At 72.4% G+C, this 55319-nt stretch carries 54 protein-coding genes, 1 pseudogene and 1 riboswitch (2 of these 56 only partly in view); of the genes and pseudogenes, 23 read left to right on the top strand and 32 right to left on the bottom strand.

Going from position 1 to position 55319, the window contains the following annotated elements; translation table 11 throughout:
• Nucleotides 1–630, top strand: partial view of a hypothetical protein gene (locus AB0G52_RS32495; RefSeq protein ID WP_361341280.1) — the 3' portion only. Its footprint begins 156 nt before the window's first position; the window shows 630 of its 786 coding nt (coding positions 157–786); the start codon falls outside the window, past its left edge; it ends in the stop codon at nt 628–630.
• A gap of 48 nt (nt 631–678) precedes the next feature.
• Here AB0G52_RS32495 and AB0G52_RS32490 read toward each other — a convergent pair whose 3' ends face one another.
• The 4 genes from AB0G52_RS32490 to AB0G52_RS32475 all read right to left on the bottom strand — a co-directional run bounded on the left by AB0G52_RS32490 (nt 679) and on the right by AB0G52_RS32475 (nt 3336).
• Complete coding sequence (locus tag AB0G52_RS32490; RefSeq protein WP_132885978.1) at nt 679–918, bottom strand: chaplin; 240 nt, start codon at nt 916–918, stop codon at nt 679–681.
• Between the two features lie 220 nt (nt 919–1138).
• Nucleotides 1139–1387: a chaplin gene (locus AB0G52_RS32485; RefSeq protein ID WP_132885979.1), complete on the bottom strand. Its 249-nt coding sequence runs from the start codon at nt 1385–1387 to the stop codon at nt 1139–1141.
• Between the two features lie 169 nt (nt 1388–1556).
• Nucleotides 1557–2198: a response regulator transcription factor gene (locus AB0G52_RS32480; RefSeq protein WP_132885980.1), complete on the bottom strand. Its 642-nt coding sequence runs from the start codon at nt 2196–2198 to the stop codon at nt 1557–1559.
• On the bottom strand, nt 2191–3336 hold the full coding sequence (locus tag AB0G52_RS32475) for a GAF domain-containing sensor histidine kinase (RefSeq protein ID WP_361341275.1): 1146 nt from the start codon (nt 3334–3336) through the stop codon (nt 2191–2193). The genes AB0G52_RS32480 and AB0G52_RS32475 overlap by 8 nt, the downstream gene beginning before the upstream one ends.
• A gap of 248 nt (nt 3337–3584) precedes the next feature.
• Here AB0G52_RS32475 and AB0G52_RS32470 point away from each other — a divergent pair, with 248 nt between their 5' ends.
• The 3 genes from AB0G52_RS32470 (at nt 3585) to AB0G52_RS32460 (ending at nt 6407) form a co-directional block, all read left to right on the top strand.
• Complete coding sequence (locus AB0G52_RS32470) at nt 3585–4280, top strand: SDR family oxidoreductase (protein WP_361341272.1); 696 nt, start codon at nt 3585–3587, stop codon at nt 4278–4280.
• Nucleotides 4277–5371 (top strand): S-adenosylmethionine:tRNA ribosyltransferase-isomerase, encoded by a 1095-nt coding sequence (locus tag AB0G52_RS32465; RefSeq protein ID WP_361341269.1) that lies wholly within the window; start codon nt 4277–4279, stop codon nt 5369–5371. The genes AB0G52_RS32470 and AB0G52_RS32465 overlap by 4 nt, the downstream gene beginning before the upstream one ends.
• 298 nt (nt 5372–5669) lie before the next feature.
• Entirely contained in the window at nt 5670–6407 is a 738-nt protein-coding gene (locus tag AB0G52_RS32460; protein ID WP_132885984.1) for a transglycosylase SLT domain-containing protein, read from the top strand.
• Nucleotides 6408–6490: 83 nt separating this feature from the next.
• Here AB0G52_RS32460 and AB0G52_RS32455 read toward each other — a convergent pair whose 3' ends face one another.
• Complete coding sequence (locus AB0G52_RS32455) at nt 6491–9001, bottom strand: FHA domain-containing protein (RefSeq protein WP_361341266.1); 2511 nt, start codon at nt 8999–9001, stop codon at nt 6491–6493.
• 343 nt (nt 9002–9344) lie between these two features.
• On the opposite strand from AB0G52_RS32455, the gene AB0G52_RS32450 reads away from it, so the two are divergent.
• Complete coding sequence (locus AB0G52_RS32450; protein ID WP_361341293.1) at nt 9345–11585, top strand: streptophobe family protein; 2241 nt, start codon at nt 9345–9347, stop codon at nt 11583–11585.
• 231 nt (nt 11586–11816) lie between these two features.
• Nucleotides 11817–13025, top strand: a complete 1209-nt coding sequence (gene serB, locus AB0G52_RS32445; protein ID WP_132885986.1) for a phosphoserine phosphatase SerB — start codon at nt 11817–11819, stop codon at nt 13023–13025.
• A 106-nt stretch (nt 13026–13131) separates the two neighbouring features.
• On the opposite strand, the gene AB0G52_RS32440 is transcribed toward serB, so the two are convergent.
• From AB0G52_RS32440 to AB0G52_RS32425, 4 genes are all read right to left on the bottom strand, one after another.
• Nucleotides 13132–13650 (bottom strand): histidine phosphatase family protein, encoded by a 519-nt coding sequence (locus AB0G52_RS32440; protein ID WP_132885987.1) that lies wholly within the window; start codon nt 13648–13650, stop codon nt 13132–13134.
• An 81-nt stretch (nt 13651–13731) separates the two neighbouring features.
• Nucleotides 13732–13938, bottom strand: coding sequence for a hypothetical protein (locus AB0G52_RS32435; RefSeq protein WP_361341262.1), 207 nt, complete (start codon nt 13936–13938; stop codon nt 13732–13734).
• A gap of 193 nt (nt 13939–14131) precedes the next feature.
• A complete protein-coding gene (locus tag AB0G52_RS32430; protein ID WP_089107830.1) occupies nt 14132–14248 on the bottom strand; it encodes an SGM_5486 family transporter-associated protein in 117 nt (38 codons plus the stop codon).
• 127 nt (nt 14249–14375) lie between these two features.
• A complete protein-coding gene (locus AB0G52_RS32425) occupies nt 14376–15689 on the bottom strand; it encodes an MFS transporter (protein ID WP_361341259.1) in 1314 nt (437 codons plus the stop codon).
• 90 nt (nt 15690–15779) lie between these two features.
• Between AB0G52_RS32425 and AB0G52_RS32420 the strand changes: the two genes are divergently transcribed.
• Complete coding sequence (locus AB0G52_RS32420) at nt 15780–16472, top strand: FadR/GntR family transcriptional regulator (RefSeq protein ID WP_132885990.1); 693 nt, start codon at nt 15780–15782, stop codon at nt 16470–16472.
• Here AB0G52_RS32420 and AB0G52_RS32415 read toward each other — a convergent pair.
• From AB0G52_RS32415 to fabG, 3 genes are all read right to left on the bottom strand, one after another.
• Nucleotides 16450–16800 (bottom strand): hypothetical protein, encoded by a 351-nt coding sequence (locus tag AB0G52_RS32415; protein ID WP_132885991.1) that lies wholly within the window; start codon nt 16798–16800, stop codon nt 16450–16452. The two genes, AB0G52_RS32420 and AB0G52_RS32415, sit on opposite strands and share 23 nt — an antisense overlap.
• 175 nt (nt 16801–16975) lie before the next feature.
• Nucleotides 16976–17743, bottom strand: a complete 768-nt coding sequence (gene fabI, locus AB0G52_RS32410) for an enoyl-ACP reductase FabI (protein ID WP_132885992.1) — start codon at nt 17741–17743, stop codon at nt 16976–16978.
• A 5-nt stretch (nt 17744–17748) separates the two neighbouring features.
• Entirely contained in the window at nt 17749–18453 is a 705-nt protein-coding gene (fabG, locus tag AB0G52_RS32405) for a 3-oxoacyl-[acyl-carrier-protein] reductase (protein ID WP_132885993.1), read from the bottom strand.
• A gap of 233 nt (nt 18454–18686) precedes the next feature.
• Here fabG and AB0G52_RS32400 point away from each other — a divergent pair, with 233 nt between their 5' ends.
• From AB0G52_RS32400 to tyrS, 3 genes are all read left to right on the top strand, one after another.
• Nucleotides 18687–20210, top strand: a complete 1524-nt coding sequence (locus AB0G52_RS32400) for a TldD/PmbA family protein (protein WP_361341253.1) — start codon at nt 18687–18689, stop codon at nt 20208–20210.
• Nucleotides 20211–20292: 82 nt separating this feature from the next.
• Nucleotides 20293–21690 (top strand): metallopeptidase TldD-related protein, encoded by a 1398-nt coding sequence (locus tag AB0G52_RS32395; protein ID WP_361341250.1) that lies wholly within the window; start codon nt 20293–20295, stop codon nt 21688–21690.
• A 57-nt stretch (nt 21691–21747) separates the two neighbouring features.
• Nucleotides 21748–23016 carry a tyrosine--tRNA ligase gene (gene tyrS, locus AB0G52_RS32390; RefSeq protein WP_132885996.1) on the top strand — a complete coding sequence of 423 codons (1269 nt, stop codon included), beginning with the start codon at nt 21748–21750 and terminating at the stop codon, nt 23014–23016.
• A gap of 58 nt (nt 23017–23074) precedes the next feature.
• Here tyrS and AB0G52_RS32385 read toward each other — a convergent pair whose 3' ends face one another.
• Nucleotides 23075–23353, bottom strand: coding sequence for a GlsB/YeaQ/YmgE family stress response membrane protein (locus AB0G52_RS32385; protein ID WP_361341246.1), 279 nt, complete (start codon nt 23351–23353; stop codon nt 23075–23077).
• 242 nt (nt 23354–23595) lie between these two features.
• Here AB0G52_RS32385 and AB0G52_RS32380 point away from each other — a divergent pair, with 242 nt between their 5' ends.
• Nucleotides 23596–23997, top strand: coding sequence for a DUF3099 domain-containing protein (locus AB0G52_RS32380; protein ID WP_361341243.1), 402 nt, complete (start codon nt 23596–23598; stop codon nt 23995–23997).
• 219 nt (nt 23998–24216) lie between these two features.
• Nucleotides 24217–24426, top strand: a complete 210-nt coding sequence (locus tag AB0G52_RS32375) for a hypothetical protein (RefSeq protein WP_132885999.1) — start codon at nt 24217–24219, stop codon at nt 24424–24426.
• Nucleotides 24427–24432: 6 nt separating this feature from the next.
• Here the strand turns inward: AB0G52_RS32375 and moaA are convergent, their stop codons facing one another.
• The 3 genes from moaA to AB0G52_RS32360 form a co-directional block, all read right to left on the bottom strand.
• Nucleotides 24433–25422, bottom strand: a complete 990-nt coding sequence (moaA, locus tag AB0G52_RS32370) for a GTP 3',8-cyclase MoaA (protein ID WP_132886000.1) — start codon at nt 25420–25422, stop codon at nt 24433–24435.
• Nucleotides 25423–25573: 151 nt separating this feature from the next.
• Nucleotides 25574–27202, bottom strand: a complete 1629-nt coding sequence (locus AB0G52_RS32365) for a cation acetate symporter (protein ID WP_132886001.1) — start codon at nt 27200–27202, stop codon at nt 25574–25576.
• Entirely contained in the window at nt 27199–27552 is a 354-nt protein-coding gene (locus AB0G52_RS32360; protein WP_132886002.1) for a DUF485 domain-containing protein, read from the bottom strand. Before AB0G52_RS32360 ends, AB0G52_RS32365 begins: the two co-directional genes overlap by 4 nt.
• Before the next feature lie 252 nt (nt 27553–27804).
• Here AB0G52_RS32360 and AB0G52_RS32355 point away from each other — a divergent pair, with 252 nt between their 5' ends.
• The 3 genes and pseudogenes from AB0G52_RS32355 to AB0G52_RS32345 all read left to right on the top strand — a co-directional run bounded on the left by AB0G52_RS32355 (nt 27805) and on the right by AB0G52_RS32345 (nt 31878).
• A complete protein-coding gene (locus AB0G52_RS32355; RefSeq protein ID WP_132886003.1) occupies nt 27805–29343 on the top strand; it encodes a S8 family serine peptidase in 1539 nt (512 codons plus the stop codon).
• 52 nt (nt 29344–29395) lie between these two features.
• Nucleotides 29396–30772, top strand: coding sequence for a CoA transferase (locus AB0G52_RS32350; RefSeq protein WP_132886004.1), 1377 nt, complete (start codon nt 29396–29398; stop codon nt 30770–30772).
• 76 nt (nt 30773–30848) lie between these two features.
• Nucleotides 30849–31878 (top strand): annotated as a pseudogene (locus AB0G52_RS32345) (CopD family protein).
• A 20-nt stretch (nt 31879–31898) separates the two neighbouring features.
• Here AB0G52_RS32345 and AB0G52_RS32340 read toward each other — a convergent pair.
• The 8 genes from AB0G52_RS32340 to AB0G52_RS32305 form a co-directional block, all read right to left on the bottom strand.
• Nucleotides 31899–32945, bottom strand: a complete 1047-nt coding sequence (locus tag AB0G52_RS32340) for a zinc-dependent alcohol dehydrogenase family protein (RefSeq protein WP_132886006.1) — start codon at nt 32943–32945, stop codon at nt 31899–31901.
• Nucleotides 32946–32981: 36 nt separating this feature from the next.
• Entirely contained in the window at nt 32982–33647 is a 666-nt protein-coding gene (locus AB0G52_RS32335) for a lysoplasmalogenase (RefSeq protein ID WP_361341237.1), read from the bottom strand.
• Nucleotides 33644–34510, bottom strand: coding sequence for a sterol desaturase family protein (locus AB0G52_RS32330; RefSeq protein ID WP_361341234.1), 867 nt, complete (start codon nt 34508–34510; stop codon nt 33644–33646). The genes AB0G52_RS32335 and AB0G52_RS32330 overlap by 4 nt, the downstream gene beginning before the upstream one ends.
• 122 nt (nt 34511–34632) lie before the next feature.
• Nucleotides 34633–35346 carry a VIT family protein gene (locus tag AB0G52_RS32325; protein ID WP_132886009.1) on the bottom strand — a complete coding sequence of 238 codons (714 nt, stop codon included), beginning with the start codon at nt 35344–35346 and terminating at the stop codon, nt 34633–34635.
• Nucleotides 35347–35391: 45 nt separating this feature from the next.
• Entirely contained in the window at nt 35392–36621 is a 1230-nt protein-coding gene (locus tag AB0G52_RS32320; RefSeq protein WP_132886010.1) for an amidohydrolase family protein, read from the bottom strand.
• Nucleotides 36618–37904, bottom strand: a complete 1287-nt coding sequence (locus tag AB0G52_RS32315; protein WP_361341230.1) for an amidohydrolase family protein — start codon at nt 37902–37904, stop codon at nt 36618–36620. The genes AB0G52_RS32320 and AB0G52_RS32315 overlap by 4 nt, the downstream gene beginning before the upstream one ends.
• 12 nt (nt 37905–37916) lie before the next feature.
• Entirely contained in the window at nt 37917–38801 is an 885-nt protein-coding gene (locus AB0G52_RS32310; protein ID WP_132886012.1) for an SDR family NAD(P)-dependent oxidoreductase, read from the bottom strand.
• A complete protein-coding gene (locus AB0G52_RS32305) occupies nt 38801–39595 on the bottom strand; it encodes an acetoacetate decarboxylase family protein (RefSeq protein WP_132886013.1) in 795 nt (264 codons plus the stop codon). The genes AB0G52_RS32310 and AB0G52_RS32305 overlap by 1 nt, the downstream gene beginning before the upstream one ends.
• 241 nt (nt 39596–39836) lie before the next feature.
• Here AB0G52_RS32305 and AB0G52_RS32300 point away from each other — a divergent pair, with 241 nt between their 5' ends.
• The 5 genes from AB0G52_RS32300 (at nt 39837) to AB0G52_RS32280 (ending at nt 44612) form a co-directional block, all read left to right on the top strand.
• Nucleotides 39837–40817 (top strand): DEDDh family exonuclease, encoded by a 981-nt coding sequence (locus tag AB0G52_RS32300; protein WP_132886014.1) that lies wholly within the window; start codon nt 39837–39839, stop codon nt 40815–40817.
• 92 nt (nt 40818–40909) lie between these two features.
• Entirely contained in the window at nt 40910–41143 is a 234-nt protein-coding gene (locus AB0G52_RS32295; protein ID WP_132886015.1) for a hypothetical protein, read from the top strand.
• 49 nt (nt 41144–41192) lie between these two features.
• Nucleotides 41193–41990 carry an SURF1 family protein gene (locus AB0G52_RS32290; protein WP_132886016.1) on the top strand — a complete coding sequence of 266 codons (798 nt, stop codon included), beginning with the start codon at nt 41193–41195 and terminating at the stop codon, nt 41988–41990.
• A 77-nt stretch (nt 41991–42067) separates the two neighbouring features.
• The gene (locus AB0G52_RS32285) at nt 42068–43852 is read left to right on the top strand and encodes a glycoside hydrolase family 15 protein (RefSeq protein ID WP_361341224.1); all 1785 of its coding nucleotides are present in this window, start codon (nt 42068–42070) and stop codon (nt 43850–43852) included.
• Nucleotides 43853–43856: 4 nt separating this feature from the next.
• A complete protein-coding gene (locus AB0G52_RS32280; protein WP_132886018.1) occupies nt 43857–44612 on the top strand; it encodes an SDR family oxidoreductase in 756 nt (251 codons plus the stop codon).
• Here the strand turns inward: AB0G52_RS32280 and amaP are convergent.
• The 5 genes from amaP to AB0G52_RS32255 form a co-directional block, all read right to left on the bottom strand.
• Nucleotides 44572–45177: an alkaline shock response membrane anchor protein AmaP gene (gene amaP, locus AB0G52_RS32275; RefSeq protein WP_132886019.1), complete on the bottom strand. Its 606-nt coding sequence runs from the start codon at nt 45175–45177 to the stop codon at nt 44572–44574. The two genes, AB0G52_RS32280 and amaP, sit on opposite strands and share 41 nt — an antisense overlap.
• Nucleotides 45178–45181: 4 nt before the next feature.
• Nucleotides 45182–45784 carry a DUF6286 domain-containing protein gene (locus tag AB0G52_RS32270; protein ID WP_132886020.1) on the bottom strand — a complete coding sequence of 201 codons (603 nt, stop codon included), beginning with the start codon at nt 45782–45784 and terminating at the stop codon, nt 45182–45184.
• 161 nt (nt 45785–45945) lie between these two features.
• On the bottom strand, nt 45946–46749 hold the full coding sequence (locus tag AB0G52_RS32265; RefSeq protein WP_132886021.1) for an enoyl-CoA hydratase/isomerase family protein: 804 nt from the start codon (nt 46747–46749) through the stop codon (nt 45946–45948).
• A 128-nt stretch (nt 46750–46877) separates the two neighbouring features.
• On the bottom strand, nt 46878–47096 hold the full coding sequence (locus tag AB0G52_RS32260) for a helix-turn-helix domain-containing protein (RefSeq protein ID WP_046727957.1): 219 nt from the start codon (nt 47094–47096) through the stop codon (nt 46878–46880).
• Between the two features lie 335 nt (nt 47097–47431).
• On the bottom strand, nt 47432–49030 hold the full coding sequence (locus tag AB0G52_RS32255; protein WP_132886022.1) for an ABC-F family ATP-binding cassette domain-containing protein: 1599 nt from the start codon (nt 49028–49030) through the stop codon (nt 47432–47434).
• A 234-nt stretch (nt 49031–49264) separates the two neighbouring features.
• Between AB0G52_RS32255 and AB0G52_RS32250 the strand changes: the two genes are divergently transcribed.
• The gene (locus AB0G52_RS32250) at nt 49265–49678 is read left to right on the top strand and encodes a VOC family protein (protein WP_165939218.1); all 414 of its coding nucleotides are present in this window, start codon (nt 49265–49267) and stop codon (nt 49676–49678) included.
• On the opposite strand, the gene AB0G52_RS32245 is transcribed toward AB0G52_RS32250, so the two are convergent.
• The 3 genes from AB0G52_RS32245 to AB0G52_RS32235 all read right to left on the bottom strand — a co-directional run bounded on the left by AB0G52_RS32245 (nt 49675) and on the right by AB0G52_RS32235 (nt 53302).
• Entirely contained in the window at nt 49675–51063 is a 1389-nt protein-coding gene (locus AB0G52_RS32245) for a hypothetical protein (RefSeq protein WP_132886024.1), read from the bottom strand. The genes AB0G52_RS32250 and AB0G52_RS32245 overlap by 4 nt on opposite strands.
• A gap of 275 nt (nt 51064–51338) precedes the next feature.
• On the bottom strand, nt 51339–52466 hold the full coding sequence (locus AB0G52_RS32240) for an alpha/beta fold hydrolase (protein ID WP_132886025.1): 1128 nt from the start codon (nt 52464–52466) through the stop codon (nt 51339–51341).
• A 92-nt stretch (nt 52467–52558) separates the two neighbouring features.
• The gene (locus AB0G52_RS32235) at nt 52559–53302 is read right to left on the bottom strand and encodes a class II aldolase/adducin family protein (protein WP_132886026.1); all 744 of its coding nucleotides are present in this window, start codon (nt 53300–53302) and stop codon (nt 52559–52561) included.
• 236 nt (nt 53303–53538) lie between these two features.
• On the opposite strand from AB0G52_RS32235, the gene AB0G52_RS32230 reads away from it, so the two are divergent.
• Both AB0G52_RS32230 and AB0G52_RS32225 read left to right on the top strand, forming a co-directional pair.
• Nucleotides 53539–54771, top strand: a complete 1233-nt coding sequence (locus AB0G52_RS32230) for an inorganic phosphate transporter (protein WP_361341216.1) — start codon at nt 53539–53541, stop codon at nt 54769–54771.
• Nucleotides 54772–54792: 21 nt separating this feature from the next.
• Nucleotides 54793–55020, top strand: coding sequence for a hypothetical protein (locus AB0G52_RS32225; RefSeq protein ID WP_132886028.1), 228 nt, complete (start codon nt 54793–54795; stop codon nt 55018–55020).
• A gap of 220 nt (nt 55021–55240) precedes the next feature.
• Nucleotides 55241–55319: riboswitch (cobalamin riboswitch) on the top strand (it continues 64 nt past the right edge of the window).

The raw sequence follows: 55319 nt of genomic DNA, 5'->3' as shown, positions 1-55319 counted from the left end.
ACCCTCGCGCTGGGGCGGCTGCGGGCGCTCGGGGTGACCGCGCTGCGGGTGGCGCTGCCGGCGCCGGGGCATCCGCTGGGGCTGAGCGGCCCGCCGGAGTTCAACGCGCGGGCGCTGGAGGCGGAGGAGGCGGTGATCTGTCACGGTGCCGCGTTCGGCCTGGTGCCCGAGGTGTCCGAGGCCGGGCCCGCCGGTGATGTGCACGTCGAGGTGGTCTGGCAGGTGCTGCCGGTGCGGGAGGCGCCGCCGGCCGACGTGCCGTCGCTCGGTGAGGCGGAGCGGGAGCTGGCGGAGGCGCTGCGGGACGCGACCGAGGTGCTGTCGAAGCTGGACGCCGCCGGGTCGGGGCCGGTGGCGGAGGCGGCGATCGACGCGTACCGGGCACGTGCGGAGCGTGGCCGGGAGGTGCTGGCGCCGGGGTATCCGCCGCGGGCCGTGCGGGTCCTGGAGCTGGCGCAGCGCGTGGGACTGCTGGTCTCGCTGGCGTACGAGAACGGGCACGGGGGCGCGGCGAGCGCCTCGGAGATGGCGGCGCGCCAAGCCGCGCTGCGGCCGGTGGAGCGGACGGCCCGGCGGGCCCTGGTCGCGGCGTACGACTCCGTGCTGGAGGAGCGTGAACGGGGGCGCTAGGCGGTCCGCCGGACGGTCTGGGGGCGGTCGCCCCCAGACCCGCGCCGCCTACTTGTTGGTGGCGTGGTTGCCGAACGCCGGGTTGAGGAGTCCGATCACGTTGACGGACAGACCGCTGGCGTTGACCGGGACGTCGACCGGGACCTCGATGGTGTTGCCGGAGATGACACCCGGGGAGTTCAGGGCCGCGCCGTTGGCGGTGGAGTCGGCGAAGGCGGCACCGGCGGAGGCGCCCGCTGCGATACCGGCGACGGTCATGGCGACGGCGGCCTTCTTGGCGATGTTCATGGGAAGGGTTCCTCCTGGGTGTGCGGTGCCGACCCGGCCGTGGGTCGTGCCTGATCAACGCCTGCGGGGTCGCCGGTGGTACGGACCGGGGTCCGTCACTGCCCGTTCGGATCATTGGGCGTACAACCCGGTGGGCCCACGATCGGCTGTCGGGAAAAGCCGACCGGTCTTCCGGGGGCGCCCGGAAGACCGGAGGTCGATGCCGCGGTGCGGCGCGGTCTCAGTGGTTGAGACCGAGGTTGCCGAAGGCGGGGTTCAGCACGCCGATGACGTTCACGCTGTTGCCGACGACGTTGACGGGGACGTGCACCGGGGCCTGGATGACGTTGCCGGAGACGACGCCCGGAGAGCCCTGGGCCCGGCCGTCGGCGTGGGCACCGCCGGTGTGGGCGGAGGCCATGCCCGCGCCCGCGGCCACGATCCCGCCGGCCACCATCGTCACGGCCGCTGCCTTCTTCAGGTTCTTCACTTCTTGAGCCTCCTTGGCGATCGCCACGGCGGTCGCCGCGGCACGCACTGAAGAACGGCGGCGGCCGGGACAGGATGCGCCGTCCGGGTGACATTCCCACGACGGTATGAATCTCAGCCCGGAAGGCGACCCGCCGGGTTGCCTTCGGTGAAGCGTTGCGGAGGGCGTTTCAGCCGGTCACGCCGTGGCGAACGGCCCACAGCGCGGCCTGGGTGCGGTCGGCGAGGTCGAGTTTCATCAGGATGTTCGAGACGTGCGTCTTGACGGTCTTCTCGGACAGCACCAGGGCCCGGGCTATCTCTCGGTTGGAGCGGCCGTCGGCGATCAGCCCGAGCACCTCGCGCTCCCGCTCGGTGAGCGAGCCGCCCCGGCCCTGGCCGGAGCCGGCGTCTTCCTGGGAGAGCAGGGCGCCGGCCACCTCGGGCTGGAGCAGGACGTGTCCGGCGTGCACCGAGCGGATGGCGGTGGCGAGCGCGTCGGGATCGACGTCCTTGTAGACGTATCCGGCGGCGCCGGCCCGCAGGGCCGGGACCACCGTGCGCTGTTCGGTGAAGCTGGTGACGATCAGCACGCGCGCGGGGTTGTCGAGCTCGCGGAGCCTGCGCAGGGCGCCGACCCCGTCGAGGCCGGGCATCTTGACGTCCATGAGGACGACGTCGGGGCTCAGTTCCTGCGCGCGCTCGACCCCTTCGGCGCCGTCGGCCGCCTCGCCCACGACCTCGATGTCGTCCTGCACCTCCAGGAAGGTGCGCAGGCCCCGGCGGACGACCTGGTGGTCGTCGACCAGGAGCACCCTGATTGCGTCAGCCACCGGGGACCTCCAGCTCGATCGTGGTGCCCTTGCCGGGCGCCGATGCCACGGTCAGCGTGCCGCCCACGCTGTCGGCGCGGTCCCGCATCGAGACCAGGCCGAGGTGGCGTCCGGCACGGCGGGTGAGGTGCGGGTCGAAGCCGCAGCCGTCGTCCGTGACCCGCAGCACGGCGCCGCCGCCGCGCCGGTTCACGGTCACGTCGACCTGCTCCGCTCCGGAGTGCCGCAGGGCGTTGTGCAGGGCTTCCTGGGCCACCCGGAGCAGGGCCTCCTCCTGTGCGGCGGGCAGTGCGCGAAAGCCGCTGCCGGCGAAGGTCACGCGCGCGGTGTGGGCGCGGTCGAGGACCTGGACCTGGGTGCGCAGGGTGGCGAGCAGGCCGTCCTCGTCGAGGGCGGCGGGGCGCAACTCGACGACGGCTGCGCGCAGTTCGTCGGCGGCCTCGGCGGCGAGCACGGCCACCTGCTGCAGTTCGCCCTTGGCCCGGCGCGGATCGCGGTCGACCAGGGCGGCGGCCGCCTGGGCGGTGAGGCGCAGGGAGAACAGCTTCTGGCTGACGGCGTCGTGCAGTTCGTGGGCGAGCCGGGAGCGCTCCTCGGCGATGGTCAGTTCGCGGCTGCGTTCGTAGAGGCGGGCGTTGGTGAGGGCGATGGCCGCGTGCTGGGCGAGGATGGAGAGGAGTTCCTCGTCCTCGGCGGTGAAGCCGCAGCCTCCGTCGGGTTTCTCGCAGTTCTTGTTCGCGAGGAACAGCGCGCCGATCACCTCGTCGCCGTCGCGGATCGGCAGTCCCAGGAAGTCGGACATGTCGGGGTGGGCCGAGGGCCAGCCCTCGAAGCGGGGGTCCTTGCGGACGTCCGCCAGCCGCTCGACCTTCGCCTCGCGGAGCATCGCGGCGAGGATGCCGTGCTGGCGCGGGAGCGGGCCGATGGCCTTCCACTGGGCGTCGGTGACGCCGTCGACGACGAACTGGGCGAAGCCGCCGTGGTCGTCGGGGACCCCGAGGGCGGCGTACTGGGCGTCGAGCAGTTCGCGGGCGGAGGCGACGATCGTCTTGAGGACGTCGCGCACCTCCAGATGCCTGCTCATGGCCAGCAGCGCGGAGCTCACCGCGGCGAGGCCGGACCGGGGACCGTGACTCATGCCCTCACGGTACCGGCGGGGCCGGACACCGGGGATCGGACGCCGGGAGCAGCGTCCGGGCCGCTGGGCGTAGGTCCGGGGTCCTGGGCGGGTCGACGTCAGGCCTAGGGCCTGGGGCTCCTACCGGTGGCTTAGTCCGAAGGACCCCGCCGGGCTGCGGCCCGCGCCCGAGGCGGCCGGGGCGGCCCCGTTCCTACGGTGAGGGGCACCGCCGATCAGGGGCGGACGGAGCCGAGGGGACGGTTGTCATGCCGGTAGCGATCATCACGGGGGCCTCGAAGGGTCTGGGGCGGGCGCTGGCCGAGGTGCTGGCCGCGCGGGGCTGGGACCTGGTGCTGGACGCCAGGGGTGGGCAGGCCCTGAAGGCTGCGGCTCAGGCCGTGGCGGGGCCGGGCAGGCGGGTGACGGCACTGCCCGGGGACGTCACGGACGCCGGGCACCGGGCCGAGCTGGTGGCCGCCGCGCGTGCGCTGGGCGGTCTGGATCTGCTGGTGAGCAATGCCAGCGCGCTGGGCGCCGAGCCGCTGGTGCGGCTCGGTGAGCTGCCCCTGGCGGGGTTGCGCCGGGCGCTGGAGGTGAACGTGGTGGCCGCACTGGGCCTGGTCCAGGAGGCGCTGCCGCTGCTGCGGGAGTCGGCGGTGGGGGCGGTGATCGCGGTCAGCTCGGACGCGGGCTCCGAGGCGTACGAGACCTGGGGCGGCTACGGCGCCTCGAAGGCGGCCCTGGACCAGCTGGCGGCCGTGCTCGGCGTGGAGGAGCCGGGGCTGCGGGTGTGGGCGGTGGATCCCGGGGACATGGCGACGGACCTGTACTCGGCGGCCGTACCGGACGACGACGATCCCCGGCCGGCGCCGGAGTCGGTCGTACCGGCGTTCCTGCGGCTGCTCGACGAGCGGCCGGTCAGCGGCCGGTACGGGGCGCCGGCTCTGGTGGAGGGGCGATGACGACGGTGGTGCGGGTGCCGCCGGAGCTGTCCGCGCGGGTGCCGGCCGAGCAGCGCGGGCCGGGGCTCGACCGCGACGCGGTCCGGCTGCTGGTGTCGCGGGGGACGGCGGTGTCGCATCACGGTTTCGCCGAACTGCCGGGGCTGCTGCGGGCCGGGGACCTGCTGGTGGTGAACACCTCTCCGACGCTGGCGGCGGCCGTGGACGGGCGCGTCGGGCACGCGCGCGTGGTGGTGCACTTCTCGGCGCGTGGGGACGCCGCGCACGGGGCCGGGCGGTGGGCGGTCGAGCTCCGGGAGCCGGACGGCGACGGCACGACACGCGCGCGTGCGGGTACGCGCGCGGGCAGTGAGGTGCTGCTGCCAGGCGGCGGGCTGCTGGTCCTGGAGGAGCCGCTGAGCCCTCGGGGCGAGCGGCTGTGGTGGGCGCGGGCGTCGGCGGAGGTGCCGGCGGTGCTGCGGGAGTACGGGCGGCCCGTCCGGTACTCCTACACGGAGCGGGACCAGCCGTTGTCGGTGTACCAGACGGTGTTCGCACTGCCGTCGGACGACGGGGCGGGGAGTGCGGAGATGCCGAGTGCGGCACGGCCGTTCACCGCGCGGCTGGTGGCGGAGCTGGTGAGCCGCGGGGTGCAGTTCGCGCCGATCACGCTGCATACGGGGGTGTCGTCGCCCGAGGCGCACGAGCCGCCGTACGCGGAACGTTACGCCGTGCCCGCGGCCTCGGCACGCCTGATCAACGCGGCCAGGGCGGCCGGAGGGCGGGTGATCGCGGTGGGGACGACGGCCGTGCGGGCCGTGGAGTCGGCCGCCGGGGCGGACGGGGTGGTGCGGGCGGCCGAGGGGTGGACGGAGCTCGTGGTCACGCCGGAGCGCGGGGTGCGGGTGGTGGACGGGCTGCTGACCGGGCTGCACGAGCCGGAGGCCTCGCACCTGCTGATGCTGGAGGCGGTGGCGGGGCGGGCCGCGGTCGACCGCAGCTACGCGGAGGCGCTGCGCGGGCTCTACCTCTGGCACGAGTTCGGGGACGTGCACCTCATCCTCCCGGAGGAGAGGCCTCACGCAGAGCATTGCGACAGCAACTCTTCGTGAAAAAGCAGGAGGCGCGATGTGAGGCCGCACATAGGGCGCACATCACGTACGAACGGACATAGGAGATAAACAACCCCGGCACGAACGGGACAGACGACCCAGTCTGTCCCGTTTTGCCCTTCCGGTGCCTACTACCCGGGGTCGTACGTCACACCTTTGCCTCGGCATTTTGCGGCCGCTAAGAATGGCTGCCGTCGCTCAGCACCGCGGATTTCCCCCCGCGGTGTTCGTGCAGGAGGAGCCGGTCTCCCCCGCGGACAACGAGCGACCTCCGCGCTATTCGAAGAGGTCCACTGCCATGCCCAAGAACACCCACAGTCCCACGCTCACCAAGCACCACAAGATCGCGCTCGCCGGTATCGCCACGCTCGGCGCCGCCTCCATCGCCTTCTCCGCCGTGCCCAGCAGCGCGGACACGGTCGTGACCGGCTCCCCCGCCGCCGCGACCGAGGCGGTGTACGGCACCCAGCAGATCAAGGACGTCAAGGGCGCGGTCACCGACCAGGGCGCGCTTCAGGCCGTCAAGATCGACGCGATCGCCGCCAGGAAGGCGGCCGCCGCCCACGCCCTGGACGTCGCCCGCGCGCAGCAGGCCGCCGCCCAGGCGAAGGCCCGGGCCGCCGCCCAGCAGGCCGCCCAGGCGCGCACCGCCGAGCAGGCGGCGAACCGGTCCGCCGCGCGCCCGCAGGTCCAGCAGGTCGCCGCGAAGACCTACAGCAACAACCTCGACGGCTGGATCCGCCAGGCCCTCGACATCATGAGGGCCAAGGGCATCCCGGGCTCCTACAGCGGCCTGCACCGCAACATCATGCGGGAGTCCTCCGGCAACCCGATGGCCATCAACAACTGGGACATCAACGCCATCAACGGCATCCCCTCCAAGGGCCTGCTGCAGGTGATCCCGCCGACCTTCAGCGCCTACCACGTCGCCGGCACGTCCTGGGACATCTACAACCCGGTCGCCAACATCACCGCCGCCGCCAACTACGCGGCGCACCGGTACGGCTCGATCGACAACGTCAACAGCGCGTACTGAGGCAGGCGCGGACCTCGGCACCGACGCGCCGAAGGGCGGCACCCCACTGCGGGGTGCCGCCCTTCGGCGTCGTACGCGAGGTGCTACTTGCGCATGACCTCGGGCTCATGGCGGCGCAGGAAGCGGGCCACCAGGAAGCCGCAGAGCACACCGAGGACGATCAGCACCGCCATGTCCATGCTCCAGGCGCCCGCCGTGTGCGCCCACAGCGGGTCCTTGCTGGTCGGGTCGTCGGTGTTGGGCGCGATGTTGTTGAAGTCCAGCGTGGCGCCGGCGGCGCCCACCGCCCAGCGGGACGGCATCAGGAACGAGAGCTGGTTGGCGCCGACCGCGCCGTTCAGGGTGAACAAACAGCCGGTGAAGACGACCTGGATGATCGCGAACATCACCAGCAGCGGCATGGTCTTCTCGGACGTCTTCACCAGCGAGGAGATGACCAGGCCGAACATCATCGAGGTGAAGCCGAGCCCCATGATCGGGATGCACAGCTCGAACAGGACGGAGTGGCCGAGGACCACGCCCTCGTCCGGGATGGTGCGGCTGGAGAAGCCGATCAGGCCGACCATCAGGCCCTGCAGCACGGTGATCACACCGAGCACGACCACCTTGGACATCAGGTACGCCGACCGGGACAGGCCGACCGCGCGCTCCCGCTCGTAGATGACCCGTTCCTTGATCAGCTCACGTACGGAGTTCGCGGCACCCGCGAAACAGGCGCCGACCGCGAGGATCAGCAGGACCGTGGTCGCCGTGCCGTTGGGCACGGGGACGCCCGTCTTGTGGTTGACCGGGTTCACCAGCAGGGTCTTGTCGCTGTCGATCAGCAGGCTGACCGCGCCGAGCACCGCGGGCAGGATCACCGTCAGCGCCAGGAAGCCCTTGTCCGAGGCGATGACCGCCGCGTACCGCCGTACCAGGGTCAGCAGCTGCGAACCCCAGCTCTGCGGCTTCTTCGGCTTCATCACCTGCATCGGCGGCGTCTGTACGGCCTGCGGGGCGCCGGCGTCGATGTCGGCGGCGTACATCTGGTAGTGCTGGGAGCCCTTCCAGCGTCCCGCCCAGTCGTAGTCGCGGTAGTTCTCGAAGGCGGAGAAGACGTCGGCCCAGGTGTCGTAGCCGAAGAAGTTCAGCGCCTCCTCCGGCGGCCCGAAGTAGGCGACCGAACCGCCCGGCGCCATCACCAGCAGCTTGTCGCACAGCGCCAGTTCGGCCACCGAGTGGGTGACCACGAGGACCGTGCGGCCGTCGTCGGCGAGACCGCGCAGCAGCTGCATGACATCGCGGTCCATACCCGGGTCGAGGCCCGAGGTGGGCTCGTCGAGGAAGATCAGCGACGGCTTGGTGAGCAGCTCCAGGGCGACCGAGACCCGTTTGCGCTGGCCGCCGGACAGGGCGGTGACCTTCTTGTCCTTGTGGATGTCGAGCTTCAGCTCGCGCAGCACCTCCTCGATGCGGTCGTCACGCTCCTGGCCGGTGGTGTCGGCGGGGAAACGCAGCTTGGCCGCGTACTTGAGGGCGCGCTTGACGGTCAGCTCCTTGTGCAGGATGTCGTCCTGCGGGACCAGACCGATGCGCTGGCGCAGCTCGGCGAACTGCTTGTACAGGTTGCGGTTGTCGTACAGCACCTCGCCCTCGTCGGCGGGGCGGTAGCCGGTGAGCGCCTTGAGCAGGGTCGACTTGCCGGAACCCGACGGGCCGATGACCGCGATCAGGGACTTCTCCGGGACGCCGAAGGAGACGTCCTTGAGGATCTGCTTGCCGCCGTCGACCGTGACGGTCAGGCGCCGTGCGGAGAAGGAGACCTCGCCGGTGTCGACGAACTCCTCCAGCCGGTCGCCGACGACCCGGAAGGTGGAGTGGCCGACGCCGACGATGTCGTTCGGGCCGAGCAGGGCGCTGCCGCCCTTGGCGATCGGCTGGCCGTTGACGTACGTGCCGTTGTGGGAGCCGAGGTCGCGGATCTCCATGCGGCCGTCGGGGGTGGAGTGGAACTCGGCGTGGTGGCGCGAGACCTGGAGGTCGGAGACCACCAACTCGTTCTCCAGTGCACGGCCGATGCGCATCACCCGGCCGATGGAGAACTGGTGGAACGTGGTCGGGCTGCGGTCGCCGTAGGCCGGCTGCGCCCCCGCGCCGCCACCGGAGGCCATGGCCGGGGCTCCCTGCTGCTGCGGGATCGCCGACGGGGCCTGCTGCCAGCCCTGTTGCGGAGCCTGCTGCTGCGGAGCCGGTGGCTGGGACCAGCCGGCACCGCCCGCCCCCTGGGCCGCGTACGGCTGCGCGGCCTGCGGTGCGGCGGCCGTGGTGCCGGAGAGGTTCAGGCACGGTCCGTCGTTCGCGTTGCCGAGGTGCACGGCCGAGCCCGGACCGATCTCCATGCGCTGGATCCGCCGGCTCTGCACGAAGGTGCCGTTGGTGCTGCCGTGGTCCTCGATGCCCCAACTGCGGCCGTCGAAGCTGATCGTGGCGTGCCGCCAGGAGACCCTGGCGTCGTCGAACACGATGTCCCCCTGCGGATCACGTCCGAGGGTGTAGGTCCTGGACGGATCGAGCGTCCAGGTACGTCCGTTTGATTCCAGTACGAGTTCCGGCACGCCAAGCCCCATGAGTAGTCCCCCGAGTTACCCCCATCACAGGGAGTCTAGGGATGTCGAACATCGTCGGGAACTATTTCAGGCTCGGCCCTCTGACCGAAAGTCGGGCCTTGCGGAGAGCTCGCACGAGCGCTTCGACTCTTTCCGTTGACGGGGTTGAAACCGGGCCGGAGAGTGGTAATTCACGCGAGGGGGACAAGCGCGACGGCGCGGCCCCGGGCGTTCGCGGATCGGGGGGTCTGCCATGGGTTCTGGCACATGGGGCACGTCGGGCACGTCGAGCACGTCGAGCACGCGAGGCACTTCCGGCACGGGAGCCGAGAGCGCGCGCCTGCGCGCCCGGCTGCCCTGGGTCGACATCCTGCTGTCCGCGATCGCCGCGGTGAGCTGGGCGTTGATCGGCATGGCGGGTACGGCCGCGCTCGGCCTGCATCTGCTGCGGGCCGACGCGGCGGGCTCACTCGGCCCCATGACCGCGGCTGTTGTGGCGCTCGGGGCGGGTGGTTCGGTCACGCCGACCGGAGATCTGTCCGCGTTCGGTCTGAAGGGCGCGGAGGCCACGACGGCGGTCCAGATCACGCCACTGGGCGTGAGCCTGGTCGGGGCGCTCCTGTTGTCATGGTTCTTCCTACGGTCCCTGCGGGCGGCCGGGGCGGTCGTCGCCCCCGCCGAACTGCTGGCCCGCGCGGGCTCCTTGGTCGTGCTCTTCGTGGCGACGCTGGGCGGACTCGCGTGGGCCGGGCACTCGGTCGTGACCATCGACGGCGATGCGCTCGGGCTGGACGGGCTGACGGGGGCGGGCGGCGGAGGGGGTGGTGGAGGCGGAGGCGGTCTGACGATTCCCGGCATCGGGGACGTCGGCGGGCTGCTCCCGGACCGCATCGGGGACCTCGTCAAGGCGAAAGCGGCGGTCGGTTTCAGCGTGGACACCGTGGCCACCCTCGCCGGTGGCCTCGGCTGGTGCGCCGGTGTCCTGCTGATCGCCCTGCTGGCCTCGCGCCGCACTCCCCTGCCACCCGGGTGGGGGGCCGTGCACCGAGTGGTACGGCCGGCCGTGTCGGCGCTGGTGACGGTCCTGCTGGTGGCCGTGGCCGCGGGGTGGGCGGCGGCGGCCTGGGCGGCGATCGGTGACCCGCACCCGGCGCGCATCGCGGGCGCGGCCCTGCTCGGCGCCCCCAACGGGGTCTGGCTCGGCATACCGGTCGGCCTCCTCGTCCCCTTCGACGGCAGGGCGACGGGCGTCCTGACCAGGTTCCTGCCCCACCCCCTGGACGAGCTGCTGACCTCGAAGTCCGGCGGGTCGGTGACCCTGGGGCACCTGGCCGGCCTGGACGGACGGGTGTGGCTGCTGGGGGTCGCCGCGGCCCTGCTGATGCTGCTCGCGGGGGTGTTCACGGCGGTACGGACGCCGGTGGGGCCGGGAGCCGCGGCAGGCCGGGCGGGGGGCGCGGAACGGGGTGCGCTCGGTTTCGCCGGGCGGTGTGCCGTGCGGCTGGGGATCGCGACCGCGCTCACGCTGCCGCTGCTGGCCTGGCTGACGGACGTGTCGGTGAACGCCTCGCTGTCGGTGCTCGGCTTCGACGCGTTCGGGGCGGGCATCGAGCTGCACGGGCAGTCGGGCATGGCGCTGCTCCTCGGGGCGGCCTGGGGCGCGGCGGCGGGGCTTGCGGGAGCGCTGCTGGCGTGGGTGACCGGCACGGCGGGGTCACGGGCGGCACCGGCGGCACTGGGTGACAGCGGAGGCGGGGCAGCGGCCGGCGGGTCGGCGTACGCGGTGGCAGGCGGGGCGCCGGGCAGGGCGGGCGGCGGAGCGGCGGGTCCGTACGCGCCGGGAAACCGGTACCGCCCGCCGAATCCCGACACCAATCCCTACCTCCGGGTGCCGGACGACCTACGGGAGCAGGGGCCCGACCACCGGGCTTGGCCCGACTGGGTACAGGAGCCTCGCGACCGGGACCCGGACACGGGGGCCGCACCGGAGGCAGGGGCTCGCGGCCGGGGCCCGGGTGCCGGGGGCGCGCCAGGGGCAGGACCTGACGACCGCGGATCGAACATGGGGGCCGCACCGGAGGCAGGGGCTCGCAGCCGGGGCCCGGGAGCGGGGGCCGGGTCAGGGGCAGGGGCAGGGGCTCGCGGCCGGGGCCCGGGAACGGGGGCCGGGTCGCAGGTGGAGCCTCGCGGCTGGGGATCGGGCGCCGGGGGTGCGCCGGGGGGTGGGGGTGCGTGGGGGGCGCGTGGGCGTGGGCCTTACGAGCGGCCGGTGCCGAGGGAGCAGGGGCCCGAGTCCGGGGCGGCGCCGGTCGCTGGTCCGGGAGTACCGGGGGCGCCGGACTCGCCGTCCGCCGGCAGCCATCGGCCCCCGGAGGAGATCCGGGCCGGGAACGGCGGGGACCCCTCCGACGTACCGCCGGGCTCCGACGATGTGTACGGCGCCCCCACCATGGCCCAGCCGCTGGAGCCACGGCGACGCCGTCCGGGGCCGCGTCGGGGTGACGGGGCCCCGGACGGCCCGTACATCGGTCCGCCGCCCCCACCCCCACCACCGCCCCCTCCCCCGCCTCCGTCCGGGCGGCCCCGTCGGTGAGTCCGGCCGCCTCGCCGGGGCGGGCGACGTCCGCCTCGGACCCGTCCCCGCGTCGAAGCGTGCGTGAGGATGCGGCGGAATACGGTGCGAACCGCCCGCCGACGTCGCACGCGTGTTCGCTGGTCGCCCGGACGCAAAGCCTCCGACACCGGCCCGACACCTGTTGTTCCGTGTCCGTCAGGCGGACCACCTGCGCCGCAGGCACTGCGTGCCGGTTACGGTGGTTACACCATGAGCGATCCGCAGACCTCCGAGGTCCCCACTCTCCTCGTCAAGATTTTCGGCAAGGACAGGCCGGGCATCACGGCCGGCCTCTTCGACACCCTTGCCGCGTACATGGTCGACGTGGTCGACATCGAGCAGGTCGTGACGCGAGGCCGCCTGGTGCTGTGCGCGCTGGTGACCCAGCCCCCGGCGGGACTCGAGGGCGACCTCAGGGCGACCGTGCACAGCTGGGCCGAGTCGATGAAGATGCAGGCGGAGATCATCTCCGGGCGCGGCGACAACCGCCCGCGTGGTCTCGGCCGTTCCCTGGTCACCGTCCTAGGCCACCCCCTGACCGCCGAGTCGACGGCCGCCATCGCGGCCCGGATCGCCAAGACCGGCGGCAACATCGACCGTATCTTCCGGCTCGCCAAGTACCCGGTGACCGCGGTGGAGTTCGCGGTGTCCGGCGTGGCGACCGAGCCGCTGCGCACCGCCCTGGCCTCCGACGCGGCGGAACTCGGCGTGGACATCGCGGTCGTCGCGGCCGGTCTGCACCGGCGGGCTCAGCGGCTGGTCGTCATGGACGTGGACTCGACGCTCATCCAGGACGAGGTGATCGAGCTCTTCGCCGCACACGCCGGCTGCGAGGACCAGGTCGCCGAGGTGACCGCGGCCGCGATGCGCGGTGAGCTGGACTTCGAGCAGTCGCTGCACGCGCGCGTGGCCCTGCTGAAGGGGCTGGACGAGTCGGTGGTGCAGAAGGTGCGCGCCGATGTGCGGCTGACGCCGGGAGCACGGACCCTGATCCGCACGCTGAAGCGGCTCGGCTACCAAGTCGGGGTCGTCTCGGGCGGATTCACCCAGGTCACCGACGACCTGCGGGAGCGGCTGGGGCTGGACTTCGCCCAGGCCAACACCCTGGAGATCGTCGACGGAAAGCTGACCGGCCGGGTGACCGGCGAGATCGTGGACCGGGCGGGGAAGGCGCGGCTGCTGCGCCGGTTCGCGGCCGAGGCGGGCGTGCCGCTGTCGCAGACGGTGGCCATCGGTGACGGCGCCAACGACCTGGACATGCTGAACGCGGCGGGTCTCGGGGTCGCCTTCAACGCCAAGCCGGTGGTCCGCGAGGCCGCGCACACGGCGGTGAACTTCCCGTTCCTGGACACGGTCCTGTACCTGCTGGGCGTCACCCGTGAAGAGGTGGAGGCGGCGGACACCGTCGACGAGGGCTGAACCGCCGGCACACGGCCGCGAAGGGGCCCGGCACCGAGCGGATCGGTGTCGGGCCCTGGTCGTGCCGCGTGGCCGCCGTCCGTCGTACGGCGGCCACGCGCCGGTCTCACTCGGAGGGCGCCCAGTAGTCCGTGAGCGTGGCCACGCCCGGTTCCAGGGCCTTCCAGGAGCCCTCGAACGTCAAGACGGCGAAGGCGGCGGCGGGAAAGCCCCGGCGGTTCATCCGCTCGCGGGCGTCGCTCTCGGCCGTGCCCGCCAGGATCTCGGCCACGCCGTGCACGCCGGGGTTGTGACCGATGAGGATGACGTTCTGTACATCGTCGGGCACCTCGTTGAGTACGGCGACGAGCTCGCCCGGCGAGGCCTCGTACACCCGCTCCTCATAGACGGTTTTCGGCCGGTGCGCGAGCTCGTGGACCGCGAGTTTCCAGGTCTCCCGGGTACGCACGGAGGTGGAGCACAGGGCCAGGTCGAAGGGGATGCCGCTGTCCGCCAGCTTGCGTCCGGCGACGGCGGCGTCCGTACGGCCCCGGTCAGCGAGCGGTCGCTCGTGGTCGGTCACCTGTGGCCAGTCGGCTTTCGCATGGCGGAAGAAGACGATCCTGCGGGGTTCTGCGACGCTCATGACACCCAGCTTCGCATGAAACAGGCCATCGGGCGCAGGGAGTTGACATGCGGCTCCGCCCGGTCCGCGGGGCGGGGCGCGCTAACGGGAGACCATGTGCTGGACGCGCTCGAAAAGGTGGGTGACGGCCGGGTCGCCGGTGGCCGCGTGGGCGTCCGCCGGGTTCAGTATCAGCAGCAGCAGCGAGACGAAGGCGAGCGCGGGGAGGGCGAGCGCCCACCAGGGGAGCCGGATGTCGGCACGGCCCGGGGTCGCCGGGTGGGGCCGGGTGTGCGTTCGGGTCGGCATGATCGCCTCCGCTGGTCTCCGTGGTCCGGTGACCGCCTCTCGCGGCCACACCTCGAAGCTACGGAATCCGGGGCCCCCGACCCATCCGGTGACCCACCCACTTGACCCTGACCCTGACCCCCTAGGGGATGGGGGGATAGCCCCACCACCGGCCGTCCCTCGGCCGTCGGCCGGCCGCCCGTCGGGGCGGTGGTCAGGGGGACGCGAGGGTCGCGATGACGGCGATGACGATGAAGATGGCGAAGAACGAGCCGAAGACGATCAGCATCTTCTTCTGACCGTTCTGGGGGTTCGGGTCGAGCACTGGCATGGGGCCAGTCTGGCACCTGCCGAAGGGGCGGAGGCGGGCGGGGTGGCCGCAACCGCCCTTCGGCGTGTCGGAGCGAGCCGGGCGGGTGCGTGCCGTGTCGGGCCGGACCGGCGTGGCCGCGGGGCGGTCAGCCGGTCGAGGCGGCCTCGTCCTCCACCGTGCGGTCGCGGCCCGCCAGCCAGCCGACGACCATCTGCGGGACCATCAGCACGACCATGAGGAGGATCGGCACCCCCCAGCCGCCGCTGCTCTGGTACAGCACGCCCACCAGCAGCGGGCCGGGAATGGAGATGAGGTAGCCGGTGCTCTGGGCGAAGGCCGACAGCTGCGCGACGCCCGCGCCGGTCCTGGACCGCATCCCGACCATGGTGAGCGCCAGCGGGAAGGCGCAGTTCGAGACGCCGAGCAGCACCGCCCAGGCCCAGGCCCCGGCGGCGGGCGCGAGGTACAGGCCGGCGTATCCGGCGAGGCCGCAGACGCCGAGCGCGACCACGATCGGGCCCTGGTGCGGGAGCCGGGTGGCCACGCGCGGGATGACGAAGGCCAGCGGCACGCCCATCACCATGGTGACGGCCAGCAGCAGCCCGGCCGTGCTCGCGGGTACCCCCGCGTCCCGGAAGATCTGGGCCATCCAGCCCATCGTGATGTAGGCGGCGGTGGCCTGGAGTCCGAAGAACACGGCGAGTGCCCATGCGGTACGGCTGCGGGTGATCCGCAGGGCGGGCGGCTCCTGCTCCGCACGCGCGCGTGCCCCGCCCGTCGGGGCCGCCGGGCCCCGGTCCCGTACCAGCGGAACCCACGGCAGCACGGCTGCCGCGGCGAGCGCGGCCCAGACGGCGAGGCCGGTCCGCCAGCTGCCGCCCAGGGCGCCGGTCATGGGCACGGTCACCGCGGCGGCGATCGAGGTACCGGCGGCGAGGGCCATCGAGTACAGGCCGGTCATGGAGCCGACCCGGTCGGGGAACCAGCGCTTGACGATGACCGGCATCAGCACGTTGCTGACGGCGATGCCCATGAGCGCGAGTGCGCTGCCGGCCAGGAATCCGGCCGTGCCCCCTGCGTACGGCCGGATCAGCAGGCCGGCCGTGATGGCCACCATGCCGGCGCACACCACCGCCGGCGGTCCGAAGCGGCGGGCGAGGCGGGGGGCCATGACTCCGAAGACGGCGAAGCACAGCGGGGGCACGGAGGTGAGCAGCCCGGCCACGCTGCCGCTCATGCCCAGCCCGTCGCGGACCTCCTCCAGGAGCGCCCCGAGGCTGGTGATGGCGGGCCGGAGGTTGAGGGCGGCCAGCAGGATGCCGACGACGAAGAGCCGGGTCGTCCACCCGCGTGCGGACTGCCCGGCGCCCCGCGCGCGCGTCGCCGGACGTGCCGTCGGGGAGGTGGTCGCGGGTGTCGTCGTCGCGGGTGTCGTCGTCCTGGAATTCTCGCCTGCCATGAGGCCATCATAGAATCATAGGATGATTGGTTGTCCACCTCCGGGCGGGCCCGACCGCCCTCGCCCGGTCCTCGCGTGCGAAGGTGTGCCATGCCTCTGAGCCATCCGCGCCGGTCGGCGCTGTCCGAGCAGGTCATCGCCGAGCTGCGGAACCAGATCGCCTCGGGCGAGTGGCCGGTGGGCTCGCGCATCCCCACCGAGCCCGAACTGGTCGAGCAGCTGGGCGTGGCCCGCAACACCGTCCGCGAGGCGGTGCGCGCGCTGGCGCACAACGGCCTGCTGGACATCCGCCAGGGTTCCGGCACGTACGTCGTGGCGACCAGTGAGCTGGCGGGTGTGATGCACCGCCGGTTCGCCGACGCCGACCCCCGGCACATCGCGGAGCTGCGCGCCACGCTGGAGTCGACCGCGGCCCGGCTGGCCGCCGTACGGCGTTCCGACAAGGACCTCCGGCAGCTCGACGCCCTGCTGGCGCGCCGTGAGCGGGCCTGGGAGTCGGGCGAGGCGGAGGACTTCGTGACGGCCGACGCGACCTTCCACCTCGCCGTGGTGGCCGCCTCGCACAACGACGTGATGACGGCGATGTACGCCGACCTGGGCGAGGTGCTGCGGGACTGGCTGCGCGCCGACGTCGGCGCCGAGCTGACGCCGGAGACGTACATGGACCACGCCCGGCTGGTCGAGGCGATCCGCGCGGGCGACGCGGACACGGCCGCGAAGGAGGCGGGCAGCTACCCGTTCCAGTGCCGTCCGGGCCGGCTCAGCCGACCTTCTGGTGACTGACCCAGGCCGCGCGGACGTCCTTCCAGCAGCGTCCGGAGAGCCGTACGGTCATCGCGGGCCCGGTGTCGGCCGGCGGGCTGTCGGTGTCGATGTCCCACCACTCGGCACACTCGACGTGCAGCCGGATCCGGTCGGTGTCCACGTAGGGGTTGTGGCAGTAGGCGACCACATGGGAGCCGCGGACCGTCGTCCGGCAGGACGCGCCGAACGGCTGCGGGGCGGGCTCGTGACCGCTCGGCACGCGCGCGAGGGACGCGGCGTCGTACGGCAGGGCGAGCACCAGGACGAGGGCCGCGGTCACCGGGGCCAGGCTGCGGGACAGGCGCACAAGGGGACCTCCTCGGCCGGGCTGGGGAGGGACATCGCGCGCTGGACGCGGGATCCGACGCCCTTCCAGGGTGCGCCGCCCCGGCCACGGCGGCCCGGCCGGTGGCCCGAACGGGTGAGGCCCGCCTCCCCTGCCGGGGAGACGGGCCTCGGTGACACTGCTTCCGGTCCGCCGGTCAGGCGCCGATGGCGTGCAGACCGCCGTCCACGTGGATGATCTCGCCGGTGGTCTTCGGGAACCAGTCGCTCAGCAGGGCGACGATGCCCCTGCCGGCCGGCTCCGGGTCCTTCAGGTCCCACTCCAGCGGGGAGCGGTGGTCCCAGACCGCGGCCAGGTCGCTGAAGCCCGGGATGGACTTGGCGGCCATGGAGGCGAGCGGGCCGGCCGAGATGAGGTTGCAGCGGATGTTCTGCTTGCCCAGGTCGCGCGCGATGTAGCGGCTGGTGGCCTCCAGGGCGGCCTTGGCCGGGCCCATCCAGTCGTACTGCGGCCAGGCGTACTGCGCGTCGAAGGTGAGGCCGACGACCGAGCCGCCGTTCTGCATCAGCGGCAGGCAGGCCATGGTCAGCGACTTCAGGGAGTACGCCGAGACGTGCATGGCGGTGGCGACGGACTCGAACGGCGTGTTGAGGAAGTTGCCGCCGAGCGCGTCCTGCGGCGCGAAGCCGATGGAGTGGACGACGCCGTCGAGGCCGCCGAGCTCCTCGCCGACGAGGTCAGCCAGCCGGCCGAGGTGCTCGTCGTTGGTGACGTCGAGCTCGATGACCTTGGCGGGCTTGGGCAGCTTCTTGGCGATGCGCTCGGTCAGCGTGGGCCGCGGGAACGCGGTGAGGATGATCTCCGCGCCCTGCTCCTGGGCCAGCTTGGCCGCGTGGAAGGCGATGGAGGACTCCATCAGCACACCCGTGATCAGGATCCGCTTGCCCTCGAGGATTCCACTCATGGTGATCAGTGACCCATTCCCAGTCCGCCGTCAACAGGGATGACGGCTCCAGTGATGTATGAGGCGTCGTCCGAGGCCAGGAACCGCACCGTCGCGGCGACCTCCTCGGGCTGCGCGTACCGGCCCAGCGGCACCTGCGACACGATGCCGGCCCGCTGCTCGTCGGTGAGCACCTTCGTCATGTCGGTGTCGACGAAGCCGGGCGCGACGACGTTGAAGGTGATGTTGCGCGAACCCAGCTCCCGGGCGAGGGAGCGCGCGAAGCCGACCAGGGCGGCCTTGGAGGCGGCGTAGTTGGCCTGGCCGGGGCCGCCGTAGAGGCCGACGACCGAGGAGATGAGGACGACGCGGCCCTTCTTGGCGCGCAGCATGCCGCGGTTGGCGCGCTTGACCACGCGGAAGGTGCCGGTGAGGTTGGTGTCGATGACCGAGGTGAAGTCCTCCTCGGACATCCGCATCAGCAGCGTGTCCTTGGTGATGCCGGCGTTGGCGATCAGGACTTCGACCGGGCCGTGCGCGTCCTCGATCTCCTTGTAGGCCTGCTCCACCTGCTCGGAGTCGGTGATGTCGCACTTGACGGCCAGGAAGCCGGCCGGCGGCTCACCCGAGCGGTACGTGATGGCCACCTTGTCGCCGGCGTCGGCGAAAGCACGGGCGATGGCGAGGCCGATGCCCCGGTTGCCTCCAGTGACGAGAACCGAGCGGCTCAACGGATCACCCTTTCGTTCGGTCTGACCACCCGCCCGAACAGCTGGATCACAGGTGGCTTCAGCGAAAACCTATCGGTCCCGCCAGCACCGCGGGCAAGCGGGCACCGACAGTGGCTGAGGGGTGTCGCTGTCGGGTTTCTACAGTCGCCGGACGAACGGCAAAGGCGGGCACCGGGACGTGATTCACTGCGTGTGACGGTCACCACGGAAGCACCTCGAAGGGATTCCCACCCGTGCCCCATGAAATCGATCAGTCGTTTCTGGCACTTCCGCTGAGGGCCCTGGCCGACGCCGCGCTGGCACGCGCGCGTGCGCTCGGGGCCGAGCACGCGGACTTCCGGTTCGAGCGGGTGCGCAGCGCGTCCTGGCGGCTGCGGGACGCCAAGCCCTCCGGGTCCTCGGACACCACCGACCTCGGGTACGCGGTCCGGGTGGTGCACGGGGGCAGCTGGGGCTTCGCGTCCGGGGTGGACCTGAGCCTCGACGCCGCGGCCAGGGTCGCGTCGCAGGCGGTGGCCATGGCGAAGCTGTCCGCCCAGGTGATCAGGGCGGCGGGGTCGGACGAGCGGGTGGAGCTGGCCGACGAGCCGGTGCACGAGGACCGGACGTGGATCTCGTCGTACGAGATCGACCCCTTCACCGTGCCGGACGAGGAGAAGGCCGGGCTGCTCGCCCAGTGGAGCGCGCGGCTGCTGGCCGCGAAGGGGGTCGACCACGTCGACGCCTCGCTGCTCACCGTGCACGAGAACAAGTTCTACGCGGACACGGCGGGGACCGTCACCACCCAGCAGCGGGTGCGGCTGCATCCGGAGCTGACCGCCGTGTCCGTGGACGGCTCCAGCGGCGAGTTCGACTCGATGCGGACCGTCGCGCCGCCGGTCGGACGCGGCTGGGAGTACCTCACTGGCACCGGCTGGGACTGGGACGGCGAGCTGGAGCAGATCCCGGAGCTGCTCGCCGAGAAGATGCGGGCGCCGAGCGTCGAGGCGGGCCTGTACGACCTGGTGGTCGACCCGTCCAACCTGTGGCTGACCATCCACGAGTCGATCGGGCACGCCACCGAGCTGGACCGCGCGCTCGGCTACGAGGCCGCCTACGCCGGCACCTCCTTCGCCACCTTCGACCAGCTCGGCACGTTGAAGTACGGCTCCGAGCTGATGAACGTCACCGGCGACCGCACCGCCGAGCACGGCCTGGCGACCATCGGCTACGACGACGAGGGCGTCGCGGGCCAGTCCTGGGACCTGATCAAGGACGGCACGCTCGTCGGCTACCAGCTGGACCGCAGGATCGCCAAGCTGACCGGTTTCGAACGCTCCAACGGGTGCGCGTACGCGGACTCCCCCGGGCACGTGCCGGTGCAGCGCATGGCCAACGTGTCGCTGCGGCCGGACCCGGCCGGGCTGTCCACCGAAGACCTGATCGGCGGGGTCGACCGCGGGATCTACGTGGTGGGCGACCGGTCCTGGTCCATCGACATGCAGCGCTACAACTTCCAGTTCACCGGCCAGCGGTTCTTCAGGATCGAGAACGGGCGGATCACCGGTCAGCTGCGCGACGTCGCCTACCAGGCGACGACCACCGACTTCTGGGGCTCCATGGCGGCCGTCGGCGGCCCGCAGACGTACGTCCTCGGCGGCGCCTTCAACTGCGGCAAGGCCCAGCCGGGGCAGGTCGCCGCCGTCTCCCACGGCTGCCCCTCGGCCCTCTTCAGGGGCGTGAACATCCTCAACACCACCCAGGAGGCCGGTCGATGAACGTCAGTGCAGGGCTCGGCTGGGGGTCCGGGGGTTATCCCCCGGGAAAGCACAGTCTCAACACCACCCAGGAGGCCGGTCGATGAGCGCCCGTAGCACCACCAAGCCGCACGAGATCGTCGAGCGCGCTCTCGAACTGTCCCGGGCCGACGGCTGCGTGGTCATCGCCGACGAGCACTCCAGCGCCAACCTGCGCTGGGCCGGCAACGCGCTCACCACGAACGGCGTCACGCGCGGGCGTTCGCTCACCGTCGTGGCGACCGTCGACGGCAAGGAGGGCACGGCCTCCGGTGTCGTGTCCCGGTCGGCCGTGACGGCGGACGACCTGGAGCCGTTGGTGCGGGCCGCGGAGGCCGCCGCACGCGGAGCCGGTCCCGCCGAGGACGCTCAGCCGCTGGTCACGGGCGTCCCGGAGGCACCGGACTTCACGGACGCGCCCGCCGAGACCTCCTCCGCCGTGTTCGCGGACTTCGCCCCGGCGCTCGGCGAGGCCTTCGCACGCGCGCGTGCCGGTGGCCGGGAGCTGTACGGATTCGCCAACCACGAGCTGGTGTCGACGTATGTGGGCACCTCGGCGGGGCTGCGGCTGCGGCACGACCAGCCGAACGGCACCCTCGAACTGAACGCCAAGTCGCCGGACCGCACCCGGTCGGCCTGGGCGGGGCGGTCCACGCGGGACTTCAAGGACGTCGACCCGGGCGCGCTCGACGCGGAGCTGGCCGTACGGCTCGGCTGGGCGGAGCGGCGCGTGGACCTGCCTGCGGGCCGCTACGAGACGCTGCTGCCGCCGACCGCCGTCGCCGACCTGCTGATCTACCAGCTGTGGTCGGCCTCGGGGCGGGACGCGGCCGAGGGGCGGACGGTGTTCTCCAAGCCGGGCGGCGGCACCCGCGTCGGCGAGAAGCTCACCGACCTGCCGCTGAGCCTGCGCAGCGACCCGAACGAGCCGGGCCTGGAGTGCGCGCCCTTCGTCGTCGCGCACTCCTCCGGCGGTGACCAGTCCGTCTTCGACAACGGGCTGCCGGTCGGCCCCACCGAGTGGATCGCGAACGGCGAGCTGGCCCATCTGACGACCACCCGGCACACCGCGGCTCTCACCGGGCTGCCGGTCGCGCCGGCGGGCGGGAACCTGATCCTGGACGGCGGGTCGGACCGCTCGCTGGAGGAGATGGTCGCGGACACCGGGCGCGGGCTGCTGCTGACCTGCCTCTGGTACATCCGGGAGGTCGACCCGGCGACGCTGCTGCTCACCGGCCTGACCCGGGACGGCGTGTACCTGGTGGAGAACGGCCAGGTCACCGGGCAGGTGAACAACTTCCGGTTCAACGAGTCACCGGTGGACCTGCTCGGGCGGGCCACGGAGGCCGGGCGCACGGAAAAGACGCTGCCGCGGGAGTGGGGCGACTGGTTCACTAGGGCTGCGATGCCCGCGCTGCGGGTGCCCGACTTCAATATGAGCTCTGTCAGCCAGGGCGTATAACCTCGTAGCCGGTGGTCGTGCGACCGCCCGAGGATCATTCAAGGAGATACGAGAACCGTGACGGACATCGTCGACGAGCTGAAGTGGCGGGGGCTGTTCTCCCTGTCCACTGACGAGGACGCTTTGCGCAAGGCGCTCGCGGACGGTCCCGTCACGTTCTATTGCGGTTTCGACCCGACCGCGCCGTCCCTGCACGTCGGGCACCTGGTGCAGGTGCTCACGGTGCGCCGGCTCCAGCAGGCGGGACACCGTCCGCTGGCGCTGGTGGGCGGGGCGACGGGTCTGATCGGCGACCCCCGCCCGACGGCCGAGCGCACGCTGAACGACCCGGAGACGGTCGCCGGCTGGGTCGGCAGGCTCCGCGCCCAGATCGAGCCGTTCCTGTCCTTCGAGGGTGAGAACGCGGCCGTCATGGTCAACAACCTCGACTGGACCGAGGGCCTGTCGGCGATCGAGTTCCTGCGGGACATCGGCAAGCACTTCCGTGTCAACAAGATGCTGACCAAGGACTCCGTGGCCCGTCGCCTGGAGTCCGACCAGGGCATCAGCTACACGGAGTTCAGCTACCAGATCCTCCAGGGCATGGACTTCCTCCAGCTGTTCCGGCGGTACGGCTGCACGCTGCAGCAGGGTGGCAGCGACCAGTGGGGCAACCTCACGGCCGGGCTGGACCTGATCCACCGCCTGGAGCCGGGTGCCGAGGTGCACGCGCTGGCGACGCCGCTGATGACGAAGGCGGACGGCACCAAGTTCGGCAAGACCGAGGGCGGTGCCATCTGGCTCGACGCCGAGATGACCACGCCGTACGCGTTCTACCAGTTCTGGCTGAACGTGGACGACCGGGACATCTCCTCGTACATGCGGATCCTGTCCTTCAAGTCCCGTGCGGAGCTGGAGGAGCTGGAGAAGCAGACCCAGGAGCGGCCGCAGGCGCGGGCCGCGCAGCGGGCGCTGGCCGAGGAGCTGACGACGCTGGTCCACGGGGCCGACCAGACGGCCGCGGTGATCGCCGCGTCCAAGGCGCTGTTCGGTCAGGGCGAGCTGGCGGAGCTGGACGAGCGGACGCTGGCGGCGGCGCTCTTCGAGGTGCCGCACGTCCAGGTGACCGAGCTCGGTCCGGTGGTCGATCTGTTCGCCGAGGTCGGGCTGGTGGCCAGCAAGTCCGCCGCCCGCCGGACGGTGAAGGAGGGCGGTGCCTACGTGAACAACGTGAAGGTGACCGCCGAGGACGCGGTGCCCTCCGGGGACGAGCTGCTGCACGGACGGTGGCTGGTGCTGCGGCGGGGCAAGAAGAACCTGGCGGCCGTGGAGGTCGTGGGTTCGTAGCAGCCGTCGGGGTGCGGGTGTGCTGCCCGCACCCCCACGGGCGCTGTGCGGCCGAGGTTCAGGTCCGGTACTTTCGCTTGCCCAGTGTCGCCATGTAGACCATGTCGCCCAGGGCCACGATGATGATCGCGGCGATGAGCTGGAAGAGGTGGCGGGTCCAGTCGATGCCCTTCGTCGACGCCACGCCGAAGGCGGCGGCGATCGCGTTGCCGGCGATCGCGCCCAGCATGCCGAAGATCGTCGTGAGCCAGAGCGGGCAGTGCTGCTTGCCGGGGATGATCGCTTTCGCGATGAGGCCCAGCACGAAACCCACGATGATCGCCCACAACCAGCCCATGGCTGCCTCCTCGTCCGGCTCGACGTGAGCATTACGCCAAGTCTCGGGCCGGGCGCCGTACGGCGCATGTCGGTGCGTCCGTACGCGGTACGGCGCAGGGTGTTCACGCAGGCGGGTGGGCGACCCGGTCTCGAAGGCGGCGCAGGTGCGGCGTACCGTGGAAAGGGTCCTGGCCCGGTTCCCCGAGCGGGTGCGGACGGGGTCAGGGCCGGGGAGAGTCCGATGCGGGCGGATGGTGGATTGTGACGCGGAAGCAGCGCGGCGGCGGCAACGTCCAGGTGTTCCGGATCACCGGGGCCCGTACGGGCCTGGCCGAGGACGTGCGGGGCCGGCAGCGGCGGTACGTCATCTCGATGACGATCCGCACCGTGTCCGTGATCCTCGCGGCCACGCTGTGGAACGTCGAACGGTACGTGGCCGTCGTGGCGTTGGTGCTCGGCGCGTTGCTCCCCTATGTCGCGGTCGTCATCGCCAACGCGGGACGGGAACGGCCGCCGTCGCTTCCGTCGACGTTCGGTGTCGCGCCCACCCGGCTGATGATCACGCCGCCGCGGGTGGAGGACCCTCCTGCGGAAACGGTCCCGAAGGACGCGTCGGCGGACCCGCCGGCGGGGGTGCGCGGGGAGCGGCCGGAGTCGGTCTGAGCGTCGGGGGCGCGACGCAAGCGGACGACGTCCCGCCACAAAGCTCAAGAAAAGCTCAGATCAATCATGCTGTTCCAGTGCCGGGCCGAGGGTGACCCATGACATACTTCGTACGCGCTCCGCATCCCCCGTCGGAGCGACGGACCGACGCCGGGCAGCTCCCCCCGTGGCTGCTCGGCGTCGCCTTGTTTTGCGGGGTTTTTTCTGTGAGACGAAGCAGTGAGTGACGCCATCTGTTCAGCGAAGGGCTGCCGGGCCGCCGCGGTGTGGGTGCTGGCCTGGAACAACCCGAAGATTCACACCCCCGAGCGGCGGAAGACCTGGCTCGCCTGCGAGGAGCACCGGGAACATCTCGCGCAGTTCCTGGGGGTGCGGGGTTTCCTGAAGGACGTCGTGTCACTGCGGGAGTGGGAGTCGGCCGAGCGGTAGCCGACTCTAGCCGCCGATCGCGGACATCGGCCGGTCCGGCTGGATGAACGAGGGGTCGTCCAGGCCCGCTCCCGCCTTCTTGCCCCACATGGCCAGCCGCCAGAGGCGGGCGATCTCCTCGTCCGGCGCGCCGGAGCGGAGCGCGCCGCGCAGGTCGGTCTCCTCGCGTGCGAACAGGCAGGTGCGTATCTGCCCGTCGGCCGTGAGGCGGGTGCGGTCGCAGGCCGCGCAGAACGGGCGGGTGACGGAGGCGATGACGCCGACGCGGTGCGGGCCGCCGTCCACCAGCCAGCGCTCCGCCGGGGCCGAGCCGCGGTCGTCCGCGCCCTCGGCCGTGAGGTCGAAGCGGGTGCGCAGCGAGGCCAGGATGTCGTCGGCCGTCACCATGCTGTCCCGCTTCCAGCCGTGCTGCGCGTCCAGCGGCATCTGCTCGATGAAGCGCAGTTCGTAGTCGTGGGCGACCGCCCAGGCCAGCAGGTCGGGGGCCTCGTCCTCGTTCAGCCCCGGCATCAGGACGGTGTTCACCTTGACCGGGGTGAGGCCCGCGTCGCGGGCCGCCCGCAGGCCGTCGAGGACGTCGCGGTGGCGGTCCCGGCGGGTGAGGGTCTTGAAGACGTCGGGACGGAGCGTGTCGAGCGAGACGTTCACCCGGTCGAGGCCGGCCGTCTTCAGGGCAGCGGCGGTCCGGCGCAGGCCGATGCCGTTGGTGGTCAGGGACATCCGGGGGCGGGGCTCCAGGGCGGCCACCCGCTCCACGATGCCGGTCAGCCCCGGGCGCAGCAGCGGCTCGCCACCGGTGAAGCGGACCTCCTCGACGCCCAGCAGCCGCACGGCGATGTCGATCAGCCGGACGATCTCGTCGTCGGTGAGCAGATCGGGCTTGGCCAGCCACTGCAGGCCCTCCTCGGGCATGCAGTACGTACAGCGCAGGTTGCAGCGGTCGGTCAGCGACACTCGCAGGTCGGTGGCCACCCGGCCGTAGGTGTCGACGAGCACGTGGGCCCCCTCCCTCGATCCAATCCGGTTCTGCCGTCATCTGTGAGCCTACGTGACGGCACTGACATCGGGAGGGGCCCGATCTCACGAGGTACGACCGGCCGCGTCGTAGGACCCTACGATCCCGTCGGCGCGGCCGGTCGTACGAACCTCAGTGCGCTCCGGTGCCGGTGAGCGACCGCACCTCCAGCTCCGCGTACTTGGCGGCGTCCGGGGCCTCCTTGGACAGCAGGGTGCCCACCACGCCGAGGAGGAATCCGACCGGGATCGAGATGATGCCCGGGTTCTCCAGCGGGAACCAGTGGAAGTCGGCGTGCGGGAACATCGACGTCTCCTTGCCGGACACCACCGGCGAGAACAGCACCAGACCGACCGCGGTGACCAGGCCGCCGTAGATCGACCAGAGCGCCCCCGCGGTGGTGAACCTCTTCCAGAAGAGGCTGTAGAGGATGGTCGGCAGGTTGGCGGAGGCGGCGACCGCGAAGGCGAGGGCGACCAGGCCGGCGACGTTCAGGTCGCGGGCGAGGGCGCCGAGGACGATCGAGACCGCGCCGATGCCGACGGTGGCCCAGCGGGCCGCGCCCAGTTCCTGCTTCTCGGTGGCCTGCCCCTTCTTGATGACGTTGGCGTAGATGTCGTGGGCGAAGGAGGAGGACGAGGCGAGGGTCAGGCCGGCGACCACGGCGAGGATCGTCGCGAAGGCGACCGCCGAGATGGTGGCCAGCAGGATGGCGCCCCAGTTGGAGTCGACACCGCCCAGGTGCAGGGCGAGCAGGGGGGCCGCGGTGTTGCCGGCCTTGTTGGAGGCGATGATCTCGTCCGGTTTGATCAGCGCGGCCGCGCCGAAGCCGAGGGCGAGGGTCATCAGGTAGAAGGCTCCGATCAGGCCGATCGCCCAGATGACGGACTTACGGGCGGCCTTCGCGGTGGGCACGGTGTAGAAGCGGATCAGGATGTGCGGCAGGCCCGCGGTGCCCAGGACCAGGGCGATGCCGAGGGAGAGGAAGTCCAGCTTGCTGGTGCCGGTGGCGCCGTACTTCAGGCCGGGCTCCAGGAAGGCGGAACCCTTGCCGCTGTTGTCGGCGGCCCTGCCGAGCAGGTCGGAGATGTTGAAGTGGAACTTGGCCAGCACCATGAAGGTCAGCAGCAGGGCGCCCGCGATGAGCAGCACGGCCTTGACCATCTGGACCCAGGTGGTGCCCTTCATGCCGCCGATGGTGACGTAGACGATCATCAGGACGCCGACCAGGGCGACGATGCCGATCTTGCCGGCGTCGCTGGTGATGCCGAGGAGGAGGGAGACCAGGACGCCCGCGCCCGCCATCTGGGCCAGCAGGTAGAAGATCGACACGACGATGGTGGAGGTGCCGGCCGCGGTGCGGACCGGGCGCTGGCGCATGCGGTACGCGAGCACGTCGCCCATCGTGTAGCGGCCGGAGTTGCGCAGCGGTTCGGCGACCAGGAGCAGGGCGACGAGCCAGGCGACCAGGAAGCCGATGGAGTACAGGAAGCCGTCGTAGCCGAAGAGGGCGATGGCGCCGGCGATGCCGAGGAAGGACGCGGCGGACATGTAGTCGCCGGAGACGGCGAGGCCGTTCTGGAAGCCGGTGAACTGGCGGCCGCCCGCGTAGAAGTCCGCGGCGCCCTTGGTCTGGCGGCCGGCCCAGACGGTGATGACCAGGGTCGCGGCGACGAACACCGCGAACAGGGTGATGATCAGCGTCCGGTGGTCGCTGGCCTCGCCCGCGGCCAGCAGGGCGGTGTGCGGTGCGGGACTCATGCGCCGCCCTCCGTCCTGGACCTGATGGCCTCGGCCGCGGGGTCGAGCTTGGTGGCCGCGTGCCGGGCGTACCACCAGGCGATGAGGAACGTGGTGAGGAACTGGGCGAGGCCGAGGACCAGGGCGACGTTGATGTTGCCGACGACCTTGGTGCCCATGAAGTCGCCCGCGTAGTTGGAGAGCAGGACGTACAGCAGGTACCAGGCGATGAAGGCGAAGGTCAGCGGGAAGGCGAAGGAGCGGTGGGAGTGCCGCAGTTCGGCGAACTCCGGACTCTGCTGCACCTGGGCGAACTCCTCGCCGGAGGGCCGGGTCTGCGCGTTCGAGGGCGGTGGTGTCTCGGTTGCCACGGAGTCTCCTCGCGATACGGACATGCGGATTGTGACCTCATTCACTGCCCAAGGTCACGGCGCCACGCGTGGCCGGGTTCAACCCGCGCCGGTTCTTTCGGAAGTCGATCGCGCGAAGGTCTCCGGTCATTGCTGGCCGGCGGGTGCGGAGGTTACCTTCGCCCTGCACCACGCGTCATGTACCTGCCCAATCGGCCCATCCGACCGCGTTCCAGCACGTCCGTCCCGCGACCGAACCGGAGGCTCATCCGCATGACTGTGTTCCAGCCGCGCCATCGCCGTGTCCTCGCCGTCCCGCTCGGCATGGCCCTGGCCACGGCCCTGGCCTTCCTGCCCGACGTCTCCGCGTCCGCGGCCGACACCGGTGGGGCGGCCTCCCTCGGCACCGCCACCACGGACGCGCCCTCTCTCAGTTATGTCGTCAACATCCGCCCCGGCCACGGCACCTCCGAGCGCGTCCGGCGGGCGATCGACCGGGCCGGCGGTTCGGTGGTGATCGCGTACGACGAGATCGGCGTCATCGTCGTCCACTCCTCGAACGCCGACTTCGCGAAGACCATCCGCAGGGTGCCGGGCGTGGACTCGGCCGGCGCCACGCGCAACGCCCCGCTGCCCGCCCAGTCGACCACCGACGTCGGCACCCCCGAGGTGCTCAGCTCCCAGCAGGTCGCGGCGGCGGACGCCAGGGCGACGGACGGGCAGGACCCGCTGGAGCCGCTGCAGTGGGACCTGCCCGCCATCAAGGCCGACAAGGCGCACGAGAAGACCCTGGGCAGTCCGAAGGTCACCGTCGGCGTCATCGACACCGGCGTCGACGACACCCACCCGGACATCGCCCCGAACTTCTCCGCCGCTCAGTCCGCCAACTGCGTCTCGGGCAAGCCGGACACGACGTACGGCGCCTGGCGGCCCAGTTCGACGGAGAGCCCGCACGGGACGCACGTGGCGGGCGAGATCGCGGGCGCGAAGAACGGGATAGGCATCACCGGTGTCGCGCCGGGCGTCAAGGTGGCGGGCATCAAGGTCGCCACCTCGCAGGGGTACTTCTACACGGAGGCGGTGGTGTGCGGCTTCGTGTGGGCGGCCGAGCACCACATCGACGTCACGAACAACAGCTATTACACCGATCCCTGGTACTTCAACTGCACCGACGACCCGGACCAGAGGGCACTCGTCGACGCCATCACCAGGGCCTCCCTGTTCGCGGAGCACAAGGGCACCGTCAATGTGGCCGCGGCGGGCAACGAGAGCTACGACCTGGCCTCCGACTCGATCACCGACCCGGTCTCTCCGAACGACGGCACCCCCGGCGACCGGGTGATCGACCCGCACAAGTGCTTCGACATCCCGACCCAGCTGCCGGGGGTGGTCACGGTCGCGGCGACCGGGGCGAAGGGCCTCAAGTCGTCCTTCTCCAATTACGGACTCGGCGTCATCGACATCGCCGCCCCCGGCGGTGACTCGACGGCCTACCAGGCGCCGCAGCCCCCGGCCACCAGCGGCTCGATCCTGGGTCCGCTGCCGGGCGGCAGATGGGGCTACATGGCCGGTACGTCGATGGCGACCCCGCACGTCGTCGGTGTCGCCGCCTTGATCAAGTCGACCCACCCGCACGCCTCCCCCGCCCTGGTGAAGGCCCTGCTGTACGCCGAGGCGACGGCCACGCCGTGCACCGACCCGTACGACATCAACGGCGACGGCAAGGTCGACGCGGTGTGCGAGGGCTCGAAGAACCGCAACGGCTTCTACGGCTGGGGCATCGCCGACGCGCTGGCGGCGGTCAGCAGGTGACCCTCATATATTGATTCGATCAATCATGCATAGTTCAGTCATGGGTGATGTCATGACTGCGATCAACTATGCATGGTCCGCGCTGGGCGGTGATCCCTCGCTGCCCGCGCGGGTCACGACCGTGGCGCGCGCGGGCACGCTGCCGGCCCGCCTTCCGGTACGGCAGCTCGCCCGCGGGTGTGTCGGCGCGTGCGCGCTGGCCGCCGCCGAACTGGGGGCACGGCGGACCGGGCGGGCCGAGGTGCCCGCGGTCCTGGTGGACGACGGGGCGGTGGCGGCGGCGTTCACCAGCGAACGGCGGCTGCTGGTCGACGGACGGGCCCCCGTGCCGTTCGCGCCGCTGTCACGGTTCTGGCGTACGGCCGACGGCTGGGTGCGCACGCATGCCAACTACCCGCACCACAGAGCCCGGCTGGGGGCGGCGCTGGGGCTGCCGGAGGGCGCCTCGCCGCAGGCGGTCGCGGCGCGGATCGCCGAACGGCCCGCGGTGGCGGTGGAGGACGCGGCCCACGCCGCCGGCGGGCTCGCCGTGGCCCTGCGCTCGCCCGGCGAGTGGGCGGCACACGGACAGGCCGTCGAGGTGGCCGCGCGCCCACTGGTCGAACGGGGGCGCCTGGACGGTGCGCACGCGCGCGTGCTCGCGCCGCTCGACGCGGGCGCCGCGCCGCTGCTGCCCGCGGCCGGGCTGCGGGTCCTGGATCTCACCCGGGTCCTCGCGGGACCGGTCGCGACCCGCACCCTGGGGCTGCTGGGCGCGGACGTGCTGCGCCTGGACGCGCCGTGGCTGCCCGAACTGGCCGACCAGCACGCCGACACCGGTTTCGGAAAACGCTCGGCGACGCTCGACCTGAGCACGGACCGGGCGGCCTTCGAGGAACTGCTGGCGTCGGCGGACGTCGTGGTCACCGGCTACCGGCCCGGCTCGCTGGACCGGTTCGGACTCACACCCGAGGCGCTGGCCGCACGACGCCCCGGGCTCGTCGTGGCCCAGGTGTCGGCGTGGGGCGCCTACGGGCCGTGGGGCGACCGGCGCGGCTTCGACAGCCTCGTGCAGGTCGCCACCGGCATCGCGGGGATCGAGGGCTCGGCCGACCGGCCGGGCGCCCTGCCCGCACAGGCGCTGGACCACGGCACCGGATATCTGCTGGCGGCGGGCGTGCTGCGCGCGTTGACCGAGCAGTCGTACGACGGCGGCAGCCGGTTCGTACGGCTGGCCCTGGCGCGCACCGCGCGGTGGCTCACCGCGGAGCTGGAGCCGGAACCGGAGGCCGGCGAGGCGGACGCGGGACCGGAGGCATGGCTCGCGGAGACGGACAGCGCGCTGGGCCGACTGCGGTACGCCCGGCCGCCGTTGTCCTTCACAGGTGGCCCTGTCGACTGGACGCGGCGGCCGGTGCCGTGGGGTTCGGAACCGGCCCGCTGGGCATGACCGTCGTGGCCGGAAACGTACGTATGGGTGGAATGCCGTTCCGGCAGCTGTTTTCCTTTACTTGCCCGGTTCTGTCATGGCTGGTGAAGACCTTGGGGTGACGTTGACACGCTCGACCGCCGAGGAGGCCGCGGGCGGCTGCGCGGCACGTCCCGGGACCGGCCGGGCCGTCGTCTTCCTGGTCCTGGTGGCGGTGGCCGCGCTGGTGCCGCTGCTCGGGCCGCCGCTCGCGCTGCACGGCACCGGGGAGGCCGCGGCGCCCGGGGCGGGCGGTGTCGCGTTGTTGCGCGGGGTGTTGTTCGCGGCTCTGTGCGTGCCGCTGGGCGAGCTGTCGGTGGACCGGCTGGCGCGCCGGCTGCCGGACGCACCCGCCGAACGGCCGCGCAGCTGGGCGGTGTTCGCGGCCGTCGCCGGTTTCGCGGCGGCGCTGGGGCTCGCCTCGGTCGTGTCGACGGGCAACCTGGTGCCGCACGCGCTCGCCGACGTCGACGTGGGCGGCCTGTACCGGTCGCGGGACGGCCGGTTGGCGCTGCTGGAGGTCAACGCCTTCCTGCTGGCCGGCCTGACGGCCCGCTCGCGCCGCCCGGCGGGCCAGGTGTGGCCGCTGGCGGCGGTGGCCGTCGCGGAGGCGCTGCGGGCGCACCCGGCGCCCGAGCACGCCCCGTCGGTGGGTTCCGCGCTCACGCTGGTGCACCTGACCTGCGCGGCGCTGTGGGTGGGCGGGGTTGCTGCACACGCTGCGCGTGCTGCGTCGCCGGCGCGACCGGGCGGCGGGGGCCGCCCTGCTCGGGCTCTACGCGCGCGTGGCGGCCGTACTGCTGGCGGCGATCACCGCGACGGGCGTGTGGAGTTCGCTGCGGCGGATGCCGGCGGCCACCGTCCTGGGCCAGCTGACGACGACGGCGTACGGGCGCACCCTGCTGGCGAAGGTGGTCCTCGTGGCCGTCGTCTGCGTGCTCGCGCTGTGGGCTCGGGTCCGGCTGCGCCGGGCGGCCGACCCGCTGACCGCCTGCGTCCCCGCCCGGGCGGAGGTGGCCGTGCTCGGGACGGTGGTGGCGGTCTCGGGGGTGCTCACGGCGCTGCCGCTGCCGATCAGATGGACGTGATCGGCAGCGCCTCCCTCGGCTCAGCCGTTCGTGACGAGCACCTTCAACGCGGTGCGCTCGTCCATCGCCTTGTAGCCGTCGGGTACGCCCTCGATGCCGACGGTCAGGTCGAAGACCGGCGACGGGTCGATGGTGCCGTCGAGGACGTCGGGCAGCAGGTCGGGGATGTAGGCGCGGACCGGGGCGACACCGCCGCGCAGGGCGATGTTCCGGTCGAACATGACGTCGAGGTCCAGGCCGGTGCCGCTGCCGTGCGGCACGCCGACGAAGCCGATCGCGCCGCCGGCCCGGGTGATGCCGACGGCCGTCCGCATGGACTGCTCGGTGCCGACGGCCTCGACGACGGCGTGCGCGCCCTGGCCGCGGGTGAGTTCGCGGACGGCCGCGACGGCCGCCTCCCCGCGTTCGGCGACGACGTCGGTGGCGCCGAAGCGGCGTGCGATGTCGGTGCGGACCTCGTGCCGGCCCAGCGCGATGATCCGCTCGGCGCCCAGCCGCCTCGCGGCCAGCACGGCGCACAGGCCGACCGCGCCGTCCCCGACGACGGCGACCGTGGCGCCGGGGCGGGCGCCCGCGCCGAGGGCCGCGTGGTGACCGGTGCCGAGCACGTCGGAGAGGGTCAGCAGGGCGGACAGCAGGTGGTCGTCGGAGGCCGCCTCCTTGGGGAGCCGGACGAGGGTGCCGTCGGCGAAGGGGACCCGGACCGCCTCGCCCTGGCCGCCGTCGTACCCCACCGCGCCCCAGAAGCCGCCGTGCTCGCAGGACGTGGTCAGGCCCTCGCGGCAGTAGTCGCAGACGCCGTCGGACCACATGAAGGGCGCGACCACGAGGTCCCCGCGCTGCACCGTGCTCACCTCGGAGCCGGTCTCCTCGATCACACCGAGGAACTCGTGCCCGATGCGCTGTCCCGGCTGCCGGGCCGCCTCGCCGCGGTACGCCCACAGGTCGCTGCCGCAGATGCAGGCGCGCAGCACCCGTACGACGGCGTCCGTGGGCAGCTGCACCACGGGCTCGGGCACGTCCTCCACGCGCATGTCGTACGGGGCGTGGATGGTGGTGGCGCGCATGGCGAGGGTCCTTCTCGTGCGGTGGCGTGGGTGCGCTCAAGGGGTGGTCGAGCGCACTTCACCGTACGTCGTGGCCGGTGCGGGCCGCGCGTCGAGGGTGCCCTGTACCAGCAGGAACTGCGCCGCCGCATAGGTGAGCATGATCCAGAGGTCGGGGGCCGGCGGTTGTGGCCAGTGGGCGACACCGGTCGCGATGAGGGTGTCGGAGAGCATGAAGAGCGCGCCGCCGAGCCCGGCGACCGGGCCGCACCGGGTGCCGGCGGCGTACGCCATGGCGGTGAGCAGGGTGCTGTAGCCGGCGACCGGGACGCGGAGACCGGGGGGCAGGTCCGGCCACAGCAGGACGACCAGGAGGGCGAGGGCGGCGGCGTAGGCGGGGGCGAGGCCTCGGGCACGCGCGCGGGGCGGCCCGAGGCGGCGGAAGAGGACGAGGTAGCAGACGTGTCCGGCGGCGAAACAGGCCATGCCGGCCATGAACGCGGGCTCGGCGCCGGACAGCAGCAGGACGTCGCCGCCCCAGCCGCACAGCAGGGCGGCGACGAGCAGCCGGGGACCGCCCGCGCGGGCGGTGTACGCGGCGAGCAGGAGCATGAGGAGCGGTTTGGCGGCCAGGTGCCCGGCACGCAGGCCCGCGGCGAGGCACCCGAGGTCGACGGCGACGGCGAGGACGAAGGCGGTGCGCAGCGGGCGGGTCGCTCTCACGCGGCCACGGACTCCTCGGTCTGCGTCACGGCGGGCGCCGGAGCCCAGCCCGGTCCCCGGAACACCCGTCCGGCCCGCTCCCGCCAGCTGCGCGCGGCCCTCAGGTCCCTGCCGATGGCCAGGTACTCGTGCGTGGCCACCTTGATCGGATTGAACGTGTTGATGTTCTTGGTCAACCCGTACACAGGGCGTTCCACCTCGGGCACCCAGGATCCGAAGAGCCGGTCCCAGACGATGAGGATCCCGCCGAAGTTGCGGTCCAGGTAGCCGCCCTGGGAGGCGTGGTGGACCCGGTGGTGGGACGGCGTGTTGAACACGAACTCGAACCACCGGGGCAGCTTGTCGATGCGTTCGGTGTGGATCCAGAACTGGTAGACGAGGTTCGCGGAGGAGCAGAAGGCGAGTGCGGCCGGGTGCACGCCCGCGGCGACGAGCGGGACGTAGAACGGCCACACGGTCAGCGAGGTCCAGGGCTGGCGCAGCGCGGTGCTCAGGTTGAACTTCTTGCTGGAGTGGTGGACGACGTGGCAGGCCCACAGGATGCGGATGACGTGGTGGCCGCGGTGGGACCAGTAGTAGAAGAAGTCCTGGCCGAGCAGCATCAAGGGGACGGTCCACCACAGGACGGGAACCCGCAGCGGGGTGAGTTCGTACACCGCCGTGTAGACGGCGACGATCGGGATCTTCCAGACGAAGTCGAACACCAGCGATCCGAGCCCCATGCCGATGCTGGTGGCCGCGTCCTTGGTCTCGTACCCGGCGGCGTCGTCGTCGGGATGGATGCGGTAGCTGATCACCTCGATCACGGTGAGCAGCACGAAGGCGGGGATCGACCACAGCACGACATCGGGCAGGTTCGGCATGGAGGCACCGTAGAACCGCTGGTCGGCCGCGGCTAGACGTTGTTACCCACAAGTATCACCGGCGGTACGCGCTTGCTTGTTGGCGGTCTCCGCCAAAGCCCGGTCGGTCCCGACCCCGACGGCTACACGCCGGCCGCCCCCAGCAGGCTTCCCGCGGCGTAGGTGACCGCCATGGCCAGGGCGCCTCCCAGGACGTTGCGCAGGACCGCCGGGCCCACCGCCGCGGCGCCCAGGCGGGCGCTGGCCCAGCCGGTGAGGACGAGGGCCGCCAGCACCGAGCCCACCGTGACCGGGAGCCGCCAGCCGGACGGCGGCAGGACGATCGCCAGCAGCGGGAGCAGGGCACCCACCGTGAAGGCCAGGAAGCTGGCCAGCGCCGCGTGCCAGGGGCTGGTGAGTTCGTCGGGGTCGATGCCCAGCTCCACGCGCGCGTGGGCCCTCAGCGCGTCGCGCTCGGTCAGCTGGACGGCCGCCTCACGGGCCACCTCCCGGGTCAGGCCCCGGCGCTCCAGCAGCTCGGTCAGTTCCTCGAGTTCGGCCTCGGGCTGTTCCTTCAGCTCCCGCTTCTCCTGGGCGAGCGCGGCCAGTTCGGAGTCCCGCTGGGTGGACACCGACACGTACTCGCCCGCCGCCATCGACATGGAGCCGGCGAGCAGACCCGCCAGGCCCGCCGTCAGCAGGGTGTTGCGGTCGGCCGTGGCGCCGGCGACGCCGACGACGATGCCCGCCGTCGACACGATGCCGTCGTTCGCGCCCAGGACGGCCGCCCGCAGCCAGTTCAGCCGGGAGCCGAGCGCTCCCCCGTGGGCCTCGTTCTCGTGCACAGGTTCCGTCACAGCAGGGAGGATCGCATCCCGGGGCCCACGGGCGCCGTACCGACGTCACCAGACGCGTACCGAGGCGCCCCGCGCGAACACCGGGCTCGTGGCGTCCGCCGGAGGCGTCGGGAGCGGCTCGGCGAGCTCCGCCACCGTCGGTCCCACCTTCGCCGCGATCGGGTCCAGGAGGTCCAGGTCGAAGCCGTAGACCCGGGCCGCGTTGCCGCCGAGCATCGCCGCCAGTTCCGCGCGCGGGACGCCGGCGAAGGCGAAGCGCAGGCCCTCACGGGTGTACGGGTACGTCCCCTCGTCGTGCGGGTAGTCGCTGCCCCACATGATCTTGTCGAGGCCGATGCGGTCGCGCAGCGGTACCTCGTGGGGGCGCATGAAGCTGGCGCCGACGAAGCAGTTGTCGTGCCACACCGAGGACGGCGGGTCGCCCATCGCGTCCGCCAGGCCGACCCCGAACTTCGACTCCGCGGTCGTCGCCCTGGCGGCCGCCAGCATGCGGCCGTGGTAGTAGTCCAGCATGGCCAGGACTCCGGGGATCCAGCCCGAGCCCTGTTCGGTGAGGACCAGCCGCAGGCCGGGGTGACGGCGGAAGGCGCCGCCGAAGATCAGGTGCCACAGGGCCCGGTGCGAGAACCAGGTCGTCTCGACCATGAAGACCGCGCGGGCGGCGGGTTCGTCGCCGAGCGGCGGGGAGGCCGAACCCGCGTGGTGGTTGACGGGCACGCCGAGTTCCGCGCAGACGGCCCAGATCGGGTCGTACACGCGCGCGTGGAGTTCCGGGAGGCCCGAGCCGGGCGGGGTGCCGGGCAGCAGGAGCCCGCCTTTCAGGCCCGCCGTCACCGACCAGCGGATCTCCTTGACGGCCTCCTCCACGTCGTTCAGGAGGATCTGGAAGACACCCGCGCGGCGGCCCGGCGCGTCCGCGCAGAAGTCGGCCAGCCAGCGGTTGTGGGCGCGCAGGCCCGCCCAGCGCCGTTCGAACTCCGCCGCCGTCGGCGCGGGCGCCATCAGCGAACCGGACGGGAAGAACGGCGGAATGGTGTTCGGGAAGATCACCTCCGCGACGATCCCGTCCTGTTCCAGCTCCGCGAGCCGCCGCGCGGAGTTCCAGTTGCGGTCGGCGGAGTCGGCGAGCAGGTCCTCGTACGGGTTGACGTAGGTCGCCGCCCAGACGTCGAAGTCGTCGTGATGGCGCTTGTCCAGGTACGGCCGGTAGTCGAGGAGGTCGGCGCCCGCGTGGCAGTCGGCCGAGATCACCGTGTAGCGGTCCTGTCCGTTCATCGATCCGCTCCCAGCACAGGGAAGTCGTTGTCGGTCAGCCAGTGGCGGCCCACCTCGCGCGAGCGGGCCCAGGAGGCCTCCACCGCCGCCTGGTCGGCCTGCTGGCCGAGGCCGGCCGGGGTGGGGCCGATGCGGCGGGCCAGCGGGGCGAGGCGGTCCACGTCGAAGCCGAAGACCTCCGCCGCCGCCAGCCCCAGCATCCGGCGGGTCTCGGTCACCGGGATGTCGTGGAAGGTGCGGCGCAGCCACGCGCGCGTGTCGGGCCAGGTGCCCTCCGGATGCGGGAAGTCGCTGCCCCAGAGGATGTTGTCGACGCCGATCTCGTAACGCTGGGCGAGTTCGCGGCGCTTGGTGTTGGTGGCGCAGACGAAGACCTGCCGGTCGAGGTACTCGTGCGGCGGGCGCCCCAGTTCCTCGAAGGGGGAGAGCTTCTTGCCGCCGTGCGCGCCGAGGTACAGGCGGTCCATGAACCACAGCAGGTTCGGCAGCCACCAGCAGCCCGACTCGGCGACGCCGAAGCGCAGGCCCGGATGGCGTTCGAAGACGCCGGACCAGAGCAGGAACCACAGCGGGCGGGCCGGCCACCAGGTCACCTCGCTCACGTAGATGCCGAGATGGTCGCCGTACTCGTGGCGCGGGGCCGCGCCGGAGTGGGTGAGGACCGGCATCCCGCAGTCGGCGGCGGCCGCCCAGACGGGGTCGTAGCGGCGGTCGTGGTAGGGCTCCCGGTCCACCCACATGGAGGGGATCATCAGGGCGCCGAGGCCGGACTCCTTCGCGCGGTACACCTCCGCGACGACGCGCTCCGTCGGGGCCGTGACCGGCAGCAGGGCCACCCCGCAGTGCCGTTCCGGGTGCTCGGACACGAAGTCGGCCAGCCAGCGGTTGTGCGCCCGGGCACCCGCCATGCCCAGCTCCGGATCGTGGTCGCCGGACAGGCCGAGGCCCACCCCGAAGGGCGCCGCCGTCCGGCTGTCGACCGCGTCGGCGTCCGGGAAGACCACCTCGGCGGCCACCCCGTCGCCGTCCAGCTCCTTCAGGCGCCGGCCGCTGTCCCAGCCCCCTCGCAGCCCCTCCTCGTTGTCCTGGAACCACCGGGCGGCGAACGCCTCGTTGCGGATGCCGAGCCGGGTCATCTCCTCCCGGCGGTGCTCCCGCCCGGCGAGGAACTCGTCGAAGTCACGGTGGAACCGCGCCTCCAGATAGGGCCGGTACTCCTCGGTGGGCAGCCCGGCGTGGCAGTCGGAGGAGATGATCAGATAGGGGTCGTCGTAGTCGGTCACCACAGCTCCCTGTCAGTCCAGGACGAAGCTTTCGAGGTACGACGGGTTCGCCCGGTCCAGCATCGAGCGTGCCCGCGCCCGGATCTGGGCGTCGCTGTGCTCGCTGTCCGGCAGCAGCCAGAAGCGGTCCGCGCGGATGCCCGCCACGACGAAATCGGCGACCTCCTCGACGGGCGTGAACCGGACCTCCTTGCCCGCGGCCCGCATCGCCGCCTCCCACTGGTCGAGGCTGCGGTACGGCGTCCTGCGCGGGCGTTCCTTGGCCCACCGGTCGGGCCGGTTGCGGTGCGACTCCCACAGGCCGGTGCGCAGCATGTGCGGTCCCGGGAAGAGCACCGAGGCGCCCACCCGCGCGTGCTCCGCCCTGAGGTGGGCGTAGAGGGACTCGGTCATCGTGACGACGGCCGCCTTGGTGACGGCGTACACGGAGGCCGTCGGCAGCGGCGCGATCCCGCCGTCGCCGGACGACGTGTTGACCACATGACCGGGTTGACCCGACTTGATCATCCTGGGGACGAACGCCTGGACACCGTGGAAGACGCCCCACACGTTGACTTCGAACGCCCACTTCCAGTCGTTCGGTTCGTGTTCCCACATGCGGCCCTCGGCGCCCGAGCCGACCCCGGCGTTGTTGCACAGCACGTGCACCGCGCCGAACGTGTCGTAGGCCGACTCCGCCAGTTCCAGGACCTGTTCGCGCACGCCGACGTCGGCCACGCGCGCGTGCACCTCCGCGCCCTCGGCACGCAGGCCGTCGGCGGCCTTCTCCAGGGCGGCGGCCTCCACGTCGGCGAGGACCACCTTCATCCCCTCGGCGGCGAACCGCCGGGCCATCGCGAGGCCGAGGCCGCTCGCCGCGCCGGTGACGACGGCGACCTGTCCGGCACGCAGCTCCATCAGTTCCCGCTCCCTTCCGGCGGCGCGTCATGGATCTGACGGGGGTCGTCGTAGCGCTGGTGGACATAGGGCAACAGGGCCTGCGCGTCGACCCGTTCCGCGACCCGGCCGCGCTGGTCGCTGGTCTTCTCGCCCAGGGTGATGTCGAGCAGCCGCAGCACCGGGAGGTCGGCCACCGGGTCGTACCCCGACTCGCGCAGGACCACCTCGCCCCGCACGCGCTCCAGGCGGCGGACCTTCTCCTCGCGGAGGCAGTGCACCAGGACCGGGTCGCCGTCGAAGCCGGAACCGTCCACCGCCGGGAGGAACTTGAAGTAGAAGTCGGTCCTCGGGGCGGGCTCGGGCAGCGGCAGCGGGCCGTCGACCGTGCCGCGCACCTCGACGAAGGCGACACCGTGGCGGGCGAGGACGGCGCGGACGGCGGAGCCCTCGCGCTCGACGGTGACCTCGCCGAGCTTCTTGGGCTCGCCGAAGACCTCGCGGCCGCCGGTGAGGGCCCGCTCGTGGGTCATCGGCATGACCAGCGGGTACCACCCCTCGACCGTGCCGTGCGCGGCGGCCACCGCGAACGAGCCCGCGCCGAGGGGGTATCCGGGCAGTTCGACCTTGCTGATGTTGACCCGGGCCAGGGGCCGGCCGGTCGGCTTGAGCGGGGGTGGCAGCACCGCGGCGACCGCGTCCGGGTCGGTCTCCCAGACGGCCACCACCCCGGTGGACCAGACGTCCGGGAGTCTCGTGGTGCGCGCGGCCGTGATCTCCGCCTCGGTCCGAGCGCCGTACCGTACGCGTGCCATCCGCCGTACCGCCCTTCCGTCGGCGACCTTCTGCGCCGGGCGGGGTGCACGGTTGCACCGGGTGGCGAAAAGGTCCATAGCCACGCGACGGGCAATCAGGACGTCGTCCGCAACCGCATGACGGGCAATCCGGACAAAGGTTCACAGTCGTGCGACGAGGGGTCAGGACTTTCGAACGGACCGGTACCGCGGGCGACCTGACGGACCGGACTGTCGGCGGGGGCCCGTATCCTCAATGACCATGCTCGAAGACCGTACGACCGCAGTGTCCCCCGGCATCCCGTGGCCGACCGCGTATCCCAAGGGGTACGCGGTCGTCGACGTGGAGACCACCGGACTGGCGCGGGACGACCGGATCATCTCCGCGGCCGTCTACCGGCTGGACGAGCGCGGCGAGGTCGAGGACCACTGGTACACGCTGGTCAACCCCGAGCGCGACCCGGGTCCCGTGTGGATCCACGGCCTGACGAGCGAGGTGCTCGACGGGGCGCCGCTGTTCACGGACATCGCCGAGGAGTTCTCGGCCCGGCTGGACGGCCGGGTGCTGGTCGCGCACAACGCGGTCTTCGACTGGCAGATGATCGCCCGCGAGTACGCGCGTGCGAAGGCCGAGGCGCCGGTGCGGCAGCGGCTGTGCACCATCGCGCTCTCCAAGGAGCTGGGCCTGCCGCTGCCCAACCACAAGCTGGAGACCCTGGCCGCACACTTCGGAGTCGTCCAGCAGCGGGCGCACCACGCGCTGGACGACGCACGCGTGCTCGCGGAGGCGTTCCGGCCCAGCCTGCGGGCCGCCGCCGCGGGGAACGTGCGGCTGCCGCTCCTCGAGTGCCGGCCGCTGACGGAGTGGTCGGACACGCCCAGGATCGGGCGGCAGGCGAGCGGCGGTTACCGGCCGAGCAGCTGGCGCCCGTCCCGCAGACGTCCGGCCTGCCCGTACCCGAACCCGGGGCGGTACGAGGACGGCAAGCCGCTCAGGCAGGGCATGCGGGTGGCTTTCTCCGGGGACACCTCGGTCGACCGGGAGCTCCTGGAGGACCGGGCCGCGGAGGCCGGTCTGCACGTCTCCACGAGCATCTCGCGGCTCACCAGCCTGCTCGTCACCAACGACCCGGACTCGGGCACGTCGAAGGTCGTCAAGGCCCGCCAGTTCGGGACCCCGGTCGTCGACGAGGCCGCCTTCGGGCAGCTGCTGCGGGACGTGGCGCCCGCGTCGGAGGAGTGACCGCGCGGCGGGACCGTACGGACGGGTGATTGCCGTGCGACTCGCCCCGCGCCCACTCGCCCGCGCGAGGACGACCACCCACGCTGTGCCATATGGCGAAATGTGAAGTCTGCGGCAATGACTACGGAATGACCTTCGAGGTGCACGCGCAGGGCGCGGTCCACGTCTTCGACTGCTTCTCCTGTGCGATCCACCGGATGGCCCCGGTCTGCGAGCACTGCAAGGTCTCGATCATCGGCCAGGGCGTCGAGGCCGAGAACCAGTGGTACTGCGGCGCCCACTGCGCCCGCGAAGCGGGCAAGTCGGGCATCGTCGACCGCGTGTGACCGGGTACCCGCGCACTCGCCCCCCACGACCGAGTTGTACGGTCGTGGGGTGTACCGCTTCCTTTGGACCCGGCAGTGGGTGATCCTCGCCCTCGTGTCGCTGCTCCTCATCCCCACGATGATCCGCCTCGGGATCTGGCAGAAGCACCGGTACGAGGAGCGCAGCGCCCGTAACCAGCTGGTGGCCGAGGCGCTGCACGCCAGACCGGTGCCGGTCGAGCAGGTGACCGGGCCCGGCCACGCGGTGACGCGCAAGGAGCGGTACCACACCGTCACCGCGACCGGCACCTTCGACACCGCCCACGAGGTCGTCGTCCGCCGCCGCACGAACGCGGACGACGAGGTGGGGTACCACGTCCTCACCCCGTTCGTGCTCGACGACGGCAAGGTGCTGCTGGTCAACCGGGGCTGGATCCCCGCGGACGGCCCGAGCCAGACCGCCTTCCCCAAGATCCCCGCGCCGCCCGCCGGCCAGGTCACCGTCCAGGGCCGGCTGATGCCCGACGAGACCACCGCGGCCAGCGGCATCAAGGACATCAAGGGTCTGCCCGACCGGCAGGTCATGCTGATCAACAGCGAGGAGGAGGCGCGCCGGCTCGGCAAGCAGGTCCTCGGCGGCTACATCGAGCAGACCGCGCCGCAGTCCAAGGGCGGCACCCCGGAGCAGATCTCCGATCCTGGCAAGGAGGACGCTCCGCTCAACTACGCGTACATGATCCAGTGGTGGCTGTTCGCCGCGGGCGTCCCCTACGGCTTCTTCGTGCTGGTGCGCCGCGAGGCACGCGCGCGTGCGGAGGCGGCGGCGGAGCAGGAGAAGGCCGAGGAAGCGGAGCCGGCCGCCGTGTGACCACCGCGGGACCCGCCGCGTCACTCCCCCGGCGCACCACCTGATTGGCCCCCCGGTCGGCCGGGAAACCGGGTCCCGTGGATCGACGCATCGAGGACTACGCCCTGATCGGCGACGAGCAGACCGCGGCCCTGGTCGGCCGGGACGGCTCCATCGACTGGCTGTGCCTGCCCAGATTCGACTCGGCCGCGTGCTTCGCCAGACTCCTGGGCGACGAGGACAACGGGCACTGGCGGATCGCGCCCCGGGGCGCCACGACCTGCACCCGGCGGGCCTACCGGCGCGACACGCTGGTCCTGGACACCGAGTGGGAGACGGAGCAGGGCACGGTCCGGGTCACCGATCTGATGCCCCAGCGGGAGCACGCTCCCGAGGTCGTACGCGTCATCGAAGGCGTCCGCGGCCGGGTCACCGTGCAGAGCACCCTGCGGCTGCGCTTCGACTACGGCTCGATCACCCCGTGGATGCGCCGCTCCGGCGGCCACCGGGTCGCCGTCGCCGGACCCGACTCGGTGTGGCTGCGCAGCGACCCGGCCGTACGGACCTGGGGCGAGGACTTCGGCACCCACTCGGAGTTCACCGTCGAGGAGGGCGACAAGGTCGCGTTCGTCCTCACCTGGCACCCTTCGCACGAGCCGCGTCCACCGCTCGGCGACCCCTACGCCGCCCTGCGCTCCAGCGTCGCCGACTGGCGGCGCTGGGCCGCCCGCTGCACCTACGAGGGCCCGCACCGGGACGCGGTGATGCGCTCCCTGATCACCCTCAAGGCGCTCACCTACGCGCCGACCGGCGGCATCGTCGCCGCCGCGACCAGCTCGCTGCCCGAGGAGCTGGGCGGGGTGCGCAACTGGGACTACCGCTTCTGCTGGCTGCGCGACTCCACCCTCACCCTCGGCGCCCTGCTCGCCGCCGGCTACCGCAAGGAGGCCGAGAGCTGGCGCAACTGGCTGGTGCGCGCGGTCGCCGGAGACCCGGCGGACCTGCAGATCATGTACGGCCTGTCGGGCGAGCGCAGGCTGCCCGAGTTCGAACTGGACTGGCTGTCCGGCTTCGGCGGCTCCCGCCCCGTACGCGTCGGCAACGGCGCCGTGGACCAGCTCCAGCTGGACGTGTACGGCGAGGTCATGGACTCGCTGTCGCTGGCCCGCAGCGCGGGCCTGCCCACCAAACCCCACATGTGGTCCATCCAGTGCACGCTGCTGAAGTTCCTGGAGAAGACCTGGCGGCAGCCCGACGAGGGGCTGTGGGAGGTGCGCGGCGGCCGACGGCACTTCGTGCACTCCAAGGTGCTGGTGTGGGTGGCCGCGGACCGCGCGGTGAAGACCCTGGAGGACTACCCGGAGCTGGAGGGCGACCTGGAGCGCTGGCGCGCGTTCCGCGACGAGGTGCACCAGGAGGTGTGCGAGAAGGGGTTCGACCCGAAGCGCAACACCTTCACGCAGTACTACGGCTCGCGCGAGCTGGACGCCGCGCTGCTGCTGATCCCGCGCGTCGGCTTCCTGCCGCCGGACGATCCCCGGGTGATCGGCACGGTGGACGCGATCCGGGACGACCTGGGCCACGGCGGGTTCCTGCGCCGCTACGACACCGACGCGATCGGGGTCGACGGCATGCCCGGCGGCGAGGGCGCCTTCCTGGCCTGCTCGTTCTGGCTGGCCGACGCCCTGCACATGACCGGCCGCACCGACGAGGCGAAGGAACTGTTCGAACGGCTGGTGGGGCTCGTCAACGACGTGGGGCTGCTGTCCGAGGAGTACGACCCGGAGTCCGGGCGCCAGCTGGGCAACTTCCCGCAGGCGTTCAGCCACATCGGGCTGGTGAACACCGCCCTCACGCTCTTCGCCGGCGACCAGGCAGGATAGGGCCATGGATCTTGGACTGAAGGACCGGGTGTACGTCGTCACCGGAGGCACCCGCGGGCTGGGCAACGCGGCGGCGCGCGAGCTGGTCGCCGACGGGGCGAAGGTCGTCGTGACCGGGCGGGACGAGAAGGGGGCCGCCGACGCGGCGGCCGCACTCGGGCCCGACGCGGCGGGAGTGGCCGTCGACAACGCGGACCCGGACGCGCCGGCACGGCTGATCGCGGCCGCACGGGAGCGCTTCGGGGGCTTCGACGGCATCCTGGTGAGCGTCGGCGGCCCGCCGGCCGGGTTCGTCGCCGACAACACGGACGAGCAGTGGCAGGCAGCGTTCGAGTCGGTGTTCCTGGGCGCCGTACGGCTCGCCCGGGCGGCGGCGACGGAGCTGCCGGAAGGGGGCGTCATCGGGTTCGTGCTGTCCGGGTCGGTGTACGAGCCGATCCCGGGGCTGACGATCTCCAACGGGCTGCGGCCCGGGCTCGCCGGGTTCGCCAAGTCGCTGGCGGACGAGCTGGGGCCGCGCGGGATCAGGGTCGTGGGCGTGCTGCCGTCGCGGATCGACACGGACCGGGTCCGGGAGCTGGACGCCATGTCCGCCGACCCGCAGGCCACCCGGACCGAGAACGAGTCCCGGATCCCGCTGCGGCGGTACGGCACTCCGGAGGAGTTCGGGCGGGTGGCCGCGTTCCTGATGTCCCCGGCGGCTTCTTATCTGACGGGCATCATGGTGCCTGTGGACGGGGGCATGCGGCACGGGTTCTGACGGCCGGTCGCCCGACCGGCGTCAGCCGGACCTCCGCGGGGAGTTTCTCCAGGGCCGCCGATTCCCGGGCATGCGCGAGCGCCCGGGACGTCAGCTCGTCCAGCGCCTGAGCCGGTGCCACGTCCGGCTCCAGGCGCAGCCGGATCCGGACCCGGGGTGCCGTGCGGGTGCCGTTCAGGACCGCCTGGGCGTGGGCCACGCCCTCCAGGTGGGCCGCGTCCGACGCCAGGACCGTCTCCAGGGCCCTGCCGCGCAGCAGCGCGCCCTCGCCGTCCCCCGTGTCCACCCGGACCGCGGTCAGGCGGCCTCGGCGCAGCTGGGCGGTCAGCCACCACAGGGCGAGCAGGACCGTGACCGCCAGGGCGGCCAGGACCGCCGGCCACCACCAGCCGGTGTCCCGCCACTGGGTGCGCCGGGCGGTGGACAGCAGGACGTCGTGGCGGCCGTGGTACAGCCACCAGGACGGGAGCGGCGCCCCCAGGCCGGCGGCGAGGACCGACCCGCCGAGAGCGAGGAGCAGCAGGCCCGCGAGGCCTGTCAGGACGCGGTTGACCGTGCCGAGCATGGCGTCACCCCTTCCGGCCGGGCCGGAGCACGTGCAGGGTCAGTTCGGGCTCACGGGCCAGGCCCAGGGCGTGGATCGCCCCGGTCAGCGTCGCCTCCAGGTCGGAGCGGACCTCGTCGAGGTCACGGGAGTGGGAGACGGCGAGGACGTCCGCGCGGGTGCGGTGCAGTCGTACGCGTACCCGGCGGACGCCCGGGATCTCCAGGGCCCGGTCGCGCAGCACGGTGGTCGCCGCGTCCCGGCGCAGCCCGGCGCGGACGTCCGGGTGGGTGCGGCGCATCGGCAGGACGTCCCGCAGGCCCGGCGTGACGGCCAGGGTCAGCAGCCACAGGCCGAGGGCGGCGGCCGCACCCGCGCCCATCAGGACCCAGATGCCGTCGAGCGGCTGCTCGGCCAGCCGGTGCGCCAGTTCACGGCGCCAGCGCATCGCCGGGCGGTGGGCGCGCACGGCCGCGACGTCGTACAGGAAGGCACCCGCGACGACGAGGGTGAGCAGGGCGACCAGGGTCGCCGGGGCGCGGCGCGGGGACCAGAAGCGGGCCTCGCGGCCGGCCGGGGGTGCGGTCGCCGGTGGCTTCTCGATGACCTGTGTCTGCTCGACGCTCATCACGCCCTCCCCTGGGTCTGGGCCGGGTGCGGCCGTTCGCCGGACGCGGCGGCCTCCTGGACCGCCATGTCCACCAACGCGCCTACCCGCTCGACCACATGCCGACGCACGGCCGCGCGGCAGGGGACGGCGCCGGCTGTGCCCGACGCCGTCGGCGTGCGTTACTCGCCCACTCCCGCGAGGTCCCGCAGTCGCCGGGCCTGGGCCTGGCGTTCGGCGGCCCGCTGTTCGTCGTACGTGCGACCGCTCGCGCCGCGCAGCAACGCCTTGGTCTCCACCACGGCGTCCCGGGGCGCGGCCAGCAGCGCGCCTGCCAGGTCCCGTACCGCCGCGTCGAGTTCGGCGGCCGGCACCGCCACGCTCGCCAGCCCGCAGGCCACCGCCTCCTCGGCCAGCACGTAACGGCCGGTCGCGCAGATCTCCAGCGCGCGGGCGTAGCCGACCAGGGAGACCAGCGGATGGGTGCCGGTCAGGTCGGGCACCAGCCCCAGGCTGGTCTCGCGCATGGCGAACTGCACGTCGTCCGCGACGACGCGCAGGTCACAGGCGAGGGCCAGCTGGAAGCCGGCCCCGATGGCGTGCCCCTGCACGGCGGCGATCGACACGATGTCGCTCTGCCGCCACCAGGTGAACGCCTCCTGGTATTCGGCGATGGCCGCGTCGAGTTCGGCGTCGTCACGGCGCGCGAGCTCGATGAAGGTCGGCTCGCCCGGGATCCCTTCCGGCGTGAACATCTGCCGGTCGAGGCCCGCGGAGAAGGACTGGCCCTCACCGCGCAGCACGACGATCCGCACCGACCCCGGCAGTGACCGCCCGGCTTCGGCCAACGCCCGCCACAGTGCGGGGCTCTGGGCGTTGCGCTTGGCAGGGTTGGTCAGCGTCACCGTGGCGAGCGCGTCGTCGACGGTGAGCCGTACGCCGTCCTTGTCGAGAACAGGAGCGAGGTCCTGGTCGGGCGAAGCCATGGGGCGCCTCCGATGTGTGCGGTCATCACGCAGTGCCGAACGGCATGCTAAGTGACTGCACAGTAACCACCCGGTCGCTCAGGCGACCGACCGGGTGGCCACCATCGAAGCCGATGGGCCGCCCGGGGTCAGGACGCGGCTTTCTTGCCCCGCGTCGCCCCGCCACGCCCACGCAGCGTGACACCCGACTCGCTGAGCATCCGGTGGACGAAGCCATACGAGCGGCCGGTTTCCTCGGCCAGTGCCCGAATGCTCGCACCGGAGTCGTACTTCTTCTTCAGGTCTGCCGCGAGCTTGTCGCGCGCGGCGCCGGTCACCCGGCTGCCCTTCTTCAGAGTCTCGGCCACCCGTGCCTCCTCATGGGAAGTGCGCTCTGGTCCCCTCATGATCACCCCTCCGGCGCGCGATGGCCACCCATTCGGCAAGGTCCGTGAGACATCGTTGTGACGACAGGAGTGCATCCCCACATGCGGAGTCGACCATTCCGGTGAGGGCCGTCCGTGGAGTCGAACGGGTTCTTCCGCGAAGTGCCAGGTCAGGAACGGAAAGCGGCCGTTCCCTCGTCGACAGGGGGAACGGCCGCGACATCCGTGTAGGACACACCTCGATACGAGGAGATCTCACACAGATGATGGATCACCGATAGGCCGAATGATCCATAGCCGGTGGATCAGGCATTCGATCAGGCGAGGGCGACGAGATCCGCGTAGTCGGCGCCCCACAGGTCCTCGACACCGTCGGGCAGCAGGATGATCCGCTCGGGCTGCAGCGCCTCCACGGCGCCCTCGTCGTGGGTGACGAGCACGACCGCGCCCTTGTAGGTGCGCAGGGCGCCGAGGATCTCCTCGCGGCTCGCGGGGTCGAGGTTGTTCGTCGGCTCGTCCAGGAGCAGGACGTTCGCGGAGGAGACCACCAGCGTGGCGAGGGCGAGGCGGGTCTTCTCCCCGCCGGAGAGGACCCCGGCCGGCTTGTCCACGTCGTCCCCGGAGAACAGGAACGAACCCAGCACCTTGCGGACCTCCACGAGGTCCATGTCGGGGGCCGCCGAGCGCATGTTCTCCAGGACCGTGCGGGACGGGTCCAGGGTCTCGTGCTCCTGGGCGTAGTAGCCGAGCTTGAGCCCGTGGCCCTCGATCACCTCGCCGGTGTCGGGCTGCTCGACGCCGCCGAGCAGCCTCAGCAGGGTGGTCTTGCCGGCGCCGTTGAGCCCGAGGATGACCACCCTCGACCCCTTGTCGATGGCCAGGTCGACGTCGGTGAAGATCTCCAGCGAGCCGTACGACTTCGACAGGCCCTCGGCGGTCAGCGGGGTCTTGCCGCAGGGCGCGGGCTCCGGGAAGCGGAGCTTGGCGACCTTGTCGGAGACGCGGACGGCGTCCAGGCCGGCCAGCAGCTTGTCGGCGCGGCGGGCCATGTTCTGCGCGGCGACCGTCTTGGTGGCCTTGGCACGCATCTTGTCGGCCTGCGAGTGCAGCGCCGCGGCCTTCTTCTCGGCGTTGGCGCGCTCGCGCTTGCGGCGCTTCTCGTCGGCCTCGCGCTGCTGCTGGTAGAGCTTCCAGCCCATGTTGTAGACGTCGATCTGGGCGCGGTTGGCGTCCAGGTAGAAGACCTTGTTGACGACCGTCTCGACCAGGTCGACGTCGTGGGAGATCACGATGAAGCCGCCGCGGTAGGTCTTCAGGTAGTCGCGCAGCCAGACGATCGAGTCCGCGTCGAGGTGGTTCGTGGGCTCGTCGAGCAGCAGGGTGTCGGCGTCCGAGAACAGGATCCGGGCCAGCTCGATACGGCGGCGCTGGCCGCCGGAGAGGGTGTGCAGGGGCTGGCCGAGCACCCGGTCGGGCAGGTTGAGCGCGGCGGCGATGGTGGCGGCCTCGGCCTCGGCGGCGTACCCGCCCTTGGTGAGGAACTCCGTCTCCTGGCGCTCGTACTGCTTGAGCGCCTTCTCGCGGGTGGCGCCCTGGCCGTTGGCGATGCGCTGCTCGTTCTCGCGCATCTTGCGGATCAGCACGTCGAGGCCGCGCGCGGACAGGACACGGTCGCGGGCCAGGACGTCGAGGTCGCCGGTGCGGGGGTCCTGCGGGAGGTAGCCGACCTCGCCGGAGCGGGTGACGGTGCCCGCGGCGGGGATGCCCTCCCCGGCCAGGACCTTGGTGAGGGTGGTCTTGCCTGCGCCGTTGCGGCCGACCAGGCCGATGCGGTCGCCCTTGGCGACCCGGAAGGTGGCGTTCTCGATGAGGATGCGGGCACCGGCGCGCAGCTCGATACCGGAGGCGGAGATCACGGACAGACTCCAGGGCGTACGGATACTGACGGGTGGGCGGCTGAGGACGTTCCCGCCGTCTAATGCGCGAGGAGAATGGCCATGAGGCCAAGTCTAACGGGGCCGCGCAAGCGCTTTTTCTGTGCAGCGCGCGGCCGGGGCGTTGTCAGTGGCGGGTGCCACACTGTGGAGCAGGCCGGGACGACGGCTCGACGACGGCTCTTCGGGGGACCGGCACACGAGGGAGTGATCGGGATGGCGGGCACCACGGGCGGACGGCCGAGCATCTATCCGTCGCTGCTGTACACGGACGCGAAGGCGGCGATCAGGCAGCTGACGGAGGCCCTCGGGTTCACCGAGCTGTCGGTGTACGAGGGCGAGGACGGCATGGTGCTGCACGCCGAGCTGGTGCAGGGCAACGGCGCGGTCATGCTGGGCTCCAAGGGCCGCGGCGGCCGTTTCGACGCGGCGCTGGAGGGCGCGGGCCCGACCGGCGTGTACATCGTCGTGGACGACGTCGACGCACACCACCAGCGGGCCGTGGACCACGGCGCCGAGATCCTGATGCCCCCGACGGACCAGGACTACGGCTCGCGGGACTACATGGCCCGGGACATCGAGGGCAACGTCTGGAGCTTCGGCACGTACGCCCCGGAGACAGCGCCCTAGCCGCCGGTGTGCACCTGGAAGGCGGCTCGGCGGACGGCCTTGGCCAGCGCCGGATCCGGGTGCGCCGCGGCCAGGGCGACCAGCACCTGCACGGTGCGCGGGTGGCCGACGGCACGGACCTCGTCGAGCAGCGCGGGCACGGTGGGCTGCAGCGCCGACTCCAGGTGGCGGACGAGCAGCGGCGCCTCACCGTGGTCGGCGACCGCGGCGGCCGTGTCGACCCAGAGCCAGGTCGCCTCTTCACGGGTGAGCACCTCGTGGGCGTCCTCCGGGTCGATCCCGTCGTGCTCGGCCAGCCACAGCAGGGCGTACGGCCTGAGGGTCGGCTCGTCGACGACCGCGCGGACGTCCGGTTCGGCGGGGGCTCCGACGACCCGCAGCGCCTCGAAGGCGAGGCCGCGCAGCAGGGCGTCCTCGCCGCGGGCGGCGTCGATCAGCTCGGTGACGGCGGCGCCGACGGGGCGGGCGGCGAGCCAGGCGCGGTACTCGGCGCGGGCCGCGTTGGGGCGGAGCTGGGCGCAGCCGCGCAGCATCTCCTCGGCGGCGACCTCGATGTTCCCGGCGGGGCTCTGCGCGGCGACGCAGATCTGCTCCAGCTTGACCCAGACCGCCCAGCTGCCCAGCGGGGTGAGGGTGGCCTGGCCGTCGCCGTAGGTGAGGGCGCCCACGGAACCGAGGGCGGACAGGGACCAGTCGAGAAGGGGGGCGAGCTCGGCCTCCTCGGCGGGGGCGGGGTCCTCGGCCGGCGCGCGGTCCGCCGGTCCCGCGTCGACGGCGGGCACGGCGGCGACCGGACCGGCGGCCCCGGCGCCGGTCTCGGTGTCGTAGGTCACCTCGCAGCGCTCGGTGCGCAGTTCGGTGACCCGCTGCCGCAGCAGGTCGAGGAGCTGCTCGACCGGGACGGGCCCGGCGGACAGCTGGAGGAAGGAGAGCACCTGGGGCATGGCCGAGACGACCTCGGCGACGGCGGCCGGCTCGACGTCCGTGGGTTCGGGGTGGGCGAGCGACCAGGCGTCGAACAGAGCGACCCAGCCGCGCAGGACGGCGCTGTCGTCGCGGTCCCAGGCGCGCAGTCGCCAGCCGGGGCGCGCGCTGTCGCCGTGCACCTCGACCAGGCCGGCGAGCCGGGCGGTGTCCCAGTCGGCGCGGACCTGGGCGACGGTCAGGCCGAGGTCCTCGGCCGCGCGTTCGGCGGACGCGTCGGAGAGGGTGGCCTTGCCGTCGCCGGTCGCGCCGTCGCTCCCGGGTCCGAGGGCCGCGTCGGCCCAGTGGGCGACCCGGGCCGCTCCCGCCAGGCCCGAGCGCGCCATTCTGGCCAGCTCGGCGGGGGCCGGGGTGCCCTCGGGCGGGCGGGGTGCGGGGCGGCGCGCGGGCCGCTGGTTCATCGCTCGGGGGGCGGCGGCCAGGGGTCGCGTTCGGACGAGTCGAAGCCTTGAGTCGCGCGGGATACGGGACGTCACGGGTGCAGTCTTCCGGTTGACGGTCCGAAAACCCAAACGGAATGTCACGGCGGGCGACGGGGGTGGCCAACGCACGGGCCCCGAGGGGAGGCGAGGAGACATGTTCAGGCCAGTGGTACGGCCTTAAACGGAACCTCCGGCACCGACTGGAATCAGGGCCTCCGGCTCGGGGCGGGACGAGCAGGTGAAGGGGGGTGCCCTCACATCAGCGGGGTGAGGAAGCGGCGCAGCCGTTCCTCGTACTGCTTCGGGTCGGGGTTCCACATCGCGCCGTGCGGGGCGCCCGGGACGGTGTGCAGGGCGACCCGGTCGGGACGCCGCTCGGCGAGCCGCCGGGAGTACGTCCAGGGGGCGACGGTGTCGTCCGGTCCGTGCATGATCAGGGTGGGCACAGTGAGGTGTTCCGGGTCGAGGGGGTCCGCGATCCGGTCGGCGTGCAGGTTGGCGCGGCCCTGGGCGGCACGCACCGCGAGCGGCAGCAGGGGTTCGGGGGTGTGCCGGGCCTGGGCGAGGGCGCGCAGGGTGGCCTCCCAGCTGAGCACCGGGGAGTCGAGGACCAGACCGCAGACGCGCTCGCGCAGGGCGGAGTGGGCGGCGGCGCGCAGCGCCATGGCGGCGCCGGTGGACCAGCCGTACAGGACGACGCGGCCGGCGCCGTAGCGGACGGCGTAGCGGATCGCCGCGTCCAGGTCCCGCCACTCGCTCTCGCCGAGGTGGTTCAGGCCGTCCGGCGGGCGGGGGGCGCCGAGGTCGCCGCGGTAGGCGAGGGCGAGGACCGGCAGCCGGCGGCTGTTCAGGAACCGCATGACGTTCATGGGGTGTTCGCGGGTGGTGCCGAGGCCGTGCACCGCGATCACCCAGGTGTCCCGGTCGCCGGGTACGAACCAGGCGGGCAGCGGACCGAGTTCGCCGGGGATGTCGACGTCGGCGTGGTCCAGGCCGAGGGCGGTCTGCGGGTTGCCGACGTGGACGTTGGCGGTGAGCCAGACCTTGTCGCCGGTCTCCAGGGTGCCGTGGGTCACCCGTTCCAGCCGTCGTACGACCGTGTCGGCGGTGTTCGCGGCGGACTCCATGACGGCGCCGACGACCGCGTGCGAGCCGTCGCCGGCCAGGCCGTAGGTGCCGGGGCGCAGGGAGGCGAGGTCGCGGGTGAGGGTGATGCGGCCGGCCGCGGTGCCGTGCACGGTGAGCCGGGGTTCGGTGGGCAGGGGCCGGCCGGGCGGTGCCTTCAGCGCGGCGTCACTGGCGAGCCGCCCCGCGGCCACACCGGCCGCGCCGGCGGCGAGTACGGCACCGACGGCCGCGGCCGTGACTTTGACTGGGCGCACCTGTCCAGTGTCGGGGCGGACCGCGGTGTCGGCCAGCGGAGGACGGAGGAATCGACGAAGCCACTGCACCCGGATTCCCCCCAGGCCGGGGTTCACCCCTCCCGGCGGCCGTACCGTTTCAGTTTCTCCGCCGCCGAGGCCATCTGGTCCGGGGAGAGCAGGGTCGGGGTCAGGCCCGGGACCGCGGACGCCGTCAGCCAGAGGCGGCAGAGCCATTCGAGCTGGGCGGTGCGGTCGTAGGCCTGGGTGAGGGTGGTGCCGTAGGTGACCGTGCCGTGGTTCTGCAGGAGGCAGCCGGAGCGGCCGGCCAGGGCGCGGAGCATGTTCTCGGCCAGTTCGCCGGTGCCGTACGTCGCGTAGGGGGCGACCCGGACGGGGCCGCCGAGGGCCGCGGACATGTAGTGGATCGCCGGGAGTTCCGGGACGAGGGTCGAGACGGCCGTCGCGTGCACGGCGTGGGTGTGGACGACGGCGCCCGCGTCGGTGGTGCGGTAGACGGCGAGGTGCATCGGCAGTTCGCTGGTCGGCGGGAGGGTGCCGAGGACCTGCCGGCCGTCGAGGTCGACGCCGGTCACGTCGCCCGGGGTGAGCCGGTCGTACGGCACGCCCGACGGCGTGACCAGCACGGTGTCGCCGACGCGGACCGAGACGTTGCCGGAGGTGCCGACGACCAGTCCGTCGGTCACCGTGCGGCGGGCGGTGGCGACGAGGTCCCGCCAGGCGTCGGCCTCCGTCGCGAGCGCCTCGCGTCCCGAGGGCTCCGGGACACCGTGTGCGCCGTCGCGCTCGTCGCGCCCGTCCCGTTCGTCGCACTCGTCGCGCCGCTGCTCAGCCATGGCCCGATCCTGCCACCGGGCGGCCCGCCGGGTGACCAGAATCTCTTCGGCGGCCCGACAGGGCGGCCGCGGCCGGCCGACGGGGGCCGCCGGCCAAGCGGCGACTGGGCTCCGGGCCGTAAGCGGAATGCCGACCCCCCGTCATTGACACCCTCAAGCCCCTCTCAGTTCATCTGCCGTTCACCCAGGTTGCCTACGGTCCAACAGCCAACGACTTCGAAAGATTGCCTGGGTAAATGGAAAGCTTCTCGCTGATCCTCGCGATTGTGGTGGTAACCGCACTCGCGTTTGATTTCACGAACGGTTTCCACGACACCGCCAACGCGATGGCCACCACCATCTCGACCGGTGCGCTCAAGCCCAAGATCGCGGTGACCATGTCCGCCGCGCTCAACCTGGTGGGCGCCTTCCTCTCCGTGGAGGTCGCCAACACGATCTCCAAGGGGCTCGTCGACGAGAACGGCATCCGTCCCGAGGTCATCTTCGCCGCCCTGGTCGGCGCGATCCTCTGGAACCTGGTGACCTGGCTGGTGGGCCTGCCCTCCAGTTCCTCGCACGCCCTCATGGGCGGTCTGATCGGCGCCACCGTCGCCTCGGCCGGCTTCGGCGCGGTCCACGGCGACGTCCTCGTCACCAAGGTCCTGCTCCCGGCGGTCGCGGCCCCGGTGGTCGCGGGCCTCGCGGCACTGCTCTCCACCCGGCTGTCCTACACGCTCTCGAAGAACGCCGAGGACGAGGCCACCCGCAAGGGCTACCGCGCCGGCCAGATCGCCTCCGCCGGCCTGGTCTCGCTCGCCCACGGCACCAACGACGCCCAGAAGACGATGGGCATCATCACCCTCGCGCTCGTCGCGGGCGGTTCCATCGCCCCCGGCTCCAACCCTCCCACCTGGGTCATCCTCTCCGCCGGCCTCGCCATCGCGCTGGGCACCTACATCGGCGGCTGGCGGATCATCCGCACCATGGGCACGGGCCTGACGGACCTCCAGCCGCAGCAGGGCTTCGCCGCCCAGACCAGCGCGGCCACCGCCATCCTGGCCTCCTCCCACCTCGGCTTCTCCCTCTCCACCACGCACGTCGTCTCCGGTTCCGTGATGGGCGCGGGCCTGGGCCGCAAGGGCGGCACGGTCCGCTGGTCCACCGCGACCCGCATGGTCGTCGCCTGGGTGCTCACCCTCCCGGCCGCCGCGCTGGTCGGCGCGCTCGCCGAGTCCGTGACGGACCTCGGTGACGGGGGCACGGCCGCGGTCGCCGTCTTCCTGGTGGCCGCGAGCGCCGCGATCTGGAAGCTCTCCCGCCGCGAGGTCGTGGACAGCAGCAACGTCGTCGGCACCGAGGAGCCGGCCGGTGTGGTGACGGCGGCGATCGCCGCCGTCACCCCGCCGCCCGCGGGCACGGTGACCGAGGGCCTCACGGCCACCATCCCCTCCCCCGCCGCTCCCGCGACCGACCCGGCCGCCACCGTCTGACCCCGAGGAACACAACCCGACATGAACATCGACTGGGCAGCCATCGGCTCCGTCTTCGGCGTCAGCCTCGTGGCCACCGTGGGTCTGGTGACCCTCTTCACGCTCGGCATCAAGGGCCTCTCCGCCCGCGAACGGGCCACCGCGCAGGGCAACTCGGCGGCCCTGGCCGCGACCGCCGCCTGCCTCTGCTTCGCGGCCTGCACCGCGGCCGTGGCGTACGGCATCCACCTGATCGTGGCGAAGGCCTGAGCCGCGACCGCACCGATCCACACCGATCCACACCGATCCACACCGATCCACACCGATCCACACCGATCCACACCGATCACGACAGCGGCCCGACCCGGGGCCGCCAGGCTCCGCCCCGATCCGTTCGCGGCGGAGCCTTCGGCATGTCCCAGGAGTCCCGCCGGACCACCGGTGTGGGCCTTCCCACACACTCCCCTCGCAGGTCAACGGCAAGTTGACGGGTCTTCCGGGGGCGTGGTGGACTGCCGGAGCCATGTACGGCGGCAAGAGAGGAAGCCGGTGTGAGTCCGGCGCGGTCC

This window comes from Streptomyces sp. NPDC021562 (assembly GCF_040640875.1).
Taxonomy (GTDB): Bacteria; Actinomycetota; Actinomycetes; order Streptomycetales; family Streptomycetaceae; genus Streptomyces.
This window is presented reverse-complemented; position numbering and strand designations above follow the sequence as displayed.

What these genes read in the sequence shown, in the direction of transcription:
- AB0G52_RS32490 (WP_132885978.1), bottom strand. Translation starts at nt 918, where the DNA reads ATGAACATCGCCAAGAAGGCCGCCGTCGCCATGACCGTCGCCGGTATC.
- AB0G52_RS32475 (WP_361341275.1), bottom strand. Translation starts at nt 3,336, where the DNA reads ATGAGTCACGGTCCCCGGTCCGGCCTCGCCGCGGTGAGCTCCGCGCTG.
- AB0G52_RS32470 (WP_361341272.1), top strand. Translation starts at nt 3,585, where the DNA reads ATGCCGGTAGCGATCATCACGGGGGCCTCGAAGGGTCTGGGGCGGGCG.
- AB0G52_RS32465 (WP_361341269.1), top strand. Translation starts at nt 4,277, where the DNA reads ATGACGACGGTGGTGCGGGTGCCGCCGGAGCTGTCCGCGCGGGTGCCG.
- AB0G52_RS32460 (WP_132885984.1), top strand. Translation starts at nt 5,670, where the DNA reads ATGCCCAAGAACACCCACAGTCCCACGCTCACCAAGCACCACAAGATC.
- serB (WP_132885986.1), top strand. Translation starts at nt 11,817, where the DNA reads ATGAGCGATCCGCAGACCTCCGAGGTCCCCACTCTCCTCGTCAAGATT.
- AB0G52_RS32440 (WP_132885987.1), bottom strand. Translation starts at nt 13,650, where the DNA reads ATGAGCGTCGCAGAACCCCGCAGGATCGTCTTCTTCCGCCATGCGAAA.
- AB0G52_RS32435 (WP_361341262.1), bottom strand. Translation starts at nt 13,938, where the DNA reads ATGCCGACCCGAACGCACACCCGGCCCCACCCGGCGACCCCGGGCCGT.
- AB0G52_RS32430 (WP_089107830.1), bottom strand. Translation starts at nt 14,248, where the DNA reads ATGCCAGTGCTCGACCCGAACCCCCAGAACGGTCAGAAGAAGATGCTG.
- AB0G52_RS32425 (WP_361341259.1), bottom strand. Translation starts at nt 15,689, where the DNA reads ATGGCAGGCGAGAATTCCAGGACGACGACACCCGCGACGACGACACCC.
- AB0G52_RS32420 (WP_132885990.1), top strand. Translation starts at nt 15,780, where the DNA reads ATGCCTCTGAGCCATCCGCGCCGGTCGGCGCTGTCCGAGCAGGTCATC.
- fabI (WP_132885992.1), bottom strand. Translation starts at nt 17,743, where the DNA reads ATGAGTGGAATCCTCGAGGGCAAGCGGATCCTGATCACGGGTGTGCTG.
- AB0G52_RS32395 (WP_361341250.1), top strand. Translation starts at nt 20,293, where the DNA reads ATGAGCGCCCGTAGCACCACCAAGCCGCACGAGATCGTCGAGCGCGCT.
- AB0G52_RS32385 (WP_361341246.1), bottom strand. Translation starts at nt 23,353, where the DNA reads ATGGGCTGGTTGTGGGCGATCATCGTGGGTTTCGTGCTGGGCCTCATC.
- AB0G52_RS32365 (WP_132886001.1), bottom strand. Translation starts at nt 27,202, where the DNA reads ATGAGTCCCGCACCGCACACCGCCCTGCTGGCCGCGGGCGAGGCCAGC.
- AB0G52_RS32355 (WP_132886003.1), top strand. Translation starts at nt 27,805, where the DNA reads ATGACTGTGTTCCAGCCGCGCCATCGCCGTGTCCTCGCCGTCCCGCTC.
- AB0G52_RS32350 (WP_132886004.1), top strand. Translation starts at nt 29,396, where the DNA reads ATGACTGCGATCAACTATGCATGGTCCGCGCTGGGCGGTGATCCCTCG.
- AB0G52_RS32340 (WP_132886006.1), bottom strand. Translation starts at nt 32,945, where the DNA reads ATGCGCGCCACCACCATCCACGCCCCGTACGACATGCGCGTGGAGGAC.
- AB0G52_RS32330 (WP_361341234.1), bottom strand. Translation starts at nt 34,510, where the DNA reads ATGCCGAACCTGCCCGATGTCGTGCTGTGGTCGATCCCCGCCTTCGTG.
- AB0G52_RS32320 (WP_132886010.1), bottom strand. Translation starts at nt 36,621, where the DNA reads ATGAACGGACAGGACCGCTACACGGTGATCTCGGCCGACTGCCACGCG.
- AB0G52_RS32310 (WP_132886012.1), bottom strand. Translation starts at nt 38,801, where the DNA reads ATGGAGCTGCGTGCCGGACAGGTCGCCGTCGTCACCGGCGCGGCGAGC.
- AB0G52_RS32305 (WP_132886013.1), bottom strand. Translation starts at nt 39,595, where the DNA reads ATGGCACGCGTACGGTACGGCGCTCGGACCGAGGCGGAGATCACGGCC.
- AB0G52_RS32300 (WP_132886014.1), top strand. Translation starts at nt 39,837, where the DNA reads ATGCTCGAAGACCGTACGACCGCAGTGTCCCCCGGCATCCCGTGGCCG.
- AB0G52_RS32295 (WP_132886015.1), top strand. Translation starts at nt 40,910, where the DNA reads ATGGCGAAATGTGAAGTCTGCGGCAATGACTACGGAATGACCTTCGAG.
- AB0G52_RS32280 (WP_132886018.1), top strand. Translation starts at nt 43,857, where the DNA reads ATGGATCTTGGACTGAAGGACCGGGTGTACGTCGTCACCGGAGGCACC.
- amaP (WP_132886019.1), bottom strand. Translation starts at nt 45,177, where the DNA reads ATGCTCGGCACGGTCAACCGCGTCCTGACAGGCCTCGCGGGCCTGCTG.
- AB0G52_RS32270 (WP_132886020.1), bottom strand. Translation starts at nt 45,784, where the DNA reads ATGAGCGTCGAGCAGACACAGGTCATCGAGAAGCCACCGGCGACCGCA.
- AB0G52_RS32265 (WP_132886021.1), bottom strand. Translation starts at nt 46,749, where the DNA reads ATGGCTTCGCCCGACCAGGACCTCGCTCCTGTTCTCGACAAGGACGGC.
- AB0G52_RS32250 (WP_165939218.1), top strand. Translation starts at nt 49,265, where the DNA reads ATGGCGGGCACCACGGGCGGACGGCCGAGCATCTATCCGTCGCTGCTG.
- AB0G52_RS32245 (WP_132886024.1), bottom strand. Translation starts at nt 51,063, where the DNA reads ATGAACCAGCGGCCCGCGCGCCGCCCCGCACCCCGCCCGCCCGAGGGC.
- AB0G52_RS32235 (WP_132886026.1), bottom strand. Translation starts at nt 53,302, where the DNA reads ATGGCTGAGCAGCGGCGCGACGAGTGCGACGAACGGGACGGGCGCGAC.
- AB0G52_RS32230 (WP_361341216.1), top strand. Translation starts at nt 53,539, where the DNA reads ATGGAAAGCTTCTCGCTGATCCTCGCGATTGTGGTGGTAACCGCACTC.
- AB0G52_RS32225 (WP_132886028.1), top strand. Translation starts at nt 54,793, where the DNA reads ATGAACATCGACTGGGCAGCCATCGGCTCCGTCTTCGGCGTCAGCCTC.